This is a genomic window from Rothia sp. SD9660Na (genome assembly GCF_030064065.1).
In the GTDB taxonomy this organism is placed as follows: domain Bacteria; phylum Actinomycetota; class Actinomycetes; order Actinomycetales; family Micrococcaceae; genus Rothia.
The window spans coordinates 57,058-113,030 of sequence record NZ_CP125946.1 but is presented as its reverse complement, the minus strand read 5'-3'; the positions used below and the strand labels follow the sequence as shown (position 1 = coordinate 113,030).

Sequence of the window (55,973 nt, the reverse complement as noted above, 5' to 3'; positions counted from 1 at the left end):
GGTCAGGCAGAGGTCCATGGCCTTAGCCTTGCCCACAGCACGGGTAATAAGACGCTGGGAGCCGCCCATGCCGGGGATAACCCCCAGGTTGATTTCGGGCTGGCCGAACTTGGTGGAAGGCCCGGCAACCAGCATGTCGGCCATCATGGCCAGTTCGCACCCGCCGCCCAGGGCGTAGCCGTTGACGGCAGCCACGATGGGGGTGCGCAGGCGGGTGAGGTTGTCCCAGTGGGCAAACCAGTCGGCCGCGTACATGCTGGCGTAGGTCTGGGACGACATCTCCTTGATATCGGCGCCAGCGGCAAACGCTTTTTCGCTACCAGTCAGGACGATAGCCCCCACCTCAGGCGAGCGGTCGAAGTCGGTTGCGGCGGCAACAACCTCGCGCATGGTGGCATCGTTGAGGGCGTTGAGGGCCTTGGGGCGGTTGAGGGTAATCAGCCCTACCCGGCCGCGGGTTTCAACCAGAATGTTCTCGTAGGTAGTCACGGGTGTTTCTCCTTGCTGTAGGGGGTTAGATACCTGAGACGGGTGAGCCGTCGGCCTCACGAATGGCGTTAATGACGTCTGAGAAGTCCTTGGTGCCGCGCCCTTCTTCTACTAGGTGAGTATAGATATCTGCGGCGCGCTTGCCGAGTTCGCCGTTGACCCCTGCGGTGTCGAGGGCAGCAACTGCCAGGCCCATGTCCTTGCTCATGAGGGCGGTAGCGAAGCCAGGTTCGTAGTCGCGGTTGGCTTCCCTCACCCGACGAAATCCGCCTGGCTGTGCCCAAGGCCTACGTTGTGCTTGCTGCTGGGCGTGAGCCAACGGCTGAGACTGCTAAGGATATTCTCAAGTACGCCCGCGACCACCTGGCTGCCTACAAGCGGGTGCGCCGCATTGAGTTCTACGAGCTGCCCAAGACCATTTCGGGCAAGATTCGCCGTGTGGAACTGCGGGCCCGTGAGAACGAGTTCTACGGCCGACACGGCGAGAAGAGCGCCGCAGCTCTGGCCGCCCGCACCACCAGCGAGGGCTACGACCACGAGTTCGCCGACACGGGCTTCCCGGACCTCAGGGGCTAGGCAAGCTATCTCCCTCTACAACGAATGTGACTCATATTCCCAAGCGGGCGTTAAAACAACACCCTTTCGGGAATATGAGTCACATTCGTGGTGGGGTGTATGGATCCAGCGGGATTAGCTGCATGGCAATTCGGATTTGGCATGTGTGCAGGCACATGTGGCAGTTTCACTATTATTGCTTCCGACGACGGTGAAGATGTTTCACTTGGTCTTGAATTCGGAGCTGGAGCAGAACTTAGCGCTGGTGTCTTTATCGGAAGAACCACTGGAAATCCTGTGGAGAAGTTTTCATGGTCTGCCTCAGGCTCAGCAGGCGGAGCCTACGGGTTTGGATTAGAAGGTGGCGGCAGTGCTAATTCACTAAGCGATAATGACCTCTACGGAGGAATTTTATTAGGCTTAGGAGGCGGTGCTTCTACAACCTATGGAATCTCCTGGCCTGTAAAGTAGAAAAAATGAATATTTCAGTCATAACAATCGGAACAATTGCATTCCTGATAGGAATTCCTGTATTCATCTACAGGATAAAAGTTTATCCAGACCGCGTAAGCGGAAAACGTGGTGGGTTCTTTCTACCTGGTATAGAGCCTGGAACTTTCAAAGACAAACTATTTTATGCAGGAACAGCTCTTGGGTTTGCTCTTATGGGATTGCTCTGGGTCATAACGGAGTTACTCAAATGAATAGTAAAGACATCATGAAAAAAATGCTTACCTCAAAAATCTACTGGGTAGGCGTGATGATTATGCTTGCTGGCTTTATCATGCTCGGCCACCACGGGTATAAGCACAATGAGCTCTTCATACCTGGGCTTGCCATCTTCCTCATTGGTTTCTTTATCCACGGCTACAACACCATCCGCGCCATGATAATGATGTACAGAAAGCCCCAAAAATAAAGACTCACCAACATGTACCATCTGACCGGGATAAGTTTGACCCCTTCCTCTACCGTTTTGGGCTCGTTGACCGAGGTGGCATGGGTCGCTTCCTCTTCGGTGTCCGCTGGTATGACCCAAACCAGGGTGTATGGACCCATCAGGATTAGCTACCCAGGTTGGCCTCAACTCTTGTTACATTCTCTGTCTCAATATAGGGGGATCCATCGACGACATTCACAATGCAAATTTTGCTGACCTTAATCTTGGCATAGGATTGGATTTGAGCTTCCCACCCAAAAGCGGAGCCATCGGCGGCGTTGCCGGGCTTGGCCTTGGTTGCAGTGCAAACCTTAGCTTCAACATTCCCCTACCCGTTAACTAGAAACTCAGAATACCTTTATGACAATTATTCATTACGTATATATCTGCTTCATCATCGGTACATTATTTACGATACCCTTCTTCTACTTTCGCACCCGAAAGAATATCAGAGAAGGAAACCCGGCAGTCTGGCCAGAAACCATGATTTTCAAAAACCCTACCCCGGCAGGCAGATACCTCACAACGGTAGGGCCTAACGTCCTTGGATTACTAGCTTTCCTCTACCTGCTACTTTTCGGACAATACGGACTACTAAAATGAACAACAAAGACATCATGAAAAAGATGTTTACCTCAAAAACCTACTGGGCAGGAGTTCTCATAGCCCTCACCGGCTTTATCATGCTCGGCTACCACGGCTACAAACACAATGAGCTCTTCCTCCCCGGCCTCATCCTCTTTCTCATAGGCTTCGCCATCCATGGCTACAGCACCATCCGCGCCATGGCAATGATGCGCAGAAGCCCCAAAGAAAAATAACACCCCCTCAGTTCACTCTTGACCCCCAAGAAAATCAAGGGGGTCAAGAGCGAACCAAGGGGGTGAAGTAGCAGGCAGTACAGTACCCGGCTAGGACTTTAGACCCAGCTCCCCCGCTTCCGTAGGAACAAAGAAGGCCAGGACGCTCTCGCGCGAGACCTCCGCCAGGCTGGCAGGGGACCACTGCGGGTTGCGGTCCTTATCGACCACCTGGGCCCGGATACCCTCACGCATATCGTGATGGACCAGGGCATTACAGGAGGTCATAAAATCCTGGTTCAGGGTCTCTGCCAAGCTCTGGCTACCGGCCCGGCGCACAGCTTCCAGGGCCACCTTCATGCCGGTCGGCCCGTTCTTCTGCAGGGCCGCCAGAACCGTAACGGCGAACTCGGCGCCGCCTGCCCCCGAATCAGCCACTGCCTGGACCTTCTCAAGAATTTCTTCAACGGTATCAGCGGCAAAAGCACCCTCAATCCAGTGGGCGTTCTCCACGAGTTGGGAGGGAAGTGCGTCAGCCGCAAAGCCCTCAATGACGCGGGTAACGGCGTCCGCCCCCTCGACCTTCTCAAGGGCAGCGACCAGGCCATCGAGCTTCTCAGACGGCACGAAATAATCAGCCATGCCAACGGCGAGCGCGTCCGCCCCGGTCACGTGCAGGCCGGTGACAGCCATGAGGGTGCCAAGGTTCTGCGGGGCGCGGGCCAGGATGTTGAGGCCGCCCACGTCGGGGCAGAAGCCGATGACGGTTTCGGGCATGCCGGTGCGGGTGCGTTCGGTGACGATGCGGTGGGAGCTATGGGCTGAAACGCCCACGCCGCCGCCCAGCACCAGGCCGTCCATGAGGGAGATGAAGGGCTTGGGGTAGCGGGAAATACGCAGGTCCAGAGTGTATTCCGCTCGGAAGAAGTCCACGCCCTGGTCCGGGTTTTCGCCGGTGGCCTTGTAGAGGGCCACCACGTCACCGCCTGCACAAAGACCCCGTTCACCGGCGCCACTCAGGAGCACGGCGGTGATGCCGGCGTCCTGTTCGAAGTCGTCCAGGGCTGCGTTCATCAGCTGCATCATCTCGGCGTTGAGGGCGTTGACCGCGCGCGGGCGGTTGAGGGTGATAACCCCCAGGCTGCCGCGCTTTTCGGTTAGGACGCTCTCGGTCGGCTGGGTGCCGGGCGTATCGGTCACGGTGGGTCTCCTTTAGTTACCGGTGGGCATAACGAAGCTGGCGCCCTCTTTAATGCCGGAGGGCCAGCGAGATGTTACCGTCTTGGTCTTGGTGTAGAAGCAGAAAGTGTCGGGCCCGTGCTGGTTGAGGTCGCCGAAGCCGGAGGCCTTCCAGCCACCGAAGGTGTAGTAGGGAATCGGCACGTTCACACCTACCATACCCACATCGACGCGGCGGGCGAATTCGCGGGCGGTGTCGCCGTCGCGGGTGTAGATGGCAACGCCGTTGCCGAACTCGTGGTTGGTGGGCAGGGCCACCAAGGGTTCCATCCTGCATATCCCACGCGAAGGCGGCCACCTGGCCCGTGTTTACGTTGACCTGGGCGAAGTCCCCCTCGACGACAACCATGCCGTACGCTCCACCCCCATTGAAGAAATCATTGACCGCGCCAACGCCATCTACCACCCCTACTCCATCGACGTGAAGAACGTGGCCTGGCACTCGGTCTACGAAGTCGGCCACCACCTCACCGACCACTTCGACGATGTCGATACCTACTCCGGCGAACGCCAGGAAATCGCCAAGAACCTGATTGACTTCGATAAAGAGTGGTCCACCCTCATGGCTACCAAACCCGAGGACCTACCCAGCCCCGAATACCTTGAAGAGTTCTACATGAAAACCGCAGAGTTCCCGGCCGGGTTCATGACCGATTACAAGCCTTCTCTTATCACCGGTGGTACCGAGCACCAGCACCTGGCTGAGGGATTCCCCGTGGGCAAACGGTTCCGCTCAGCCCGTGTGAATCGCCGCGAGAACGCCTACCCCCGCCACCTAGGGCATGAAGCAGTAGCTGACGGCCGCTACCGACTCTACGTCTTCGCCAATGCCGCACACCCGGCGTCCGCCGACTCGAAGGTGCGGGCCCTGAGCGATTTCTTGACCCAGGACGCCACCTCCCCCTTCGTGCGCTACCGAACTGAGGGAGCAGATTTTAATGCCCTGATTGAGCCGGTGGTGGTCTACCAGCAGAACTACACCGAGTTCGAGACCACCGACGCCCCCGCAGCCTTCCGCCCCCCTGGTAGGCACCTACCAGATTGAGTACTGGGAGAACATCTACTGCACCCTACCCGATGAAGACATCTTCGAAGAACGCAAACTCTCCCGCAACGGCATAGTGGTAGTCGCGCGCCCCGACCAGTACGTGGGTGCAGTCCTACCCCTGGCCGACCACGCTGCCCTAGCTGCCTACTTCAACGGGGTCTTCATCGATCCCGAGATTTAGGGCGCCCCGAGGGATACGGCACCCCAAAGCCTAGGGCACCCGGCGCCTTAGAGCCTCAACCATAAAAGGGCCGGGGCAGGTACCACCACTGGTACCCGCCCCGGCCCTTCTGCCTTACGGAATCAGACCTACTGCTGGCCGTCCTGGGCAGCGTTGGCCTCGTCAATACGCTTACCCAGGCGTTCCTTTTCTTCAGCCTCACGGCGCTTGGCCTCAGCTTCGCGGCGGGCACGGGCCTCAGCGTACAGCTTGGCGGACGACCGGTTAATACCGGTACCTTCACCCAGCTCGGGATCGTTGGGGCGCTCCACCAGAATCAGGGTTGCGCACATGACCAGGGTGACCACAAAAACGGCACCGGCAACGGTCAAAGCCAGCACCACATTCGGGGTGTTATTTGTACCGCCGGTTGCAAAAACCACGATGCCCAAGCAAGCCACCAGGGCCAAGACCGCCGCAATAATCAGCGGACCGCGCACCTGCGCCTTAAACCCACGATTGGGTGATTCACTCTTCTGAGCCAAGACCATTCCTCCTGAAAACAAACTCTCCACCAGTCTACGGGGTGAGCACCACTTTTGCCCGACAGCCCCTAGCCGTGACGGGCGTCCGCGCGCAAAGACAGCGCACCGATCACCAAGAAAATACCGGCTACTAGGGCGCCGCCACCGGCCGTACCCATAATGGCCTTATCGCCAATCTCAGAGACCACAGGCAGGGCTGCCGCCGAAAGCGTCACGATAGCCCCCTCAAGCTGCCAGTCACGGGCCGCCGGGTTACTCGCCTTAGTACGCATACCGGCGAGCAGCTTGAGCACACCGGTCAAGCCCAGCACGCAGGCGGCAATCAGGGTCAGCCAGAATTCCCCGCGGGGGGCCACAAAAGCCAGCACACCACCGGCCGCCTGCACCAGGGCGATGGAAGTAAAGGCCTGGGCAGTGCTGGCGTCCCCTCCGCGGCGCAGGGTTTGGGCCGTCAGGTAGGACGCCCCTGCATAGCCCAGCATGTAGAGACCCAGCATGACGGTAATGACGCCCAGGGTCGGTTGCTGCCAGAAAACTGTGGTGAGGCCGAAGGCCAGGAAAACCAGGGCATGTACCAGGGTGGGGCCGGTGAGGGCGGCTGCAAGAGCAGGGTCCAGAGGACGCTTGGGGTCGGCCTGCTGCCTGCCGGCAGCCAGGTGGGAGCCAGAGGGCTCGGAATCGGTGTGCCGGGAATTGGAGTGCTGAGAATCAAAAGTCACCCCACCAGTCTAACCAGCCAAGCTGAAAGCCGCCGATCTACCGGCAGCCTGTTACGCCCTAGTGGTCAGAATGGGCACCTAGACCAGCAGAGTAACCTTCCAATACCTGCCGCAAACTTTCTAGACCGAGAGCCAGCTTGCGGTCACTGACGGCCCCAAAACCAAGCACCAGGCCGTATAGGGCCTCCCCCGACTCAGCCCGTGCTGACCAGTAATCCCCCAGGGGGGCCACAAGCACGCCTTCTAGTCGGGCGGCATCTACCAGTTCACCCTCAAGGCCCCTCCCTCGCGCAGAGTCAATGCCGGGCAGGTGAAGAACCGCGTGCAGGCCGCCGTCCATGGGTAACACCCGGGTGCCGGATAATCCCTGCAGGGCGGTGAGTACCTGCTCCCGGCGTCCGCGGTAAACCCGGCGCATGCGTGCCGTATGGCGGCGCACCCCGCCCGCGGCGAGGAAGGCCGCCATGGCGTCCTGCACGACCGACGACACCGGGTTGCCCAAATCGGCACGCAGTTCTAGCAGGTCAGCCTGAAGGTGGCGGGGCACCACCACATAGCCCAGGTTTAGGCCGGGAGCCAGCATCTTCGCAAAAGACCCCAGTGTTACTACCCGGTCGGAGGCCCAACGAGCCGGGTGGGCCTCGGCCCCGCCCGGCAGAGGCGGACGGTCAAGAGAAGCTAGAGCCGGTAGAGGGTCGCCCACATAGCGCAGCTCAGAATCGTAGTCGTCTTCAACCAGCAGGGCGTCGTGGGTGCGTGCCCAGGCTAGCAGTTCCAGGCGACGCGCCAGCGGCATGGAAGCCCCCAGGGGGTACTGGTGGCTAGGAGCTATGAGGACGAGGTCAGGCCGGTTTGGCCCCGTAGGCAGGTGGGCGGGGTTAAGGCCCTGCTCATCAACCTCAATCGGTAGGATTTTGTGCCCAAAGGCGAGAGGGATGCGGTGCAGGGAGGGGTAGCCGGGGTTCTCGACCGCGATTCGAAGTGGACGGTTACGCACCCTGCGTCGCAGGGCGGTAAGAATCAGGCGGAAGCCATCGCGAGCACCGGCGGTCACCAGCAGGTCATCCGGGCTGCGCAGCACCGATCTCATCAGCCGCAGGTGCTCAGCTAGCTGCGCCCTCAGCTCGTAGGAGCCAGCAGGCGGGTGGGCAGCACCGGGAGTAGCAGCCGCCTGCCGCCAGGCGGCCCGCCAGGCAGCACTTGCCACCAAGGAGGTATCGGGGTTGCCCGGGCGAAGGTCGATACCCTCGGGGGTGGCGGGGCGGGCAAGACTGGTATTCGAGGCTGATAACCGCACGGACGCCAGCCCCGCCTCCCCGCCCACGGCGACAGGACGCGAAGAGCCCACCTCCCCCACTGAAATAGCCGACCGGGAAACCCCCGCAGCCCCCAGTGTGAGGTGGTCAGCTACGCGGGTGCCCCCGCGTCCGCTCGTTAAATAGCCTTCCCCCACCAGCTGCTCATACGCAAAAACAACCGTTCCACGTGAAACATTCAACCGCTCAGCCAGTGCACGGGTAGAAGGCAGCGGGTCCCTCGCCACCAGAAAACCACCCAGCACCAGAGCCCGAATCTGCTCAGCCACCTGCGACGGCAAAGAACCCGGTGCCGACCGCGACACGCTCACCGGCAACTGATCAAACCGTGAATATTCCGCCACGCTACCCTCCCCTGACATCAAAGCCGCGCTCCCCCGATACTAGCCCACCGGCGTCCGCACCCCATGAAAAATGTCCACCACAAAAAATGCCCGCCGCGAAGCACACGCGGCGGGCATCTACCCCAAACATAACGAAAAGGGGCACCGGGCTGCTGGCGCCGGTACCCCTCTCGCATCAGATTCTTCCCAGGGAATCTGACTAGCCTACGTACTCCCAAACGCGTACGTAGTCAACTTCGATTGCACAATCCGCGGTGGTCTCAGCGAGGCCGCCCCAGTAGGCATTACCTGCCTGCATGCACAAACGGATGTTGAACTTCTCACCAGCAGGCAGTGCGGCCTGGTAGCGAGGATCCTCTGACGAGACGAACAGGTATTCAACCCCGTCAAAGAAGAACTTGATACCGGCAGGAGTCTTCTCAACTGCCCAGGTGTGGTATTCATCGGCAAGGTTCTGGCCCAGTACGGGAATCAGGGCGTTCTTCTTAGCCTTGTTGCCCTGCTGCTGGCCGTAGTGAACGGTACCCTCGGAGCGGTTGGAGATGTCGATCTTCTGCTTGCCGGAGGTGTAGCCGTAGGACTCGGAGATGTCGATTTCACCGAGAAGAGCGGTGTTGTTGGGGCGCATCCAGATGCCGCCCCAGGCGCCGATGTGCTCGGGGGTGGACGCGGGCTGCTTGGCGCGGTATTCCAGGCGGAAGCTCTCAGCGGAGAACTTGCCCATGGTGTCGATGTAGCCGGTGGCCCATTCGCGCAGCTTGCCGTCCTTGTAGGTGACGGGGGTAGCCAGCTTCTTCAGCCAAATCTTGGCGGAGGAGTCGCCCATGGTAACGGCTTCCTTGAGGTTGACGCCGGAGTCGTAGCCCACGTAGGACTTGTCGCGCACGCGCCACTTGGTGCCGTCGATTGCGCCGTTATTGAAGTCGTCTTCAAAGATGAGCTTGCCCCAGCCTGAAGCGGTCAGAGCGCCGCGGTGTTCGCCCCAGTTGTCTGCCTTAGCCTTAGCGACGGAGACAAGGTGGGTGGAGGGGACGGTGCGGCCTGCGTAGGCGCTGATACCGGTGCCGGTGCCCTGGGGGGTGGCGTGCAGGGGAACCTGGTTATCCTGCACGATCAGGTTCTCAACAGTCTGGCCGTTGACGATGACCTGGGCGACGAGGCGGGTGGCGCGTACCGACAGGGCCAGTTCGTAGGAGAAAGACTGGGTGGGGGCTGCGGTTGCAAGAACCTTCTGACCGAGAACGACGGTGCGGTGGTTGACTACACGCTCGATGTGCAGAGTCATTGCGCCGCTGCTGGCGATGGAGAGCATCGCGGTGTAGTAGTCACGGCCGGTGCTGTTGCGTCGTGCGATAACGCGGGTGTAGACGGTGCCAGCGGACGGGCGTGAGGTGGTGTAGGTTGCCTCGACCAGGGCGTCGGAGGTTTTGACGCCTGCGGGGGTGAAGGCACCTGCGTGGACGAAGGCCTGAGCGAAGGGAGAGGTGTAGGTGACGTCCGCCAGGGGGGTAAAGCGCAGGACGCCTGATGCCAGGCCGTTGCCATTGAGCACAGTGCCGGTGTTTGCGTGGGCTGCCTGGGTGGTCAGTGCGGTTGCTACAGCGGTTGCGGCGGTCAGTGACAGGAAGTTGCGGCGGGATACAGAAAGCATGGTTTGGGTCTCTTTCGTGTGTATTTGTTTGGGGTGGGAGACTCTTGGGGAGAGCCAGGGTGTGGATTCTTGGGGGGAATCCGGGTGAACCCTGGGGTGGGTTCGTGTGGCTCCTGGGTGGAGCCTGTGGGCTTTGGGTTAGCCCTTTGTGCTTCGGTTGAAAACTTTATAGGACGTTTGGGGGACAAAACAAGGTGAGGTGGGGACAAAACTACCACTTTCCTCGTGAAGTAATTTTATTTACCCTTGTAAAAGGGTGCTTGTCTGGTGAAAAAATTTTTTGGAAAAAATTTGAGCCCGTCCCCAATGGCGGCTTTTGGGGCAAAATAGCTTCTTTTTTCAAAGATTTTGGGGGAAGTTTGTCCACCAAACCGCTTCATCAGCTGGCTGGCAGAGCCAAAAAATTTTAGGTTTTGGGGACAGCTTGCCCCCCCTAAAACGTGCCGACGGGCGGCCGCGCCCTGCCGTGGTCTAAAAACTTTGCTAGAAAGTGGACCTATTCTTAGACCATATCGGCGGGCACAGTTGAAACCATGACTGAAAACAACACCGTAGAAACCACCGTTACCGGCTCCCCCCTCGTCAAGCGCGGCCTGGCCGACATGCTCAAGGGCGGGGTCATCATGGACGTCGTCACCCCCGACCAGGCAAAAATCGCAGAGGACGCCGGCGCCGTGGCCGTCATGGCCCTCGAACGCGTCCCCGCCGACATTCGTGCCCAGGGCGGCGTTGCCCGCATGAGCGACCCCGACATGATCGAGGGAATCATCGATGCCGTCTCTATTCCCGTTATGGCCAAGGCCCGCATCGGCCACTTCGTAGAAGCCCAGATTCTTGAACACCTCAGGGTCGACTACATCGACGAGTCCGAGGTCCTTTCTCCCGCTGACTACGTCAATCACATCGACAAGCACGCCTTCAAGGTGCCCTTTGTCTGCGGTGCCACCAACCTGGGCGAGGCCCTGCGCCGTATCACCGAGGGCGCTGCCATGATTCGCTCTAAGGGCGAGGCCGGCACCGGTGACGTCTCCGAGGCTACCAAGCATATTCGCACCGTCAAGACCCAGATTGCCGAGCTGCAGGCCCTGCACGCTACCGCCCCCGACCTGCTCTACGTCAAGGCCAAGGAGCTCGCTGCCCCCTACGAGCTGGTACGCGAGGTTGCCGAAACCGGCAAGCTGCCCGTTGTGCTCTTCACCGCTGGCGGCGTGGCAACCCCGGCTGACGCTGCCATGATGATGCAGCTGGGTGCGGACGGCGTCTTCGTCGGCTCAGGCATCTTCAAGTCGGGCAACCCCGAGGCCCGCGCTAAGGCCATCGTCAAGGCAACCGCTTTCTACAACGACCCTGCAGCGGTTGCGAACGCTTCCCGCGGCCTGGGCGAGGCCATGGTCGGTATCAACGTGGCAGACCTGCCTGCCCCCCACCGCCTGGCGGAGCGTGGCTGGTAACAATGATTTTTCGCCCTGTTGTTGGCGTCCTTGCCCTGCAGGGCGGGGTTGCCGAGCACGCGTCCCTGCTGGAGAAGCTGGGGGTGCAGGTGGTTTTGGTCAAGCGCCCCGAGCAGCTGGAGGGGCTGGATGCCCTGGTTCTTCCCGGTGGTGAGTCTACGACCATTGACCGGTTGACCAGGATTTTTGGCCTGCGTCAGCCCCTGATTGACTCTATCGGGGGCGGCTTGCCTACCCTGGGCACCTGCGCCGGGCTGATTCTTCTGGCTCGGGAGATTGAGGACCCGGCGGCAGGCCAGCAGACCCTGGGTTTGCTCGATGTGACCGTGCGCCGCAACGCCTTTGGTTCCCAGATTGACTCGGCTGAGGCTGAGCTGGCCTGGGGCGCTACCGGGGCGGACGGCTCCGGTCAGCTGACCGGCGCAGGCGGGCAGGGGCCGGTCAAGGCCGCCTTTATCCGCGCACCCATCGTCACCCGGGTGGGGGAGGACGTCACCGTGCTGGCCCGTCACGCCGGACAGGTGGTCGGGGTGCAGCAGGGCCACCTGTTGGGCATCTCTTTCCACCCGGAACTCACCGGCGACACCACCGTGCACCGGGCCTTGCTGGGCCTGGCTAGCCGGGCGGCAGCGTCCTCACCATAACTCAACCCCTTGTAGGCAGACGGCTGGCGCGGTCGGTTAGAAGCGTCCGCCGCCGCTGAAGATTCACCACCCAAAATAGTAGTACTGTTGGTGTATCTGGGCTAGCAAACCTGCAAAGGGAACCTCACATGAAGTCAGTTCTAGAGCAGGCTTACAACCAAAACGGCAAAAAGCCTGTTGCTTTCATTGATGAAACCTATCGAACGGCGGAAGAACATAGCGGTGAAGCCGCCTTCTACGTGCTGACCGCAGTCATTATTGCGCCCGAAAATTTTGCAGCAATGAGGGACGAGCTTCAGCAAATTGTTGGAGGGAGCTACTGGCACACCACCGAGAACCTCACCACCAAAGAAGGTAGGGAAACAGCATTAGAACTTGCAACCTATCTTGGACAAGGGGAAGAACCCTGCGTCTTCTCCATCAAAACTTCAGCAGAAAAAGAGCCCGAAGAGCTACGTGTGGAGTGTTTTCTGCGGCTCATTCAGGAGCTTAACAACCAGCCGCTCCTTTCAGGTCAAGAGGTTGACCTTTTCGTTCTTGAAGCAAGGCGTGGCAAGAGTTTGCGGGGGAAAGACCAGAGAACCATGGAAAAGGCACGCAAAGAAGGGCTCGCGAGACGTTCTGCGAGATTGGTTCAGGTCTCTCCGAGTCAAGAGCCTCTTCTATGGTTGCCTGATTTAGCGTCCTCAGCGATGCGCCAAAAGATTTCACACCGGAACACAGAATATCTGGAGCCCTTTGAGCATAACGTTCTAGAACTGCCTTAAATAAAGCAACCCTGGCCTGCCGCAGCAAAGGATGCCAGGGTCCGTGTGACTGTCAGATGAGACTGAGGGCCACTACGTTGCTTACTTAGAACCTTAGCACAGAGAAAGTTCAGGGGGAAGAGCTTGCACTTTTTATAGGTCAGCAGGCAGCACTACCGCCGGTTAGAAGCGCCCACCGCCCCCGCCGCCGCTAAAGCCCCCGCCGCCACCGAAGGACGAGCCGCCCGAGAAGCTACCCCCTGATGCTCCCGAATTTTCCGGTACATGGTTGCTGCCCGAGTAGAGGTGGGGCATGGTCGCATAAAGAGGTAGCCAGGTGCTAAAGGTGGGGGCGTAGCGGGTGTAGGTCTCCTTGTTCTCCGCTTCCTGCTCGGCGAGCTCAGCCTCGCGCTGGTCGGGGTCTACCGGGGCGGTGCGGTTGGCGTAGCGGTATTTGATGTAGTCACGGCGCATATCGTCGGGAATGCTCAGGCCGGGGTTTTCTTCTTTAGCCCGGCGCATCTCGTCCTCGGCAGCCCGCTTGACCTTGCGGTAGTCGCGGAAAACCCACCCGGCAATAATTGCGGCAACAGCGCCCAGGGTTCCCAGGACGCCCCACAGGATCAGGTTACTATCTGCACTCTCGGTTTCTGCGGCGGCATAAATCTCATCGATGGTGGTCTCTAGACCGGCGGCGTAGTTGCCGTCGGTGAGGTAGGGGCCCAGGACGTCGCTGGCGATGGTTTCTGCCTCAGAATCGCTAATGTAGTCCCCGGCGCCGTCGGCAACCGCGATGAAGGTTTCACGGCCCTCCATATCGATGACCAGCACAGCCCCGTTATCTTTGCCCTGATCGCCAACGCCCCAGGCATTGCCCAGGTCAGTGGCGTAATCGGGCAGGTCACCGGGGCTTTGGTCGGTGGTATAGATGGCGAAGCGGGCACGGTCGGTGCCCCGGTTTTTCTGGTCGATGAGGTCGTTGAGGGTGTTCTCTTCGGCGTCGGTGAGTAGGTTGGCGTCGTCGCGAATGTTGCCGGACGCCGGCGCAGCAGGTAGGTCTATTGCTTCGGCTGCCGCCATGGTCAGGGGTGCAAGGGCGAGGACGCCCGCCGCCGCTAGCGCGGGCAGGGCAGCGAGCCTGCGGGGCGGCTTCTTGTTCTGGATCAGGGGGCTTGTGATGTCAGTCCGAGGGTTCACGGCTGCGTCCTTTCGCGTGTCGACAACCAGGCATCCGCGCCTGCTCTTACCGCCAGCATAGCAAGCCTGCTGATAAAAGAACTCCCCCGGCAGAATGATTCTCTAACCCCTAGAAGGTACTCAGCGAACTCCTGAGCCAGGGCGGAGTCGACCGCAGCGCGCACCCGCAGGCTGGTTTCTAGGTTGTAATTACACATATTTCGGCGGGTGAAATTACCCGACCCACTCAGAAGCTCAAAGCCGCCAGAATCTGCACGCCTGCCCCGAACACTCAACACCACCAGCAAACCTTAGCCCCCGCAGAGAACGAGCAAGGTCGGGAGCAGAAAAGTCGAGAACCGCCAGCTCGCTGGCCAGCAGGTCACCCACCACAGCACCAGTGACCCGTAGACCCAAGTTGGAGTTGGGCGCAGAGGCGTCGTGCGGGTTGGAGGATGCCACCACAGCCTCGGCCTCAGACAGGGCCACCTTGCGGTGGTTGGTCTTGAAGTTGAAGAGCCGGGCGTAGGCATTGGCAGAGACGCGCGGCCCGCCCGGTGGCAGGGCGGCAAAGGCGAGGGGGCGGGGCAGTGTGCTCATGTTTCTAAATCTACCTAGACAGCTATTTCTTATCTCACACACCCACCGCTTGCCGATATTTTTTACAAGTGTAAACTTTACATCTGTAAGAAAAATTATTGGCAGAGGATACCCGCTATGACCCCCGCCCTGGCACCCGCCGCAGAGGACGCCCGCGCCGCCGACCCGCGCCCGGCCCGCTCCCGCGCAGCCCTCATCGACGCCGCCACCGAGGCCCTGGGTACCAGCGACCCCGGCAACCTCAGCATCACAACCCTAGTCAAGACCGCAGGGGTCAGCCGACCCACCTTCTACCAGCACTTCACCGACGTGCACGAGCTCATTCACGCCGCGGCTCTCACCAAACTCAGCGCTGCCTTCGACACCCTAGCCCCCGCCGACCCCACCGCGTCCGTCGCTGTCTTTACCAGCGAGGTCAGCATCAACCTGCTCAAGCAGCTGCAGATCGACGCCGATTTCTACCGCAACGTGCTGGCTATCTCGGGCAACTCCTCCCTGGTCGCCGAACTCATCGACTTCCTCAGCCACCGCTTTCTCAGCCGACCGGCCGTTGCCGAACGTTTCATCACTAAGAACCCCGACCTCACCGGTGACTACGCCCAGTTCGTTGCCGCCGGGGTCGCCTGGCTGGCCGTCCGCTGGCTAGCCACCGACTTCACCGGCGAGAACACCGCAGAAGCCACCGGCGAGCGCCTGGCCCAGATGATGCGGGCAGCTATCTCCTAGCCCGCCCCCTTGATTTTTACTGACCCTACAACCTGAAAGCAGGTGAAATCCCGTGCCTTCGACACGCGCTAAACGCCCGAAGCTCCACGACCGGTTCAGCCCCATGAAGTATCTGGTTCTGCTGGCCGTTATTATCATTCCCTCTATCTACTCGGGTATTTTGACCTGGGCAAACTATGACCCTACGGGCACGATTGACGCTGTTCCGGCGGCAATTGTGAATGCGGATGCCCCGGCAACCACAGCCACCGGTAGCACCCTTAACCTGGGTCAAGACCTCACCGACGAGCTGCTGAGTAACGACAGCAAACAGAATTTTGACTGGTCGACCATGAGCGCCGATGAGGCTCAGACCAAGCTTGAAAACGGCGAGGTGCAGGCGGTGCTGACCATTCCCGCCGACTTCTCAGCCAATGTAGCGTCGGTATCTGAAAACGATGCGGCAGCAGCCCAGACAGCCAAGCTGACCATCACCACCAACGACGGCTCCAACATCATCTCGGGTAACATCGCCAGCTCCCTGGGCACGGCGGTCACCGACACCCTGGCTAGGCAGGTGTCTACCGAGTACCTCAACAACATCTACGCGGGCTTCACCGACATCCACGACTCTCTGGGGCAAGCGGCGGACGGCGCCAGCCAGCTCGCCGACGGCTCAACCAGCGCAAAGGAAGGCTCCGACGAGCTCGTGGTGGGCCTGACCGACCTCAAGTCGGGCAGCAGCGAGTTGAGCTCAGGGGCAAGCACCCTGGCGGACGGTGCTACTCGGGTGAACGACGGCGCTAGCTCATTGGCGTCCGGCTCAGCTTCTCTCGCCGACGGCGCGACTCAGGTGAACGACGGCGCGTCCTCCCTGGCCTCCGGTGCCGCGGAACTGAACAGCGGCGCCAGCTCTCTAGCAACGGGAGCCAATAGCGCTGCCAGCGGCGCGGCCTCCCTCTCGGACGGCCTCAGCCAGATCAACTCCGCCGTATCTGCCCTACCCGAGCAGCTACCTGCCCTGACCGAGGGCACCGGCGCTCTGGCGTCCGGCGCGGACGGCCTGGCCAGCGGAGCCCAGAATCTTGAGGACGCCGCCTGGCAGCTTGCCAGCGGTGCCACCACCCTCTCGGATGGTGCGGACGCCGCCGTCACCGGCGCCCAGAATCTCGCCGACGGCGCGGAGCAACTGCACACCGCCACCGGCACCCTTGCCAACGGCGCGCAGGGCCTTTCGGCCAGCTCACAGGCCCTCATCGACAACTGGGGCAACCTCACCGATGAGCAGAAACTCGCTGCCCTGCAGCAACTCAACGCGGGGGCGTCCGCCCTTGCCAGCGGGGCCGGGGCTGTAGACACAGCCGCCGGGCAGCTCGCCACCGGGGCAGATACCCTGGTGGGCACCGACTCAAGCGGTCTGACCAAGCTGGCAGCGGGGGCGTCCGCTCTCGACAGCGGGGCAACCCAGCTGGCAAGCGGCGCAACTTCCCTCTCCGACGGGGCAGACGCCCTTAGCCAGGGAGCGGCAACCCTCAACAGCAAGGCAGGAACCCTCTCCACCAGCCTGGGCGCCCTGGTCACCGCCATCTCCCAGGCCAATGACGGAGCAGCCTCACTCGCGTCGGGCACCAGCACCCTGGCCAGCGGTGCATCCACCCTGGCGGACGGCACCGGCTCCCTCTCATCGGGTGCCTCCACCCTGGCTGAGGGCACCAGCTCCCTGGCTAGCGGGTCCGCTACCCTCAACGACGGCGCCCAGACTCTAGCTGAAGGAACCAGCAGCCTGTCATCGGGTGCCACCAGTCTCGCCAGCGGCGCCGCAACCCTCGATGAGGGGGCAGGCTCAGCTGTGGACGGGGCGTCCTCCCTGGCCAGCGGCCTGAATGAGCTAGAGGACGGCAACACCCAGCTAGCGACCTCCCTGGGGGACGCCGTGGGGCAGGTTCCCAGCTACACCACCGACCAGGCCAGCGAACTTAGCGCGGTCACCAGCGACCCCGTCACCATCGAGAAAACCCGCCTGAACGAGGTGCCCACCTACGGCCACGGCCTGGCCCCCTACTTCATGACCCTGGGTCTGTGGGTTGGTGCTATCGCCTACTTCATGATGTACCCGGCCATTTCCCGTAAGTTCGCCCGCAGCGGCCACTCCGGCCTGCGCACCCTGCGCGGGGCCCTGGTGCCGGTACTGCTGATGGGTATTCTGCAGGGAACCGTTATGTCGCTCATCATCCACTACTGGGTGGGCATTGAAGAGGTGAACTTCTGGGGCCTGACCGGCTTCGCCATCCTGACCTCTATTACCTTCCTGACTATCAACCAGGCTCTGATTGCCCTGCTGGATGCCCCCGGTCGTTTCATCGCCCTGATTCTGACCGTGGTGCAGATCGGTGCGGCGGGCGGCACCTACCCGATTGAGACCGCCCCGGCCTTCCTGCAGGCTATCCACCCCTGGCTGCCGCTGACTCACGCGCTGGAGGCTTTCCGCTCCCTGATTGCCGGTGGCTCCATCGGTATTGCAACGGGTATCGCCTGGCTACTGGGCTGGATTGCCCTGGCTGTTGCGGGCACTGCCCTGAGCATCTGGATTCGCCACCGCCGCGAAGATAAGGCAGAGGCCGAACGCCAGGCCCGCCGGGCCGCCCTGGCGAGCGCCTAAAGAATCAAGGCCCCTAACCTACGCCCCTTTGTTCCTGCCCCGGTGTATCACCCCGGAGGTAGGAGCGAAGGGGCGTAGAGGGTTAAAGGCTCTGTTCAATCGTTCTACTCATAAGAGCACCGCTTCATTCACAATTCGGTCACGCACATCGGGGCGTATCGCATGGTCAAAAACAATGTCAACAGGGGCGCCCAGAATCTGTGTAGCTTCAGCCTGCAAACGGCTCTGTGCAAGTAGGCCGAGAGGCCTGTGCGCTGTGACAAGCAAGTCGATATCTGAGGTGGGTTTATCTTGACCAGTTGCTACAGACCCAAAGACCCTCACGTTATCTACCCTGTGTTCTTCAAAATAGTCTATGAGCTCTGCCCGGCGCTCCCTGAGAACGCGGCCGTGAGGTGAGGTTCCATGAAAATGAATGATACGGGAGACCTCTGGTTGGCTTCGCCCAACGACTTGAGCGATAGCCCGCTGTGACATGCCCGCCCGATAAGCCGAACGCACAGCATTCACGAGATGCTGGCGTCCTTCTTCTATCTTTTGCTGAGCGGTGTGAGCCGCCTCGGCTAACTGCACGGTATCCATAGTTTTAAGATAGCAAATACTATCACCAACCTGTAGGGCGGTCTCGACAGATCTCAGCGTCCGCATCCGCCCTCCGCCCCAACCCCACCTTCGCCCGAACCTATAGGATAGAAGGAACCGCACCACTATCTTCCACCGTTGAAAGAGGAACCATGGGGTACTTTGAGTCCGTCCAGTCTGCCGCGCAGCTGCTCAAGCCGCTCACCGATGAGCGTATGTTGCAGGCTCTTGACCGCCTTGAGGTTGACTACGAGCTGGGCGATGACGGGGCCGCTGTGTTCCATTTTGAGCGGGGCTACTTCTACTACACCCTCTCCAGTAACGCCAGCCGCGACCTGCTGAGCGTGCGCGGCAGCTACCGGGGCACCTTCCCCCTCGAGGCGCTGCCCGCCCTCAACGAGTTCACCAACGCCTGGAACCAGCAGAACCTCTTCCCCAAGGTCTTCCCCTACCGGGTTGAAGAGGAGGGGCAGGGGTTTGTGGTGCTGCCGGTTGAGCTGAGCATGGTTTACGCGGGCGGGGTGACGGACGCCCAGATTGATGAGCACCTGCGCGCTGCCCTGCAGACTTCGCTGGAGTACTTCGAGACCGTGGCCTCCACCTTCGGCGGGGAGGAATAGCCTTGTCACAGCGCTTTAAAGTTGATTTGGGCGGCCTGGTTGAGCTGCTGTCGAAGAACCTGTATTCGGGCCCGCAGGTTTACCTGCGCGAGGCGATTCAGAACGGGGTTGACGCTATTACTGCCCGCCGGGAGCAGGACGCCGACGCCCCCGCCCAGGTGCTCCTGGAGCCCTGGGAGAACGGCACCGGCATCACCATCACCGACACCGGTGTGGGTCTGACTGCCGAGCAGGCTGAGGAGTTTCTGGCGACGATTGGCCGCACCTCTAAGCGCGATGAGGTCTTCAACGAGGGCCGGGCCGAGTTTTTGGGCCAGTTCGGTATTGGCCTGCTGGCCTGTTTTTTGATTGCCGATACTGTTGAGGTCACTTCGCAGAGTGTGCTGCCGGGGGCTGACCCGGTGCGTTGGCTGGGCCATGCGGACGGCACCTTTGAGGTGCTTCAGCTAGCTGGCGGTGAGGACGCCGCCGGGCAGGTTCCCGAGGTCGGCACGACGATTCGCCTGAAGGCGCGGGCAGACGCTGCCCACTGGGTTGCCGAGGAGACGGTGGTGACGCTGGCGAGCGACTATGCCGATATGCTGCCGATTGAGGTGGCGGTTCGGGTGACGGCTGCTGGCCAGCGCATCTGGCGTCGCATTTCCCTACCTGCCCTGCCCTGGGCGGAGGGGGAGGGTGAGCACCAGCCCAACCAGCACGAACGAGCCCTGGCCCTGACGAACTACGCCGAGAAGACCCTGGGCTTCACTCCCCTGGCTGCTCTTGAGCTCGACGTGCCCGCCACCGGCACGACCGGCGTGGCCTATGTGCTGCCGCAGGCTGTGTCACCGGGTTCAGGCCGTCACCGCGTCTATGTGAAGAACATGCTGGTGAACACCCGCGAAGACACTCTGCTGCCCGATTGGGCTTTCTTCGTGCGGGCAGTGGTGAACTCGGAATCCCTGACCCCAACCGCCTCCCGCGAGCAGCTGCGCGAGGACGAGATTCTTCTGCTCACCCGCGAGGCAATCGGTGAGCAACTCAAGACCTGGATTACCGCTACCCTCTCTGAGCCCAGCGCCCTGCGTAACCGCTTTGTCGAAACTCATTCCCTAGCCCTGCGCGCGGTGGCCCTGGCAAGCGACGACATGCTCGATGTGGTAGCGCGCTCCCTGCCCTTTGAAACCACCGGCGGTATCGCTACCCTCGCCCAGGTCGTTGAAGAGACCGGGCAGGTGCTCTACACCCCCACTACCGAGGCCTACCGCCGGGTGGCTCCGGTGGCACGGGCCCAGGGGCTGTGGGTGGTCAACGGCGGCTACGTCTACGACGCCGACCTGCTGGCTAAACTGGCTGACCGTCCCCGCTGGAAGGTCACCGAGCTGACCAGCAAGGACGTCACCCAGACCCTGGCAGCCGTTGAGATGGAACGCGAGTTCGAGGTACTGCGCGGCTTAGAGCGCGCCCGGGCCGTACTGGCGGCCCAGGACTGCGGCGTCCTGCTACGTACCTTTGACCCCGCCGAGGTACCCGCGGTGCTGCTGCGGGATGCCGAGGCCGAGCGCGCCCGCGACCTGGCCCAGGAGGCCGAGGACGCCGGTGGCGCCTGGGGTGGACTGCTCGGTTCCTTCACCGAGGCGGCAGCCGAGCCGACCCGCACCCTGGTGCTCAACGACGCCAACGAAAATACCCGCCGTCTGCTGCATCAGCCGGAGCACGCGTCCTTTGAGCCGGGTCTGACGACCCTCTACCTCTCTGCCCTCATGCTCGCCGGTGAGGGTCTGCGCGGATCTGAAACCAACCTGCTCAGCGACAGCCTGGCCCAGCTGCTCGAAGCGGCCCTGCGCCAGCCCTAAAGATAGCTACCAACAAGGGAGAAAACTGTGTGGTCCACCCACGAAGCCGCCCAGAAAATTGCCGCGACCCGCGACCTGCCCTACGGTAGCGCCCGCACCGCCGCCATGGAGTACATCACCCGCACCCTTGAACGGGAGGGCCCCGAATCCATGCTGCCCGAGGCCTACCTCAACCTGGTGGAGGCCTATGTTTTTGGGCAGCCGACCCCGGCGTCCTTTGCGGTGTTCTCTAAGCTGTTGCGTCTCTACGACGCCCACCCCGAGCACTTTGACGAGTTCACCGCCCGCACCCTCTTCTGGCAGTTCAAGTGGATTATTGGCGACATGACCGCCTACCCGCAGATCTCTAAAGCGCAGGCGCGCGAGCTGCTCGATGAGATGCGCCGCCGCTACCGTCTGGCGGGTATGGGCGAGATGGCCCCTGACCGGGCCGAGTACATGTGGGCTGCCCATATCGGCGAGGACGAGGCCGCAGAGATTTGGCGCGCCCGATGGCTTGCGCACGGTGAGGACGAGATGGACTGCGGCTCCTGCAGGCACGGCGGGATTCTGCGCGACCACGTGACCGACGGGGATTTTGAGGCGGCTATCCGCATGGGTGCCCCCACCGAGGACTTGTGTAACCGGGAGCCTGCGGCCTCCCACCGGCAGCTGGCCCTTGCCTACCTGCACCTGGAGGACGGCGAAGCTGCCGGCCGGCACCTGCTGCGGGCTGCGGCTAACCGCGACCAGTACGACCCGGACGACCTGGGGGTTGAGCTTGAGGTGCTGGCCCGCGGCCAGAACCTTCAGGCTGCCTTTGACCTGCTCGCCGACCACGGAAAACGTGCCCTTGACCTGGCGGGGGACCCCGGCGATAACCGCAACTTCTTGCGCTATATCGTCGCTGGCCTGGCCTGGGCTTTAGAGGACCACGGGGATATGCCCACCGGCCTGCGACCTGACGGTCAGACATCGCGGGCGACCCTGCGGGAGCTTTACGACTGGGCGCTGGCCGAATCCCGGCCACTGGCACAGGCCTTTGACCGCCGGGCGGGCAACACCCGGTTCTCAGAGTCCCTGGAAGCCGCCACCCAACTGGATGCTCTGGTGCCCATCGTGCTGCCTACCGGGGCGGACGGGGCTGGTTCGGCTAGTTCAGCTGGTTCGGCCGGGGCGGACGCCGCCGAGGGCGCCCAAACCGGTGGTGCGGGCGCGACCGGGGCTACCCCCCTGTCCTTTACTCCGGTGGAGTCCTACCTGGCGGTGGCCCGCGAGCATGAGGCCGCAGGGGCTTCCCTTGAGGCGGGTCTGGCCTACGCCGAGGCTGCTTTCTTGGTGCTGGCCGGTGGGCCTGTTACGGGGGTGCAGGCGCTTGAGGCCCACGGGTTCTTTGAGACGGCCTGGCCCCTGCTGGCGGACGGCGGCGCCAGCCCTGCCCTGCTGGCCGAGGTAGTGCGTGTGTGGGCACCGGTGGCCGAACGTGTCAATGAGCTTGAAGCCCTTCGTACTCCGGTGGGTGAGCTACAGGAGCTGGCCCAGCAGGTGGCCCACCCAGACCTGCTGACTGTGATGCAGGCTCAGGATCTCGCTGCCCGTCTTTCGCTGGCAACCGGTGAATCTGCGGGCCAGCAGCTCGTGGATGAGTTGGTTGAGACCTACCGTAAGAACGAGTGCCTGGAGCAGGCAGCCCGTCTACTGGTGGTTGCCGCTGAAGCTGCGGCTGCCACTGGGCAGAGTGAGTTGGCGATTGGCCGCTATGAGTTGGCGGCGGAGTTTTTTGAGCCTTTGAGGCTGAAGAAGTCCCGTGCTGCTGCCCTGGACGCCTGTATTGAGCTGCTGCGCGCTACCGGCCAGGAGCACCGCGTCGAAGCCCTGCTGGCTGAGCTCGTAGAGCCCTAACACTGATCTACCACCGACATAACCTGACTGAAGAACTACTAGCAGGGTTCTACTATATCTCTTAACCATCAGGTTATTTGCACTATCCGATATGTACTGGGCACCCCTTATGAGCAAGCCTTTTTCTGATCCTAAATTTTATTTTAGCGATAAATTTCTACGTCTTGGCCTTCCCAAATATTTCCATCTATTTTATTGATGAAAACTTGTCCCTCATAATCATATTCCACTAAAGGAAAATAGATAGTATCTATAGTGTAATTCCAAAATTCAATAACCTGTTTAGGGTGGACAGCAAGGTATTCATCCGCATAAAGGTCAGCCTCCCCCCAACTTGCGATGGGGGAAACACCCAAGATGTGAGGGGCATTGGAGCTACCTTCCACTAAGAGAATGTAACCATCATCGACAATTTCTCCGGGAGAGACATCAGAATCTATCCCTTCCTGAGAGTAAGGGTTTGCCGATATTTTTTCCCGTATTGCTCCCATCTGCCCCATGGTCTGGGGGTAAAGATTATAGAGCCTGGTTCTTTTAGGTACGCAGATAATCCAGGGGGCTACAGATTTTTCTGTCTCACGATAGACCTGACAGTATTTCCCTGCCTTCTGGTAGCTGGAATATACAGCCGCAACTGATACGTCCCCAAAAGGGATGTGCAAAACTATGTAGATAAAATCTGAAATATCAGTAGCCGCAGTTTTCATCTTTTTTTCACCACCTGCACAACAGTTCTTGTGGTCTTTCCATTAATAGTCACTTCACCATAGGTTATTTGTTGAAATTTTGACTTATTAGAGTTTTTATACGACCATTCCAAATTCTTTAGTTCCATAGAGCTGATATTATAACCAATCTGGGGATTTATCGGTCATCTTCTTATAACTCAAGCCTCCCTAAGCCACCCAAACCCCGCTGCGGGCGCGCAGACCCAGGGTGAGGGCGCGGGCACCCATGTACCACAGGGCATAGGAGCACCAGAGCAGCAGGTAGGCCAGAGTGGGGCCATCGACCAGCCCACCCCAGCCCCAGGAGGTGCCCCCGGCAAGCGGGGCGGAAGCGTCCGCACCGGCACCGAACCAGACATACAACCCGGCCAGCACCGGCAGGTAGGCCACCAGGGTGAAGAGCCCCGCCAGACCCAGATAGCGTACGTCCTGGGCACCGATGAGCACGCCGTCCAGAATGAAGACGTAGGCAGCCAGGGGCTGCCCCACCGCCAGAACCAGCAGCGACAGGGCAAAGAGGCGCTGCACCTCGGGGTCGGGGGTAAACACCCAGGCCAGACCAAACCCGACCGCCGGGCAAACCAGGGCCGTGACCAGGCCAAAGGCCAGGCTCCACCGCACCAGGCGGTTCTTGAGCTGAACTACCGCGCTCTGCCCCTGCCGGGTTGAAAGATCCTGTGCGCCCATCTCCTTGCCCAGCAGGGCCTGGGCGGCAATGGCCAGGGCGTCTAGGGCGAAGGCCAGCAGGTTAAAGAAGGCCATGGTCAGCTGGTAGGCGGCCAGGTTTTTCTCCCCCTGGCTGGTCACCACAAAGACCGTAGCCAGCAGGGCAATCCGCAAGCAGGCCGCCCGTACCATCAGCCAGGCCCCCACCCGGAAGACAGCGGCTAGTCCGGCGCGGTCGGGTAGCCAGCCGGGCAGCCGCGTCCGCACTGATAAGCCGGAGGGGCGGGCAGTAGAGCCGGGTGCCCGCGTCCGCGCTACTACCGCGTAGGTCAGCGCCAGGGCCATGCCCCACTGCACCGCAGCCGTCGCTACTGCAGAGCCTGCCACACCCCACCCTGCCGGGTAAACCAGGGCCCAGCTCAGCGGCACGTTGAGGGCAGCGCCGACGGTAGCAACGTAGAGGGGAGTTTTGGCGTCCTGGAAACCGCGCAGGGCACCGGTCGCCGCCAGCACCAGAAGCATGCCAGGCAGGCCCGCCAGGGAGGGCAGCAGGTAGGCGGTGGCGTGGGCAAGGACGTCCCCGCCCGCACCCAGCCCACGCAGCAGGGGGGCGGCGGTCAGCGCCAGCAGTACCCCGAAGAAAAGGCCCAGACCAGCAGCCACCCACAGGCCGTTGCGGGCGGCAGCAAAAGCACTGGGAGTATCCCCGGCACCCACGGCCCGGGCTACTGCGGGAGTAGTCGAGTAGGCCAAGAAAACCATGAAACCCACCAAGGTTTGCACCACGGTGGAACCCAACGTCAGGCCAGCCAGCGGGGCACTGCCCAGATGGCCCACGATGGCAGAGTCAGCCAGCACCAGCAGGGGCTCAGCGATGAGGGCACCAAAAGCGGGCACCGCCAGGGCAAGAATCTGGCGGTTGAGCGAAGGCTGCCGGGGCGAAGAAGACGGTGTGGAGGGCATAGAACCACCCTACCGGCGTCCGTATGGGTAAGCGAAACCTTCATCTGCATGTGCAAAGAACGCGCAGATGAAGGTTTCGATTACTTTCAAGAACCTAGCTGGCTTGGGCTTCTGCCTCGGCCACGTCGGCATCGCTGACCTCAACCCCGGTGTAGAGCTTGAACTGTTCGGCAGCCTGCAGGGCGATGACCTCGCCACCGGTAATAATCTCCTTGCCAGCGGCCCGCCCAGCGCGAATCAGTGGGGTCAACCCGGCCTGACTCTTTCACCCTACCACCGGCGTCCGCGCACCGCCCCACCTCGGCTGAGTGTAACGCTAAATGCCATGTGCGCGAATCGTTACCGCGCACATGGCATTTAGCGTTACAGTCAAAAGTGGGGCTGCTAGGGCCGGGTCATGATGTAGGTTTTACGGCCCGCAAACTCGTCAGAGCGGGCGATAGTGAAGCCTTCTTTTTCATAGAAGCGGATCGCGCGGGCGTTGGTGGAGAGCACCTCAAGTTCGGCCGGGCCGTGGTCGAGCACCTCGCTCAGCAGGGCCTGGGCAACTCCCGTGCCGAAGGCCTCGGGCAGCAGGTAGAGCATTTCAAGTTTCTGTACCTCGTAGGGCATCTGGGAGGCGAAGGCCAGGCCCAGTAGCTTGCCCGCGGCGTCCTTTTCCACCGCAACCAGAGCGCGGCGGTGCTGGCCTAGTTGCTGCTGAATGTCCTCGCCGGTACCTCCGGTGGAATCAAGCCACTCTGCAAATCCGGTGGCGCGGGCATCCAGCTGCTCTTCTTGCTTGGCAAACATTTGGGGGGTAAATGTGCCCGCGTAGGCGTGACGCCAGGAGGTCATGCGTAACTCTTCCCACGCCCTAGCCTCTGCGGGCACAGGTGGGCGGATCTCAAAATTCATTATTCTCCTCGCGCCCTGCCGCTGCGAGCGAGTGGGGGGAAGGCAGGGCGTAGAGTCATGATACCGCACCGACCTGCGAAACCTTCAGGTTTTAAATAGACAGGTGGTAGATGTAGTCGTGGGCAACTTCGGTCTCGGTGAGCTGGAAGGCGCGCTCCCCCACCTTGGTGAAGCCCATTTTTTCGTAGAAGGCCTGGGCGCGGTGGTTGAGCTGGTGGGTGCCCAGGTGCAGGCCGTCTTTACCGTCGGCGCGGGCAGTTTCGATGACGGCGCTCATGAGTTCCCTAGCCAGGCCGGTGCCGCGAGTTTCGGCGGAGAGGTAGAACTTGCTCAGATAGGCTGCGTTGCCGGGTATCTCGGCGGGCTGGGGTGCCTCGTGGTCGATGCCGAAGTAGGCGATGATGTTGCCCGCTTCGTTGACGGCCAGGGTGAAGCTGTAGGCGCCGGTTTCGATGTAGCGGGTGAAGGACGCCTCATCTAGGTTTTCGCTCACAAAGGCCGCTACGAACTCGCGCGGGACCACGGACGGGGCGGCGTCGGGGAAGTGGGCGCTGGCAAAAGCTGAGAGGGCGGGCGCATCGGCAAGGACGGCCGGGCGCAGGGTATAGGGCATGGCTATTCTTTCTCGTAGCCGCGGAGCTTGTTGAGGGCGCGGCGTTCATTTTTGGTGGGTCGGCCTGCGCCCCGGTCGCGGCGGGGTAGGGCGCCGCTGGTGAGGTAGGCGGGTTTGGGGGCTGAGATGTCGTCGTAGCAGGTGACAGCCACGGGTGCGCCGACGCGCTTGGAGATGGTTTTTCGCACGATGAGCACGCGTTCCCAGCCGGGGTAGCGCACGGTGACGGTGTCGCCGGGTTTGATTTTCTGGGAGGGCTTGGCGTGCTCGCTGTTGATGCGCACGTGCCCGGCTTTGACCTCGGTGGATGCCAGTGAGCGGGTTTTGAAGACGCGCACCGACCAGAGCCAGGCGTCGATGCGCACAGGCGGCTGCGGCTCTGCGGGGGCTGAGTCTGCGGGTGAAGTCATGTATCTAGGCTACCCAATGAGCAGGCAAAGCCCTGACCCGCGCGAGCCCGCACTGCCGTACACTTATGCCCATGACCACCCCTACCCCTCCTGCCATTCCCTCAGATTCCTGCTCCCTGCCAACCGACGAGAATCTGCCGGGCACCGCTGCCCGCAAGTCACGCTGGGTACTACTGGAACACCCCGGCGGCTGGGGCCGCGATGTTCTCGGTGGAACCGTCTTTGGGGCAGAACTCTCAGCCGCTCTTAAAGAAAAGATGGCGCAGGTAGGCTCCCGCCTGCTGTTGATTCGGCAGCCCGGCCGTGAGGGGCAGAAGGTTAAGGACGCCGGCATCCGCCGCCGCGCCTTCGTAGCGGTCACCGGGGGTAGGGATTTTTCACCCGCCCAGCTCTACTCTTTTGAAGTAACAGACGCGGAGGATTTACTCTCCCTCCCCCTCGAAACCCCCGAAAATATACCCGGTGCGGTTGTTTCACGTGAAACACTGACCCTTGTCTGCACCCACTCCAAGCGCGACCGCTGCTGTGCGGTACGAGGCCGCCCCATTGCGTCCTTTGTATCTGAACAGCTCGCGGACGGCAGCGTCTGGGAGTGCTCCCACACCGGCGGGCACCGCTTCGCCCCGGTCGCTATCAGCCTGCCCACCGGCTACACCTACGGGCGATTGGATTTCGAGCAGGCCCTGACCTTAGCCCAGAATGCCCAGCAGGGCCGGGTAGAACTTACCGGGCTGCGCGGCCGCTCCTCCCACTCCCCCATCGAGCAGGTAGCCGAGGTGGCCGTCCGCACCCTTCTCGCGGACGCCGGTGAGCGCCCCGGCCCCGACGACCTGAACCCTGGTGAAATGACCGCCACCGAACCCGACCTGCACGCCGCCCATATCACCCACCGCGACGGACGCTTCTGGGTAGTCACCGCCCGCCGCACCGAGCTGCCACCGCGGCCAGCGTCCTGTGGCAAGAGTGCCGGGGAGGCCTTCAGCTGGGAGGTCGTCAGCCTGCACCCGGGCACGGCAGCCTAACCTTTACCCAACCTCGGGAAGCACACAGGCGGGTCTGCTCACGCAGACCGGCCTGATGGCGTCCGCCGCGCAGGGGCACATCAGAAGGTTTAGACCACGCCGCTTGCCCCCAGCAGGGAGCCCACGCCGAAGGTGACGGCCAGGGCACCGCTGACCAGGGCGAGGGGATATCCTCATCGTCAATGCCCAACTCAAAGTGCAGGTGGGTTGTGAGGGCATTCTTCTCGATCATCTCGATAGCCGCCTTGCGGGCAGTTCCGGGAGAGATGCCGCGCTCTTCAAGGATCTCGGTCAGCTCGTCGAGCTCTTGTTCGGGTAGGTTGCGCAGTTCGGCGCGTTCCTTGGCGATCAGGGCTTCCTGGCTGTCTACCTGGGAAGAGACCGAGACGTACTCCCCCAGGGCCATAGAAATAGCACCACCGACAACGGCAGCCGCTGCGGCCACGCCAATAGCCGAGGTACTAGTAGTTGCACCGGCAACGCCGACCACAGTTGCGGCCACCGAAACAATACCGTCGTTGGCGCCCAGCACAGCGGCCCGTAGGCGGTTGAGTTTCTCCGGGTAGGCACCGCCCATATCGTGGGCTTAACCGGCGGGTGAGGCTAGGCTGGGCTACCTAGAGGCGGTCGATAAACTCGCCGATAGCCCGGTAGGTGGCGGTGCGGGCGGGTTCGGGTGAGAGGACGAGGTCGTGGGTTCCGCCGTCAATCACACGGCTGGTGACGTCCTTGCCCAGCCCTAGACCCCAGCGGCGGATGCCCTGCACGTTGAGCACCGCGTCGAAGTCGTGGCGGTCGGTGGGGTTTGCGAGTTTGCCGGAGCGGGCTGAGGTCAGCAAGAGCACGGGGGCCTGAATATCGAGACCGCGCTGGAGCTGCCGGTGGGCGCGGCGCACTGCCGCCAGCCAGCCCGCGTAGATGGGCGGGAAGTTGAGGGTCTTCCAGTCGGTGTTGAACTGCCAGGTGCCCGCGTGCTCGGCGTGCAGGGAGGGGGCGTAGGCGTCCGCCTGCTCCTTCTGCACAATCGCGCGCGGTTTGAAGCGCGCGAGCGCCGCCACCGACCCGGTCATGAGGGTGCGCTCAAGCGGGTTGTTGAAGTGGTCGAGCCAAGGGGAGTTGAGGACGACGGCGGCCAGCTCGGGCGGGGCGGTTTGGCTGGCCCAGAGGGAGGCGATGAGGCCGCCGGTGGAGTGGGCCATGAGAATGACCTGCTGGTGTCCATCGCGGCCGGTAATGAGCTGCCAGGCGGCGGTGAGGTCGTCGAAGTAGTTGTCGAGGTTTTCGGTGTAGAAGGGGGTCTGCCCCGGCCGCAGAGAGCGGCCGTATTTGCGTAGGTCCAGGGCGTAGAAGTCGTGGCCGCGAGCTGCCCACCAGTCGCCGAGCTCCTTCTGGAAGAAGTAGTCCACAAAGCCATGCAGGTAGAGCACGGCGGGCTGTGCCGCCCCGCCCTGCCCCTGGGCGGACACCGACAGCTGCGGGGTTGCGTCCGCCCCGCTGATATCTGCGGGTCGGTGGACGAGGGTGGCAACAATGGGGCCTTCTGAGTCGCGGCCCAGGTCGATGGTTTCGGCGGTGTAGGGGGCGCCGAGAATGTCTGGCTGTGTCATAAAACCCACTATACTCTCGCGCGCATTTTCGTATTACGATTTTTATATGGAAACTATCAACGGCACCCCGGTAACAGAAGAGCAGATTCAAGCCTGGGCTGACGAGGCTGAAGCAGGCTACGCAGTAGAACGATTTAAGAAACGTGGCCGCCCAAGCCTCGGGAGCGCTCCTGCATCGGTCATTCCCGTCCGCATGGAGGAGGAGCTCCTTGCGGCCCTCTTACATAAGGCTGAGGTTGAGCATCTTAACCGTTCAGAAGCTATCCGTGCGGCTGTCCAGGCCTGGGTTGATGCATGATTTCAGTTCACCACTCCGCTCTCAAACATGGAATGTAGAGGCATAGAGCCATCCACCGCTAACATTCTTATAGAAGTGATACCCGCAACACCCCGCAGGTATCTCATGCAAAAGACCCCTTGCTCCTCTTCTTAGATTTATAAGGACACCACCCATGACCTACACCGTCAGTGACTACCTGCTTGACCGCCTGGCTTCCCTGGGAGCTACCGATATTTTCGGTGTGCCCGGCGACTTCAACCTTCAGTTCCTTGACCATGTGATTGCCCATAAGGAACTCACCTGGGTGGGCAACGCCAATGAGCTGAACGCCGGCTACGCGGCGGACGGCTACGCCCGCGTGGGCGGTATTGGCGCCCTGGTCACTACCTACGGTGTGGGTGAGCTTTCAGCTATTAACGCGACGGCGGGCTCCTATGCCGAGCATGTGCCCGTCCTGCACATTGTGGGTGCTCCCTCCAAGGACGCCCAGGCCGCCCACCTGACCATGCACCACACCCTGGGGGATGGGGACTTCAGCCACTTTATTCGCATGGCCTCCGAGGTGTCCTGCGCGGTTGCTAATCTTGAGCACGCTACCGCCACTGCCGAGATCGACCGCGTGTTGCGGGAGATGATGATCCAGAAGCGCCCCGGTTATATTCTGCTGGCGACCGACGTGGCCCGGGTTGAGGTGGCCCCGCCGTCCGGCCCCCTGGAGGTGCCCAAGGCCCTGTCCTCCCCCGGTGCTGTTGAAGCCTTCCGCGCCGACCTGGCCGACGTCCTTGCAGGCAAGCAAACCACGGTGCTTGCTGACCTTTTGGTTCACCGCATGGGTGCGCAGGCTAACCTGACCGAGATGCTGGCGGCAACCGGCCTGCCCTATGCCACCCTCATGTGGGGCAAGACCCTGGTGGACGAGTCCAAGCCGGCTTTTGCGGGTATTTACGCCGGGGTGGTGTCGTCGGCCCGCACCAAGGACGCCGTGGAGCAGGCAGAAACCCTAATTTGTGCGGGCGTGACCTTCACCGACACCACCACCGCCGGCTTCTCCCAGAACCTGCCCGAGAACACCGTCTTCCTTGGGGCCCAGACCGCCAAGATTGGCCGCAAGACCTACGCCCCGCTCACCCTCGATACCGCCCTTGACCTGGTGCGGGAGGTCGCCCTTGAGGCGGGTGCAGCCCCCAAGGAGCTACTGCCCTGGGATGAAGAAACCCACGAAGATATCGACATGGACGCCCCGCTGACCCAGGACGTCCTCTGGTCCCTGCTCTCCCGCGAGCTGTCCCCGGGCAACATTGTGGTGGCTGACCAGGGCACCTCCTTCTTCGGTATGGCCTCCCGTCGTTTCCCCGAGAATTCCATGTTTATCGGCCAACCCCTGTGGGGTTCCATTGGCTATACCCTGCCCGCCGTGTTGGGGGCCGCTATTGCCGACCGGAGTGCGCGCGGCGTCCTGCTCATTGGCGACGGCTCAGCCCAGCTGACCTTCCAGGAAATCGGCACCATGCTAGAGCAGAAGATTAACCCGGTGGTGGTGCTGATTAACAATGACGGCTACACGGTGGAACGCGCTATCCACGGCGCCACCCAGCCCTACAACGACATCCGCCGCTACAACTGGCAGCTGATCCCGGCGGCCCTGGGGGCGACCGAGGACGACGTACTTATGCTGCGCGTGACCACCGCCGCCGAGCTTCTGGAGGCGACCGCCCTAACCCAGGCCACGCGCGACAAACTGGTTTTCCTGGAGATCATGATGGATAAGGACGACGTGCCCGCCCTACTGGCCGACGTCGCCGCCGCGCTCACCCGCGCTAACTCCTAAATCCAACAGCCCATCATCTCCCGAGCCGCAGTAAAAAGGCAGTAGAGGCCCACCCAAAAAATAAACCCCCAGGGGTATACTAGGGGAAAAGTTTTTACCTGAAAGTAGACCCATGCAACTAAACCCCGACGAGATGAAACCCGTGATCAACCGCCTCAAGCGAGCCCAGGGGCAGCTCAACGGCATTATCCGTATGCTCGAAGAGGGCGATGACTGCCAAAAAATTGTCACCCAGCTCGCCGCCGCCTCCAAGGCGGTCGACCGCGCTAGCTTTGCCGTGGTTGCCAGCGGGCTCCAGCAGTGCCTTACCTCCGACAAGCCCGAGATGGCCCCCGAGCAGCTAGAGAAAATGTTCCTCTCCCTGGCCTAGGCCCACCCAGCACACCAAAACGCCGCACCCCGGCTCTTACCTTGCACTCTACTGGTGGCTGAGATAAGAGCCGGGGTGCGGCGTCCTTAAGTGACGTAGCCGAGGTAGCCTTTCTTTCCGCCTACACCGCCAGTTGCATGAGGGTGCTAACTGCCATATAGGCCGCAACGAGATAGAGAAAGAGGGCGAAAGCTATCTGTAGGGCACGCTGAGGTAGCCGCTTCCCGCCCCAGGTACCTACCAGGGTGCCAACTATAGTTGTGGCCAGCAGGGGGGCTAGCGCCGCCCAGTCTAAGGACGGCAGGGCCCCAGCCCCCAGGACTAGGGCAACAAGACTGTTGATGAGGATGACCAGCAGAGAGGTTCCCACAGCGGTTGCCATACTGAGCCCCAGAATCAGGGTCAGGGCGGGGACGATGGCGAAGCCGCCACCCACCCCGAAGAAGCCGGTCAAAAAGCCAACACCTGTAGCCGCCCCCACCAGCGCTACCCCTTGACGGAGGGCAGCGGGGCGGGAGGTGGCGTCCGCCCTACTAGCCCGCACGGAGCCCCTGCGTGCCCTCCGCACCATTAGACTGGCCACCACTAGAAGGAGGGCAGAGAAGGCTAGCAGGAGCAAGTGCCCATCGAGACCGTGGGCTAGAGCCCTGCCGCCGTAGGCACCGGCTAAGCCGAGGGCACCGAAGAGGGTGCCGCGCCACCAGTCGAGGGAGCGAGCCTGAGTGAGCACACCGGTGACAGCACCAATACCCACCACCACTAGGGAGGCAAGGGTTGCCTGGGCGGGCGTAAAGCCGAATCCGTAGACCAGCAGGGGAATCGCCAAAATAGCTCCACCCCCACCTAGGGCACCCATGAGTAGGCCCACAGCCAGGCCGCCTGCAAGAGCTAATAGCACAGTTCCTCTTTCTCTTTCTTCACTCTAGAGATAATACCCCTAGGGGTATATTGAAACAAGGTATAGGGGTGGACGACGTTATGAGCTGGAATTTTAGTAGTGTAGTTTAGGTAATTTTGGTAGCGTAAAAGGAAGAATTTCAGCAGTGTGGAGAGCAGAATACTGGAATTATGCCCTTGTCAGAAGAAAAATCACCCTACCTCCAGCGCACAATCGACCGGGAACTTTCCCTCCTAATGCTCTACGCCCCAGCTATTGCGATTGACGGTCCCAAGGGTGTCGGCAAGACAGGAACAGCCAGTCGCCAGGTTGATCAGGGCGCTCCCCCGGGGGGCATTTTTTGCTCACGGGTAGCACCTCCCCTCTTGAGGGTATCGATACCCATAGCGGGGCCGGACGCATTTTAAGTCTGCGCATACGCCCGCTCACCTACTACGAACGCTATCGTCCTCAAACGCCGGTTAGCCTCTCAGAACTCCTCCTCGGGGAGGGCGATCCCATCGCGGGGCAGACAACCCAGACGACACTTGCAGACTACTTCACCGCAATCGTTAGCAGTGGCTTCCCCGGTATTTTCCAGGCCCCGGAGCAGATTCGCAGGCGCCTAGTCGATGCTTACCTACAGCGCGTAATCGACAAGGATTTACCTGAGTCAGGTTATGCAGTAAGGCGCCCTGAAACCTTCCGCCGCTGGCTAACCGCCTATGCGGCGGCAAGTTCTACCACCACAAGTTATTCTCGAATTCTCGATGCAACGACCTCCGGCGATGGTAGCCAGCCCGCCAAAACGACAACCGCAATGTACCGGGATTTTTTGACTAAACTGTGGCTCCTTGGCCCGGTTCCAGGCTGGGTTCCGGCCAATAACGAGTTCACGAAGCTCGCGGTATCGCCTAAACACCAGTTGGCAGACCCGGCCCTGGCAGCGCGGCTTCTGGGCTTGGGAGCGCGGGGTTTAGCCACAAGCCAGGGAGCCCACATGGCAGGGCCCCTCTTCGAATCGCTAGTCACTCTCAGCGTACGCACTGCTGCCCAGGCTGCTGAGGCCACGGTCAGCCACCTGCGCACCCCCAAGGGGGACAGGGAGGTTGATTTGATTGTTCAGGGGCCCGAGGGGCAGGTGCTGGGCATCGAGGTGAAGTTGACCGCAAGCGTTACGGACGCGGACGTCCGCCACCTCCTGTGGTTGCGGGAGAAGGCAGGAAACTCAGTAACGAACCTGGTGGTGGTGACTACCGGCTCTCAGGCCTACCGCCGTCAGGACGGCATAGCGGTAGTCCCACTGGCCCTTTTAGCTGAGTAGCAAAATCGAGCACAGACTAAACCCCACACCCTGCCACGAGCTGCGGCGGGCGTCCGCGCAGTTTCGTGACAGGTCGTGAGGTTGAACCTTACTTCTGAATGAAGTAGAGGCGCTTGTTGACGAATTCATCCATGCCGTAGGGGCCGAGTTCGCGGCCGTAGCCGGAGTTCTTGACGCCGCCGAAGGGGATTTCGGCGCCTTCACCAGCGGGAGTGTTGACGTTGACCATGCCGGCGTCAATCTGCTGGGCCAGGCGGCGAGCGCGGGCCTCGTCCTGTGAGAAGACGGCGCCGCCCAGGCCGTACTGGGTGTTGTTAGCCAGCTCGATGGCTTCCTCGTCGCTCTCTACCCGGTAGACGGTGGCGACGGGGCCGAAGAGCTCCTGGTAATAGACCTCGGAGCCGACCGGTACATCGGTGAGGACGGCCGGTGAAAGGTAGGCGCTCTTCTCATCCAGCAGCTGGCCACCGGCGCGCAGGGTGGCACCGGCAGCAACGGCCTCGTCGAGCTGCTTCTTGAGGCCTTCGGCTGCTGAGCGGGAGGAGAGGGCCATGTAGGTGGTCTCGTCCGCCTCGGCGGGCTTGCCGGGCTTCATGGCCTCGGCCAGCTTGACCAGTTCGGCGACGAACTCGTCGTAGATGTCGGCCATGACGATCATGCGCTTGTTGGAGTTGCATGCCTGGCCGGTGTTGTACATGCGGAAGCCCCAGGCGGTGGCGGCGGCTTCGGCGACGTTGTCGGTGTCGAGCACGATGTAGGGGTCGGAGCCGCCCAGTTCGAGCACTGCCTTCTTGAGGTTGCGCCCGGCGATACCGGCAACGATGGCGCCAGCGCGTTCGGAGCCGGTCAGCGAGACACCCTGAATGTGGCGGTGGCCAATCATGGTCTCGATCTGGTCATGGCTAGCGAAAACTGCCTCGTAGGCACCCTCGGGCAGTCCGGCGTCCTTCATAATCTCGGCAATGGCGAGCGCAGACTTGGGGCAGATTTCGGCGTGCTTGAGCACGATGGTGTTGCCCAACATGAGGTTGGGGGCGGCAAAGCGGGCGACCTGGTAGTAGGGGAAGTTCCAGGGCATGATACCCAGCAGGGCGCCCAGGGGCTTGCGCTGGATGTATGCCTCGGAGTTTTCGGTCTCTGAGGGAATCGGCTCGTCCGCAAGGTGGTCGGCGGCAATCCCGGCATAGTAGGCAAAGATGGCTGAGGAGAACTCGGCCTCTTCGATGCCCTCTGAGATGGGCTTGCCCATTTCCTGGGAGATGATTTCGGCCAGTTCCTGCTTGCGCTCTTCGAAGAGTTCGGCGATGCGATTAACAATAGCGGCGCGTTCTTCGACACTGGTGGTGCGCCATTCCAGGTAGGCGGCGTGGGCGCGGTCTACTGCCGCGGTAGCCTGCTCGTCGGTGAGGGTGTCGAAGGTTTCGAGCACCTCGCCGGTGGTGGGGTCTTCAAGTCGGTAGCTCATGGGTTTAGCTCCTTTGTGTTTGTAGGTTTGGGGCGGGGCAGGTGCCCCGGCAGTCAGTTGGCTGGGTCTGGCATGAATCGAGCGAGCGCCCCGCGCGAGCTCGAGAAGGTTAGCCGACAGAGAGGCACCTGCCCTGCCCATACACAACAGATGATTAGTTCCCCGCGACCTTGCGGATTTCTTCCACGAAGATGTCTAGGGCCTGGCCCAGGAGATCTTCGCTAATGGTCAGCGGTGGCAGCAGGCGCACGACGTTGCCGTAGGTGCCGCAGGTGAGAATCAGGACGCCGCGTTCGGCGCAGGCTGCTGCGATGTCTTTGGCTGCGGTGGCGTGGGGTTCCTTGGAGTCGGAGTCTGCTACGAATTCGACGGCGAACATGGCGCCGCGGCCGCGGATTTCGCCGACGATGTCGAGTTCGTCGACGAGGGGGCCAAGCTTTTCGCGGGCGATGTCTTCAATGCGGGCGGCGCGGGCGTTGAGGTCCCACTCTTCCATGGTTTTGATGGTGGCAAGGGCTGCGGCGCAGGCGACGGGGTTGCCGCCGTAGGTGCCGCCGAGGCCGCCGGGCTGGACCTTGTCGAAGAGTTCGGCGCGGCCGGTGACGGCGGAGAGAGGCATGCCGCCGGCGATGCCCTTGGCGGTGGTGATGAGGTCGGGTTCGATGCCTTCGTGGTCGGAGGCGAACCAGCTGCCGGTGCGGCAGAAGCCTGCCTGGACTTCGTCCGCGATGAAGACGATGCCCTTTTCGCGGGCCCAGGTGACCAGCTCAGGCAGGAAGCCTTCGGCGGGGACGATGAAGCCGCCTTCGCCCTGGATGGGTTCGATAAGGATAGCGGCGACGTATTCGGAGCCGATCTGTTTTTCGATCATGTCGATGACGCGGGCGGCTGCTTCCTTGCCACCCAGATCACCGTCGCGGTAGGGGTAGCTCATGGGGGCGCGGTAGACCTCGGGGGCGAAGGGGCCGAAGCCCTTCTTGTAGGGGGCGGCCTTGGCGGTGAGGGCCATGGTGAGGTTGGTGCGGCCGTGGTAGGCGTGGTCGAAGACGACGACGGCGTTGCGGCCTGTGGCGGCGCGGGCGATTTTGACGGCGTTTTCTACGGCTTCGGCGCCAGAGTTGAAGAGTACGGTGCGCTTGTCGAAGTCGCCGGGGGTGAGCTGGTTGAGCTTTTCGGCGACGGCTACGTAGCCTTCGTAGGGGGTGACCATGAAGCAGGTGTGGGTGAAGTGGGTGGCGGCTTCGCGCACGGCTTCAACGACCTTGGGGGCGGAGGCGCCGACGGAGGTGACGGCGATGCCGGAGCCAAGGTCGGCGAAAGAGTTGCCGTCGACGTCGACGATGACGCCGCCGTCGGCGTCCGCTGCGTAGACGGGCAGGGTGGAGGCTACGCCGGCGGGGACGTTGGCGGCGCGGCGGGCTGCCAGTTCAGTGGACTTGGGGCCGGGGACGGTGCCTTTGAGGCTGATCTGCTGGGGTAGGCGGTAGGCGATGTCGGCCATGGTGGAGGGTTCCTTTAGTGATGGATTTTCTTGTAACTACAAAAAGTTGGGGTGCGGACGCCCGTGCTGGAGCTACGGTGCCGGGGCGGGCGTCCGCGGGGTTTGGGGCTTTAGTTGGCGTAGGGGTCGCGCAGGCCGATGTACTGGATGGAGGAGTACTCGTCGATGCCTTCAGCTGCGCCTTCGCGGCCCATGCCGGACTGCTTGACGCCGCCGAAGGGGGCGGCCGCGTTGGAGACTACACCGGCGTTGAAGCCCATGATGCCGAACTCTAGGTGGTCGCTGGCGCGGTAGAGGCGGTCGATGGATTCGGTGTAGACGTAGGAGGCCAGGCCGTATTCGGTGTCGTTGGCCAGTTCGTAGGCCTCGTATTCGTCCTTGAAGGTGAAGATGGGGGCGATGGGGCCAAAGATTTCTTCGCGGGCGACGCGGGCGTCGAGGGGCACGTCAACGAGCACGGTGGGCTTGAAGAAGTAGCCTGCGCCCTCACCCTTTTCGCCGCCGGTGAGTACGCGGGCGCCCTTGGCGACGGCGTCCTCCACGAGGGCGACCATGGAGTCCTGGGCCTTCTTTTCGACGAGGGGGCCGCAGGTGACGCCTTCGTCCAGGCCGTTGCCGACCTTGAGCTCACCCATTTTTTCGGCGAACTTCTGGGAGAACTCTTCGGCCAGGGACTCGTGGACGATGAAGCGGTTAGCAGCGGTGCAGGCTTCGCCAATGTTGCGCATCTTAGCTGCCATGGCGCCAGCGACGGCCTGGTCGATGTCAGCGTCCTCAAAGACAAGGAAGGGGGCGTTGCCGCCGAGTTCCATGGAGGTACGCAACACGTTCTCAGCTGCCTTCTTGAGCAGGTCCTTGCCGACGGGGGTGGAGCCGGTGAAGGAAACCTTGCGCAGGCGCGAGTCGCTCATGATGGGCTCGGAGATAGCTGCTGCCGACTTGGAGGAGACAACGTTGAGGACGCCGGCGGGCAGGCCAGCGTCGAGCATGGTCTGGGCGAAGTACTGGCTGGTCAGCGGGGTCAGGCGGGCGGGCTTGAGCACCATGGTGCAGCCTGCTGCGATGGCGGGGGCAACCTTGCGGGTGCCCATGGCCAGGGGGAAGTTCCAGGGGGTAATCAGCAGGCAGGGGCCGACCGGCTTGCGGCGGGTGATCATGCGCAGGGTACCCTCGGGCATGTCGAGGGAGCGGCCGTAGTGGCGGGGGGTTTCTTCGGCGAACCAGCGCAGGAACTCGGCGCCGTACTTGACCTCACCGAGGGCTTCGGCGTAGGGCTTGCCCATCTCTAAGGTCATGAGGGTGGCGAATTCTTCGGCCCGTTCGGTGACGAGTTCGAAGGCGCGGCGCAGAATCTCGGCGCGTTCACGCGGGGGTGTGGCGGCCCAGCCGTGCTCACCGGCTTCTTTTTCTGCCCGGCAGGCTGCGTCGAGGGCGGCCAGGGCGTCTTCTTCGGTGGCGGAGGCCAGGGTGGCGATGACTTCACCGGTGGCGGGGTTTTCTACGTCGAAGGATTCGCCGTTTGAGGCGTCTCGCCACTGGCCGCCGATGAGCAGGCCGGTAGGTACCTTTGCTAGGAGTTCTTTCACATCTACGGTCATAGCCGGTGTGCACCTTTCGTGAACTATCTGTGTGATGGGCACACCATCAGGCCCATCCTTCTGCTTATCTTACGCCCCCTACCCGCCGGGCAGGTAGCCTGTCTCACATGCCCTGAGCGGACGTCCGAACCCGGGGCTGGGTTTATTCGGGCAGGTCAAGCATGTGCTCAACATCCATGGGCACCCGGCCTGCAAAGAAGTCGGGGCGCTTAAAGCGCTGGTAGAACATGACCGTAAACCCCAGAGCCAGGAGCACCAGGGAGAGGATGAAGACCAGGCCGATACCGCCGATTTCTGAACCGGAGCCGTAGGCGGGATCCATGGAGTCAACGAAGGTCTGGGCGAAGAAGACCACCAGGATAATGCCGCCGATGAGGGGCAGGATGAACTGGTTGAAGAGGTTGCGAGCCCCGCTCTTGAGGGAGGTTTTGCGGAAGTACCAGACGCAGGCGAAGGCGGTAACACCGTAGTAGAGGCAAACCATGAGGCTGAGCGCTGCAATGGTGTCCCAGAGTACCGAGGTGGAGATAAAACGCATAGCTACGTAGAAGACGCTGGCAATCAGGCAGGAGGCAATGGTGGCGTAGGAGGGAGCCTGGTACTTGGGTGACAGGCGGGCGAACTTGGGGCCCAGTGCTCGGTAGTAGCCCATGGCTAGCAGAGTGCGAGCCGGGGAGACAGCGGTGGACTGCAACGAAGCGAGCGCGGCGACCATCACGGCAATGGACATGAGGATGCCCAGGGAGCCAAGGACGGGGCCGGAAAGGGCGGCGAAAATATTTTCCTGGTTGTCGGGATTACCCAGACCCAGGCCGTCCTCGCTGGTACCGGCAAAGGAGAGGGTGCCCACGGAGAGGAAGAGATAGAGGACGACGATGGTCAGGATGGTGCCGACGGCTGCGGTGCCGCTGGTGGTGTGCTTACCCTCGGTTTCTTCGTTCATGGTGAGCACGGCGTCCCAACCCCAGTAGAGGAAGAAGACCAGGGACATGGAGGCTGCCAGGGTTGAGAAGGAATCGATACCGAAGGGGTTGAACCATTCGAGGCTGAAGGTCAGGTTGGCAAAGCCGGTGCCGGTGGCGGCCTTGTAGAGGGCTACGGCGGAGAAGAGAGCCAGGACGACCAGCTGGAAGATGATGAGGACGGTCTGGAGTTTCTGGGTGGCGTCCAGGCCACGGTAGGTGATGTAGCAACCGAAGGCCATAAAGGCGAGGAAGGTTGCGATGTTGACCAGGTTGTTGGCGGCAAGGTCTGCGATGTCGGGGTTGCCGAGAGCCTGGGAGAGGAAGAGGTAGAGGAAGTCAACGGCTATACCGGCGAGGTTGGAGAGCACCAGGATGGTGGCGACCAGCAGGGCCCAGCCGCCCATCCAGCCGACGTAGGGGCCGAAGGCTTTGGTGGTCCAGGTGAAGGTGGTTCCTGCATCGGGCATGGCGGCGTTGAGTTCGCGGTAACCGATGGCGACCAGGAGCATGGGGATGAAGCCAATGAGGAACATGGCGGGCATGTAGATGCCAGCTTCGGCGGCGACGGGGCCGAGGGCTCCTGAGAGGGAGTAAGCAGGAGCTACAACGGAGATACCAATGATGATGGATGAGAACAGGGTGACGTTGCCCGATGAGAGGCCTTTTTTATTGGCGGCGCTGACGTCGACAGAGCCGTGGGGACGGGCTCCCGAGGTAGCTGGGGGTTGGGTCATCGCTGACTCCTTTTCACTATCACCTTCAGAGGTTGCAAGCAGAACAAGAAAACGAACATCATTCGTTTAGTTAGTTAGATTACAACCTTAAGTGGTTCTTGTGAAGTGCGTAACCAAGTTTTTACACAGCAGCACCTCGGAACGCAATGTGCGCCGCACCGCCCGGCACCCCACCCAGCAGGTAGGTAACGAGCAGTGCGGCGCACGCGCACCCATGAGGAACTAGCGACCCACTACGGGAATTGAGCCGGTCCAGGGCTCCTGAGCCGAGCCGCGGCGTCCTGGCGAATAATCGCGCGGAACAACCACCAGCGGAATCGGCAGACGGGTCAGAATTTTTGCGGTGTTGGAGCTCAAGAAAAGCTCGCCGCGCTGAGCCAGCTTAGACGACCCCGCCATGAGCACAGACCCGGCGGACCAGTCCACGGACTCCACAGCCTCGGGCACGCTGGCACCGCGCCCAACAGCAACGGTAATAAGATCCGGACGCTCGGGCGCCAGGGAGGACTGCTCCAGCAGGTCCCGCACACCTTCCTCAGCCTCACGGGCAGCAGAACCATCGGCGGCGGGGTCCTCAATGAGGGACACCAGGCGCACCGCAAGGCCGGTGCGGTTGCAGGTAGCCACCGCCTCCTCCACCAGACCGATTGAATCGATATCGGGGGAAATCGCGCAGTCAATTTGAGCGATATGGGTAGCCGCATCGTAGTTGTGGGGCGCAAGAATCACTGGCACTGAAGCCCTGTGCAGCAGGGCGTTGCCTACCGAGCCGATGGAGTGGAAGAGCCAGCCACCGGTCTTAGCGCCACCCACAATGATGGCACCAGCCCCGATAGCTCCAGCGAACTCCATTAACCCGGCTGCGGTAGACTCCGCCTGTCGCAGATGAAAACGAGCCTTAAGACTGGTGGGCACCCACTGCTGAGCCTCCTCAAGCCACCCCACAGCCTGCTCCTGCAACATGGCCCCGAAGTTAGAGCGCGGGGCAGCTAGGCGCGGGTTTTGCTGTTTGAGCACATAGACCACATCGAGCTCAGCACCCAGCGATGAGGCGAGAGCAACCGCCAGATTGAGCGCGTCCCGCCCCCGGGACGAGGGAGAATAGCCGACAACGTAACGCATGTTTTATCCCTTGAGTTTTTCGCTAATCATAGCGGCAGTTTTTTCACCCATGCGCACCGCGCCGTCAACATGCTGGTAGCCCTCGGCAGCCAGGTCGGAGCAGGACCAGTGGATGGGGCCAACAGGGTCCGACTGGTAGGCACCGTAGCGGGAGAGGCCGCCCAGGTCGAAGCTGGCGGCGTAGGCACCACGAGTCCATTCTTCGGCACCCCAGTCGGATTCGTAGTAGCGAATGGGGTTCAGGGTCTCTTCGCCCAGCATCTCTGCCATGGATTCGAGGATGGTGCGCTTGCGCTCCTCTGCCGAGAGGGTGAACATGCGGTCGGCCTTTTCATCGGAGACGAAGCCAACCAGGGTGCCGCGCTCTTCTTCCTGGCCGGTGGCAGGGTCGTAGTTGGTGTTGTCGTAGATTTCCTGCACCAGGTTGTCGCAGGCGAAGGAGGTGCCAGACAGTCCCTTGTCGCGCCAGAAGGGGCGGTCGTAGACGGCGTGAACCTTAATGACCAGGCCCAGGGACTGGTGCATGTGCATCTGGTGCTGGCGGCGGTCCAGGGCGGGCACGTACGAGACACGGGAGTAGAGGTTAGGCGGCACAGCCATGATGGCGTACTTGGCGCGGACCTTCACAGCCCCGTCGGGGTTGGCGATGCCGTCCTCGGTGAAATCTTCAGCCTCAGCCAGGACGGGGTATTCCCCCTCTTCCTGCCAGCGCAGCAGGCGCACGGGGTGGCCCAGGATGATGTTCTCTTCACCGATTTTTTCAGCCAGGGTGAGGGAGACCTTCTGCATGCCACCCAGTACGCGCTTGTCGAGAATAAAGTTTTCGTCGACCAGGTTAGAGAAGGAACCTGCGGAGGCTGCCATCAGAATGGCCTGCAGGGCAGAGAAGGCGTGGGAGGGCTTGGTCAGCATGGCTCCGGCGATGAAGAGGGAGATGTTATTGAGGGCCTCTTCGTTATCGGTCTTGGTCTTGAGCCATTCACGGAAGCTGACGGAGTCAAGTTCCTTGGCGCGGGGGTGCGCCCAGGGGGCTTCAGCGCCAACTTCAGCGACGATCTCGTCCATCATGTCGATGAGGCGCAGCATCTCACCCTTGGTAGCCTCATCGACGGGGAAGATGTCACCGGAGTAGCGTTTGACCTGACCATCGAGGGTTTTGTAGATGGAGTCACCCTCGCGATAGCGGGAGAAGGTTTTGAGGTCGAGCTCGTCGAGCAGGGCTTTGAGGGCGGTCTGGTCGGGGGAAACCCACTGGCCACCAATTTCGATAAAGGCACCATCAAGGTCGCCATTCCAAGTGCGGCCGCCGACGCGGTGGCGGGCTTCGAGGACGGCAACCGAGTGCCCAGCCTGCTGCAGGCGGTAGGCAGCGGTAAGACCCGAGGGGCCTGCACCGATAATGACGACATCGCGGGTGATTTCCTGGGGAGCCATGGTGCTCAGCCTTTCTGCAGCGCTAGCTACACTAAACGAATACCGTTCGTTTTAGTGTAGCTTGAACCCTAAGACCTGTGAAGTACCTTACGAAAATATATAGAGGGGACAGCTTCATACCCCATCAGCGCCCACCCACTGGCACAGTGCTACCTTTATATCCATGACCCCTACTCACACCTCACCGCGCAGTGCCGGGCGCCCCAGCGCGTCCTTACTTACCTCGGATAAAATCACCGAAGCCGCCCAGAAGCTCATGGCCACAGAGGGTGATTTCACCATGGCAAAACTGGCGCGGGCATTAGGGGTTGCACCATCTTCTCTCTATAACCATGTAGCCTCGCGCGATGAAGTGCTGGCGGCAATTTCAGATCAGGTGGCGCAGGAAATCGACACGCAGGCGCTTCAGGACGCCGCCGCCCAGGTTCGCGGCGGAACCATCAGCGCACTGGGGGCACGGGCCCTGTGGCTGGAGGCAACCGAGCGATGGGCAAGATCCTACCGACAGGCCTTTTCGGTAGCACCTGCGGTCGTGATGACGCTGGCAGTGACGCCGGTGCGCAGGGCACCTGCAACCCTGGCCATGTATGAGCAAGTAACTTCTGCCTTTACCGCCTTCGGCATGAGCCCCAGGCAGGCCCTGCTCACCGTAGAGGCTATCGAGGCCTTCCTCTTAGGGGCAGCCACCGACCTGCATGCACCCGTGGATATCTTTAACCCCGGTGACTATGCATCCGAACGCCCCACCATGGCGGAGGCCTACGGAGCACTGGGAAACAGCCCCCAAGACGAAGCCTTTAACATAGGCCTCTCAGCCCTGCTGACGGGGCTGAGTGCCACACTGGGGACTCACCGATAAAGAGTGAAGCCAAAATACAAAAGTAGGCAACCCGTGTGAGCTACCTACTTAAGAAAACCTACTTCGATAATACCGTGTTGTTTTACATCAGTATGAGCTGACTACTGAACAGTACCGGTCTGGGTAGAAACATCTGCAGGAATGAGGTAAATATTAGAGGTAGTGCAGTCACCGTTAATGGCGTAGATAAAGGAAACCTCAGTACCATCAACAGGGTCAACCCGCTCTGTCGCGATAGTAATGGTCACAGTAAAGGCCAGGGAGGCAGATCCATCGTGGTTGATAGTGAGAACGTCACCAGTCTGGTTCAAAGTAGCACCACTAACGGTACCCGCCAGAGTCATGGGGTCGCCACTGTCAGAGGTTACAATAATCTGCCGGTAGCTAGCTGCATCAGCAAAGTTGTAAGAGACGGTGACGGTAACGTTGTTGCCCGATGAGTCGACAGCATGAGAAATAGAGGGCTCAAGACCGCGGCGGTTATTGGTGATAGACATATTTAGTTTCCCCTAAAAGTGATTGAGTTCAGCTTATATTAGTACTCACTTTTCAGACCACCAGGTATTTTTTATATGATTAACAATACGCACCAAAGAACATCCAAAATTACTCCATTCATTATCTGACAAGTATAGATACTATGTCGAAAATTGCTATATAGGTAAATTGTTAGCGAGTTTTACGAGTGACAAAATGACTTATTGAGTATATTTCTCGATTTTTCAACCTAGATTCAAGCCATCCCATTTTCACTAAGCTGCATCCAACTCCACCACTCTAGCCTCTTACCACCCACACACCCGACCACCAACGTCCGCTCCACTACCCACTCTGCCAGGTGAGGGCAGGGACACCCCTCCTGACGCGAATAGCCCGCCGTCACCCGTTAAGTTACCAACCAGCAACCTATGAATCATGCAAAAATAGAGTCTATGAGTTTTGATTCGCACTCCGAGCTCCCCCCGCACCTTTTAGCTCTCTCCCACCTCACCCAGTGGTACTCAAATTCGCACCAGCAGCCCCTGGATTTTCGCTTCACCGTTCACGGGACAACCGTTGAAGCACCCGCCGCCACCATCACCGGCGCACTGGGCATAAGCGCCCCTGCTGACTTTGCCCAGGCCGCAACAGTAGCAGCCTTTGAGTTAGCGCAGGCAGGCCACTTTAAGGGCTCCTACACAGTACGCATCAACACCTCCCCCGGCGGGCAGGCCATCGTCAAGCAGATGCCCACCGTGGCCCCAGCAACAGAGCAGGACGAGGCCCCCCAGCCATCCGCGCCCACTCAGTCTGTCTCAAATAATGGGCTACGTTTGCGCTCTGCCCTGCTTGCCCGCGGGCACAACTCCGGCTACTCCCCCGCCGAGGTCGCAGCCGAAGAGAAGCAGCGCGGCTTCACCTTCACCCCTGAACTCAAGTTCTACCGGGCGTTAGTACGCAACGGTGTGGTTGCCGAAGTCGCGGGGCAGAATGTTATTGCCTCCACCCCGCAGGCTGATTTTGGGGCGTCCACCCTCGATTCAGCCCCCTGGAAGGCCCCCGAAAAGACGGACGGCACCGTCCAGGCCGTCCTCAATCAAACCCTGTGGATTGAAATTGCCAGCTCCCCCACCCATCTCTACGCCATTGACTTAGCTCCTGGTGCTCAGGGCACCGTGGGGCAGATTATCGCGCGCAGGCGCGGTGAGGCTTCTGTGCCAGTTCAGGTTGCCCTGTCGCTGGCAGATTTTGTGACCGGTGATCTGGTGGGTCAGGACGCCGGCAGCAGCTCCTCCGCCCCGGCCGCCGCGGCTACCCCCAAGGCTACAACGGGGGCGTCCGCTCTCGCGCAGACTATCGCCTGGGTGGGTACTGTTGAGCCAGTAGCCCTCCCCGGCTTCCTGGGGTGGACGCTTGCCCCCACTGAGGCCCGCTACCGGGCGGTTCTAGCTGAAATCAACCCCGACTCAGCGGCCGAGCCTGAGGCTGCCGCGGCCGAAGAGCCCGTCGAGAGCAATGAAGCACCCGCCCTGGCAGATGAGCACACCCCCGCCCCGGCCGATAGCTCCGAGCCGGTGATTGCCCCCGCAGCGCCGGTGGTTATTAAATCCACTACGACCTCGGAAAATGCCTCCAGCCTCTTCACCACCCCGGGGGCAGACGAGCCTGCGCCAGAATCGGTCGCTACCCTCGCATCAGATACCGGGCCCGAGGCTGAGACCCTACCGGAGCCGTCCGCGCAGGAGCAGGACGAGGCTGCCTCCAGCTCCCTGAGCCGGGCGGCAAGCACCTACGCGGCTGCGGCCTTCCCCAACGACCTTCCCATGACCACCGGAGAGAAAGCCCAGGATATCCGCGACATTGATCCCGGGGTTGCCCGTGTGCCGGCCTCACCTGAGCAGAAAAATATCGCTAACACGATAGGCACTCTCGCTTTCGGCACCCCCGAAGAGCGCAAGGAATACCAGAGCACAGACACCGACGCCGTACCCAGCATTGCGGCCCGGGCTAAGAAGGTGTCGCTGGCATCCGCGCAGGCCGAGCCCCAGCAGCCCGCAGAAGAAAACGAGCAGAAGCAGGACGACCGAAGTCTGCGTTCAGCCCTGCGCAAGTTCTTTATCGGCGATTAGCCCACCCGCAACAGGCTGATAAGGCACAACAGGCGGCACACCCCGGTTGCGGGTGTGCCGCCCAGCCTTTCCTGTTGGCGGCAGCGGGCGTAGGCTTGGTAGAGCACATGAATCAACGAACGGAGTAGCAGTGGCACGCTCATCTCGCGACGCCCTGGGCGACACCCCCCTTGAAGTTTTCATCCCCGCTGCTGGCGAAAACCCGGATGACCCCGGCGACACCCAGCGCGAGACTTTCCTGGCTGCAGCGCAGGAGCTGCTCGATGAGGGCCTTGATATTGCCGTCTATTCCACCGATTCCTACCCCTCTGCCTTTACCGACTGTGAGCCAGTTGCCGACCAGCTTGCTATGGCCGGGGCCGAGGTTCTGCCCATCCTGCTGGTGGAGGGCCTGGTCAAGGTCTCGTACATGTACCCCACCGCGGAGCAGCTCCGCCGTTTCTCCCGCTTTGGTGAGGTCAAGCAGCCCAAGGTCAACGCCGCCGCAGCGGCCTGCGGTACCGGTGGTGCGGACGCCCCCGCCACGGTTCCTGCCGCTGAGCCGGCTGGCTTTGCTGCGGTGCTGGCAGGAGTGACGCCTAAGCCTGCCGGTGGCCCTGACATTGGCCACCGGGTCAACCTGATGGGGGGCCACGATTCTGCACCGGCGTCACAGGGGGCCTCTGCCGAATCAGGGCAGCCTGCGAAGCAGGCCTCATGTGGCTGTGGCTGCGGGTGTGGCGACTAAAATAGAGCCGACACACATTTTTCTAAGGAGTAGTCGATGATTGGTGCGCGTGTAGAGCACAAGGATGAGTTCTTTATTGCGGGCTTCCGCGAGACCGTGAAGCAGGGCGCCGGCATTGGCGAGCTTTGGAAGAAGCTTACCGCCCACGCTGAGGCGCGGGGGGTGACCATGCCTGAGGTCCACTCGATGGGTGTGATTGTGGGGATGAACACTGCCGGCGAGTTCGACTACATGGCGGGGATTCTGGTGGAGAACCTGGAAACCGCGCAGGCTCTGGGCCTCAATGCCCTTAAGGTGGACGGCGGTGAGTTCGCGGTGACGACCGTTGAGGGCCCGGTGCCCATGAGCACCATGGCCGGGGTGGACCACCTGATGGGCACCTTCCTGCCCGCGTCAGGTTTTAAGCCCAATGGCCCGGTCTTTGAGGCCTATGGGCAGGGCGACCCGTCCGCTGACGATTTTCAGATGCAGGTCTGGGTGCCGGTGAAGGCTGCTTAGAGCCCTGCCGATAGAGATAGGCGACGGTTCTTCAGAATTTTGACTAGCTGCTTACGGCGAGCAGAGTCAAAAGGAAGGCCCGTCGCCCCTTCAACAAGCCTCTCTGTTTCGTGAAGCATCTTACGTAGTAAGAGGGCGGTTGCGGCAGGACGCACCCCAAGTTCCTGTCCAAAATCGAGAAAAGTTTTTCGCCTGCGCTAACCGCAAGGCTGTGACTTCATATTTATCAGCAGAATAACGAAACTCAGTAGTATGAGGTGTGCTGAAAAAGTGCCCGGCAAGAGTATCTTGTTTGTACACATCAGCTTTGAGCTCGTTCATGCCTCAATCACCTGAATTTTCAGACCTAGCACATCGGCAACAGCTACAGCTTTCTCCAAAGAGACACTTAAACGCCCTTTCTCCAAATCACGTAGAGTGCGTTCAGAAATACCACTGAGTGCAGCCAACTCTTCCTGCGACATTTTGAGTTTTTTACGATAGGCACGCACGATTTTTCCTAGCTCCACAGCATCTCCCAACCGGCAAAATCTCGCCGATACACTCAATTTATCTATACTTCTAGGTCACCATCCCGCAAAACGGCAGAATATTGCCTACTTAAGAAAGATAGACCCGAGAAACACCACTGAGACAAAGAAGCCCACCCCAGCCCTCTTAAGTTCCTGCTAATCAGTCGCAGGATTTAAGAGAGGGGGCGGGCTGCTGTGTATAAACCGAGGCCTAGCTGACCGCTCCGCGCAGGGTGCGCAGGGCTACCTGTAGGACGGCCAGGCGGGGGCGTCCATCGGCGCCGGGGGCGGCGTCCTGAATCTCAGCCAGCATGGAATCCACACGACCCATACGGACGGGGTGGTTCTCTACCCAGCGGGCTACTGCGGTGTCGCCGCTCTCGGTTCCAGCAGCAACACCTTCACCAACCTCCTGTACGACATTGAGGGCCAGGGAGGCAGCAATCTCGTAGAGGTCATCGCGCAGGGATGAACGGGCCAGGGTCTCCCAACGGTCGTTACGAGACAGCTTAGAGATGGTGGTCAGTAGCAGATCAACCTGGAAGCGGTCGTAGACCGAGTAGTAGACGCGGGCGACCTGCTCGGTAGAGAGGCCGTTGGCTTCTGCGATACGCACTACGTCCATGAGGGCGAAGGCTTCGAACTCACGAATCCAGTTGACGATGAGCTCCTCGGGCAGACCCCAGGCTTCTGCCTGATCACGCATGGCGCGGACGCGGGCGCGGGTATCGTCGGCGAAGTAGTCCTTGAGTGAGGGGATCAGTTCGGCAACTGGCTTGAAACGCACGATCATCTCGGCGATGGGGGTGCCCACGACGACTGAGCGTTCGGCTGCAAACCAGCGGGCCAAGCGGTCGAGCACGCGCTGCCAGTCCTTGATAACGGCCTGCCAGCCTTCCAGGGGAACAGAGGCGGGTAGCTCCCGGTGCAACCGTGCAGAGTTGCCAATGCCAAATGTTTCACGTGAAACGTAGAAGGCTCGGGCCAGGGCGTCTACCCCCACGCCGGTTTCTTCCACCGCGCGGAAGACGTGGGTGATACCGCCCAGGTTCACCATTTCGTTGGCTACGCGGGTGCAGATAATCTGCTTGCGCAGGGGGTGAGATTCTAGGTGCTCGCCGAAGCGCTCGACCAGGGCGGGCGGGAAGTACTCGGTGAGCACGCGGGCCAGGTAGGGGTCGTCTGCCAGGTCGGTCTTCTCGAGCTCTGCGGTCAGGTGGATCTTCACATAGGCTGCCAGGACGGCCAGCTCGGGGCCGTTGAGTGTTTCCCCGGTAGCCTCGTATCGCTCACGGATTTCCTCGTCGGTGGGTAGGAATTCCACCTCGCGGTTGAGGCCGGCGTTCTCTTCGAGGTCATGAATCAGGCGAATGTAGACCTCAACCCCGGGCACCAGGCCGTGGCGCTCGGCCTGTAGCAGCACGTTCTGCTCAACGTTGGTGCGCAGTACCTGAGCACCAACGTCCTCGCGCTGGGCTTCGATGAAGCCTGCGCGTTCTTCGGCAGAGAGTTTACCGGCGGTGACCAGGCGATCTACCAGAATCTTGATGTTGACCTCGCGATCTGAGGTCTCTACACCGGCGGAGTTATCGATGGCGTCGGTATTGATAAGGATGCCAGCGCGGGCAGCTTCAATACGACCCAACTGGGTGAAGCCCAGGTTGCCGCCTTCACCCACGATGCGAGCGCGCAGGTCGCGGCCGTTGACGCGGATAGCGTCGTTGGCCTTGTCGCCTACGGCGGCGTGGGTTTCGGTGAAGCCCTTGACGTAGGTGCCGATACCGCCGTTGTAGAGCAGGTCGACGGGGGCCTTAAGGATAGCGGAGAGCAGTTCGGGCGGGGCCATTTCGGTGACGCCTTCGTCGAGACCCAGGGCCTGGCGTACCTGCTCGGAGATTGGGATGGACTTAGCGCCGCGTGAGTAGACGCCACCACCGTCTGAGATGAGCTCGGGGTTGTAGTCCTGCCAGGAGGAGCGGGGCAGGTTGTAGAGGCGTACGCGCTCGTCGAAGGCGACATCGGCCTTGGGGTTGGGGTCCAGGAAGATGTCGCGGTGGTCGAAGGCTGCAACCAGTCGGGTGGCGCGGGAGCGCATGAGGCCGTTACCAAAGACGTCGCCGCTCATGTCGCCGATGCCGACGGCGGTGAATTCTTCGGCCTGGCAGTCGATGCCCAGCTCAGCAAAGTGGCGCTTGACTGACTCCCAGGCGCCGCGGGCGGTAATGCCCATGGCCTTGTGGTCGTAGCCCACGGAGCCGCCGGAGGCGAAGGCGTCGCCCAGCCAGAAGCCGTAGTCTGCGCTGATGGCATTTGCGGTGTCTGAGAAGGATGCGGTGCCCTTGTCAGCGGCTACAACCAGGTAGTAGTCGTCGCCGTCGCGGGCGATAACGCGGGGGTTGTGGACGACGGTTTCGCTGCCGTCGGCTTCGATAGCCAGGTTGTCGGTGACGTCGAGCAGGGAGGCGATGAAGACCTTGTAGGACTCGCGACCTTCGGTAATCCAGGCGTCGCGGTCTAGGGCCGGGTTGGGGAGCTGCTTGGGGTAGAAGCCGCCCTTGGCGCCGGTGGGGATGATGACGGCGTTCTTGACCATCTGGGCCTTGACCAGGCCGAGCACTTCGGTGCGGAAGTCTTCGCGGCGGTCAGACCAGCGCAGGCCACCGCGGGCAACGGAGCCGAAGCGCAGGTGCACACCCTCAACGCGGGGTGAATAAACGAAGATTTCGAAGGTGGGGCGGGGCAGGGGCGCGAAATCAATCTGACCGGGTGCCACCTTCAGGGCGAGGGCAGGACGGTCCAGGTAGGCGTTGGTGCGAAGGGTCGCCTTCATGACGGCGGCTAGGGAGCGCATGAAGCGGTCCACGTCGAGGGTGGGGATGGCGTCCAGGGCGCCGCCCAGGTCGCGCCAGACCTGCTCACGGGCGTCCTCGCGTTGCTCGTCGCTTGCGAACTGAGCATCGGGGTCGAAGGTAGCCGCGAAGTAGTTGGCGAGCAGGCGGGTAGCTGCGGGGTAGGCCAGCAGAGTGTCAGACATGAACTCGGCGGTGTAGACCTGCCCCAGCTGCACCAGGTAGTGGGTGTAGGCGCGCAGTACGCGGACCTGCTCCCAGGTCAGGCCTTCTGCCAGAATCAGGCGGTCGAGGCTGTCGGACTCGCGCTTGCCCAGCAGGTAGGCGTTCAGGGCGGCCTCGTAGAGGGCAGAAACCTTCTCTGCTTCTACACCTTCGGGCAGTTCAACACCGAAGTCGTAGAGGGAGAAGCTGCGGCCGTCTGCAGGAGTAATGTCGTAGGGCTTCTGATCGATAACGACCAGGCCCATGTTCTGCATCACGGGTAGCAGTTCGGTGAGGGTGTGGGCGCTAGCCAGGTAGGTCTTGACGCGGGTGCGGCCCTGGCGCTCCCCCATACGGATAGCGGCCGGCTGAGCATCGCTGAGCGATTCAAAGATGTTGATATCTTCAACGGCGTTTTCGACCTCGTAGTCGGCGCGGTAAGTCATGGGTACAGCCTCAGACCAAGCTGAGGCGGCTGCACGGCCGTCCTCGGCGCTTAGACCTTCGCTGGCAGCTGCCGCCTCAACGGCAGCGGCGGTTGCCTCGCCCCAGGAGCGGGTAGCTTCTTGCAGGCGGCGCTCAATTGCCTTGGCGTCCAGGGCAGGAATGGTGTTAGGGGTGGTCAAGCGTAGGCGGAAGAAGATACGGGCCAGGGACGAGGTGGAGAGGTAGACCTCGAAGTCTAGGCTTTCAATGTCGATGAACTCGTGGAAGACAGCCTCAAGGCGCTGACGTACGTGGGTGTTGTAGCGGTCGCGCGGCAGGAAGACGGTGGCGGAGACGAAGCGGCCAAAGGCGTCCGAGCGCAGGAAGAGGCGGGTGGTACGGCGTTCTTCCAGGCCCATAATGCCGCGGAAGGTGTCGGTAAGTTCCTGCAGGTCGGCGTGGAGAAGTTCGAGGCGGGGGTAGTCCTCGATGATACCGGCCAGGGTCTTGTCGGAGTGGGAGCCCGGCTGGTAGCCCAGGTGGCGGCGCATAATAGCTACACGCTCACGCACGATGGGGGTTTCGACGGCGGGCAGGGAGTAGGCCTGGCGGGAGAAGAGACCCAGAATGACGTATTCGCCCACGATCTTGCCGGAGCGGTCAAAGTCGCGCACGCCGATGTAGTCCAGGTACTCGTGGCGGTGCACGGTGGAGCGAGAGTTGGCCTTGGTGATGTAGAGGGGCTTGGGGTCGCGGGCGTTTTCGAGGCCCAGGCCGGTGAGGACGATGGGGTCACCTTCACCGGTATCGGCAAGAATACCCAGGCCAGAGCCATCACGGTCGGTCAGCAGCAGGTCGCCGGAGTGGCCTGAGAGGTCGCGTTCCTTGATGCCCATGAAGAGGAAGTTGCCGCGGGTAAGCCAGCGTAGGAACTCCTGGACTGATTCGATGCGGGTCATGGGGTCGGCATCGGAGTTGATGGAACCGGTGTAGTGGGCAGCGCCACCCAGGGTTACATCTGTTAGTTCGCCCAGTTTTTCTGCGATGTCGAGGGTGCGGGCTGCCATGGCGTCGTTGTCACGGGCTGCGCGGCGCACGTCGATCAGAATGGAACGGATTTCCTGCTCAAGACGGGTAACGTTTTCGCCTTCAACGCGGGAGGTGAGACGGACGGCAATCCACGACTCAATGGTGGCCCCGGCACCGATGTTGCCGGTGGCAGCATCACGCAAAATAGGCATAGAGACGGTGTCACCGCTTGCTACGGGCTGTTTAAAGCCGGTGCCTGTGACGCTGGCCAGGCGGCAGTTTGAGTCGCGTTCTACGACAAAGGTGGGGTGGATGAGCCCTGAAATACCGCCCCAGTTTGCGGCAATCTGAGCGGTGATAGATGAGACCAGGAAGCTGGTGTCGTCTACAACGATAAAGAGAGTGCTGCCAGCGTCATCGTTGCTCACCGAAATCAGGGCCTCACCGGCTGCCCGCTGATCTGCCAGAGCGCGGTGGGCCTGGGCAAGGTTGGTTAGCTGCTGGTCACTCAGACCTTCGAGTTCGTCAGCTGAGCTGTGACGGTAGTATTCGTTGATCCAGTCTTCGCTACCGGACCAGTGGGCTGAACGATCGTTCGTGAGCAAGGGTTTGCCTTTCGCTGGGCGGATGTCACTCCGTTGTGATACCTGGGTGCGCGGGTCTGCGCTCCACTTACATAGTAGTCGGGAAGGCGGCGGGGAGTGAACCGCAACACCCAGGAGGCAGCCTGCACCCGGCAGCTCTTCATATGCGAGACATACAGTCTCACATTGCAAAAATGGTATCGCCAGCTCTCCCTTCATCCTTTTATGCTGGAATCTCCACTAGGGCACCGGGTGCCCTCCCCGATTAGAAGGGCAGATGATGTCAGCCTCTACCAGTTCAGCTCTCACCTCAAAAGTTCTATACGCCTACTCCCGCTACCTCCTGCAACTCGGAGCCCCCTTCACTGCGGACTTCATGAACAAGGCCCTTGCTGACAACCCCACCATCGCCGACAGCATCGCAGACATTTTCAGCACCAGCTTCGATCCCGCCCTCGAAAAGGACGCGGACGCCCGCCGCACCTCCCAGCGCGCAGCGGCTGAAGAGGTGCGCGCCGATATCGAAAAGCTGGACGCCGAAACCCAGGATTTCTTCACCAAGCTGCTTGAGGTCGTCCTGGCAACCGTACGCACTAACGCCTACCAGGGCAAAGAAACTATCGCCCTGAAGATCTCAACCCGCGATGTCTCTTTCGCGCCTCTGCCTAAGCCACTCTTTGAAATCTTTGTCGAAGGTGAAGCCCTCGAAGGTGTGCACCTGCGCTTCGGCAAGGTTGCCCGCGGTGGTCTGCGCTGGTCCGACCGACCCGAGGATTTCCGCACCGAGGTGCTCGGTCTGGTTAAGGCTCAGGTCACCAAGAATGCTGTCATTATCCCCACTGGCTCTAAGGGTGGTTTTGTTCCCAAGAACCTGCCCGACCGCGATACTGAGCAGGATAAGTACAACGAGATGGGTGTAGCTGCCTACAAGCTCTTCATCTCTTCCCTGCTCGATATCACCGATAACCTGGTGACCGACAATGGCCAGCAGACCATCGTGCGCCCCGACGCGGTCGTGGCTCTCGATGAGGACGACCACTACCTGGTCGTTGCCGCCGATAAGGGCACTGCTACCTTCTCAGACATCGCTAACGGCATCTCCCTAGACCGTGGCTTCTGGCTGGGCGATGCTTTTGCCTCCGGCGGCTCGGTGGGCTTTGACCACAAGGAAATGGGTATTACCGCCCGCGGCGCCTGGGAGTCGGTCAAGCGCCACTTCGCTGCCCTGGGGCACGATTCTCAAGCTGAAGACTTCACCATGGTGGGTATCGGCGGTATGGCCGGCGATGTATTCGGCAACGGTGCCCTGCTCTCAGAGCACATCCGCCTGATTGGCGCCTTCGACTCCCGCCACATCTTCATCGACCCAAACCCCGACGCTGCCGTATCGTTTACTGAGCGCCAACGCCTCTTCAACCTGCCCCGCGCCTACTGGACCGACTATAAGCCAGAACTGATTTCAGATGGCGGCGGCGTCTACTCCCGCAAAGACAAGGCCATTGAGGTCACTCCCCAGATGCGCAAGGCCCTGGGCCTTGATAGCGCCGTTGAAACCATGAGCGGCGACCAGCTCATTATCGCACTGCTCAAGGCTCCCGTAGACCTGCTCTACACCGGCGGAACCGGCACCTACGTGCGCTCCACCGAAGAAAGCAACAGCCAGGTAGGCGACTCCACCAACGACAAGCTCCGCGTCACCGCACCCGAACTGCGGGTACGTGTCATCTCCGAAGGTGGTAACCTGGGCCTCACCCAGCGAGCCCGCATCGAGGCAGCAGCGGGTGGCATCCTCGTCAACACCGACGCCATCGACAACTCTGCTGGCGTTGAGACCTCAGACCGCGAGGTCAACCTCAAGATTCTCATGGGCCGTGCCATTGAAGCGGGCCAGTTCAACGAGGGCGACCGCGCCGACTTCATCGCTGAGCAGGTCGAAGAAGTAGGCCGTCGCGTGCTGCGCTCCAACCTGGAGCAGAACGTACTCCTGCAGGCAGAACGCACCGAAGCTTTCAATACCAACGACATCGCAGGCGAGTTCATGGACTACCTGACCGAGACCGTGCATCTTGACCGCGAGGTTGAACTGCTCCCCTCAGATGCCGACCTGGCAGACCGGGCAGAAGCGCACGTCCCCCTCACCAGCCCCGAACTCTCGGTACTCACCGCCTACGCAAAGATCGACCTCACCGCAGCGCTCGTTGACAGTGGCTACGCCGATGAGCCCGATCTTGACCTCAGCGACGTGCTGGCTGACTACTTCCCGGCTCCCGCTACCGAGAAGTTTGGCTCCTACTTCGACGAGCACCCCCTGCGCAGCGAAATCATCGCAACCCGCGCAGCTAACCGTATGATCAACCACGCGGGTATCACCTTCGTGTACGAGATGAAGAAGAAGCACGGGGCTTCGGTCAACGATATTGCCCGCGCCTTCCGCGCAGCCCGTCTCGAAGCTGGCGCCCTGCCCGATATTGAGGGTAACGGCGACTTCGGCGCCTGGGTCGAAGGAGCACAGGCCCTCCGTGAGGCCATCGAAGCCAAACTGGCAAGCAAGTAGGGTTACCTCAAAC

At 61.4% G+C, this 55,973-nt stretch carries 54 protein-coding genes and 3 pseudogenes (1 of these 57 running past the window's edge); 27 read left to right on the top strand and 30 right to left on the bottom strand.

Translation table 11 applies throughout. The annotated features are described in order from the left end of the window. Both QM007_RS00640 and QM007_RS00635 read right to left on the bottom strand, forming a co-directional pair. Window positions 1-489 carry the 5' portion of an enoyl-CoA hydratase gene (locus QM007_RS00640; protein WP_283490102.1) on the bottom strand. The gene continues 294 nt to the left of window position 1, outside the view, so the window shows 489 of its 783 coding nt (coding positions 1-489); the start codon lies at window positions 487-489; the stop codon falls past the left edge of the window. A gap of 25 nt (window positions 490-514) precedes the next feature. Further along, window positions 515-685 carry a hypothetical protein gene (locus tag QM007_RS00635; protein WP_283490966.1) on the bottom strand — a complete coding sequence of 57 codons (171 nt, stop codon included), beginning with the start codon at window positions 683-685 and terminating at the stop codon, window positions 515-517. Between the two features lie 50 nt (window positions 686-735). Here QM007_RS00635 and QM007_RS00630 point away from each other — a divergent pair. The 5 genes and pseudogenes from QM007_RS00630 to QM007_RS00610 all read left to right on the top strand — a co-directional run. Continuing rightward, window positions 736-1,065 (top strand): annotated as a pseudogene (locus QM007_RS00630) (AMP-binding enzyme); the annotation flags it as partial. Window positions 1,066-1,164: 99 nt separating this feature from the next. Next, window positions 1,165-1,515, top strand: coding sequence for a hypothetical protein (locus tag QM007_RS00625; RefSeq protein ID WP_283490101.1), 351 nt, complete (start codon window positions 1,165-1,167; stop codon window positions 1,513-1,515). Window positions 1,516-1,520: 5 nt separating this feature from the next. Beyond that, complete coding sequence (locus QM007_RS00620) at window positions 1,521-1,748, top strand: hypothetical protein (protein WP_283490100.1); 228 nt, start codon at window positions 1,521-1,523, stop codon at window positions 1,746-1,748. Between the two features lie 14 nt (window positions 1,749-1,762). After that, window positions 1,763-1,963, top strand: coding sequence for a hypothetical protein (locus tag QM007_RS00615; RefSeq protein WP_283490099.1), 201 nt, complete (start codon window positions 1,763-1,765; stop codon window positions 1,961-1,963). Between the two features lie 638 nt (window positions 1,964-2,601). Then, complete coding sequence (locus QM007_RS00610) at window positions 2,602-2,805, top strand: hypothetical protein (protein ID WP_283490098.1); 204 nt, start codon at window positions 2,602-2,604, stop codon at window positions 2,803-2,805. 90 nt (window positions 2,806-2,895) lie between these two features. Here QM007_RS00610 and QM007_RS00605 read toward each other — a convergent pair whose 3' ends face one another. Both QM007_RS00605 and QM007_RS00600 read right to left on the bottom strand, forming a co-directional pair. Beyond that, window positions 2,896-3,984, bottom strand: coding sequence for an enoyl-CoA hydratase/isomerase family protein (locus QM007_RS00605; RefSeq protein WP_283490097.1), 1,089 nt, complete (start codon window positions 3,982-3,984; stop codon window positions 2,896-2,898). A 12-nt stretch (window positions 3,985-3,996) separates the two neighbouring features. Beyond that, a pseudogene (locus QM007_RS00600) lies at window positions 3,997-4,269 on the bottom strand (aldehyde dehydrogenase family protein); the annotation flags it as partial. On the opposite strand from QM007_RS00600, the gene QM007_RS00595 reads away from it, so the two are divergent. Together QM007_RS00595 and QM007_RS11060 are read left to right on the top strand one after the other, a co-directional pair. Beyond that, on the top strand, window positions 4,238-5,068 hold the full coding sequence (locus QM007_RS00595) for an FAD-dependent phenol hydoxylase family protein (protein WP_502949064.1): 831 nt from the start codon (window positions 4,238-4,240) through the stop codon (window positions 5,066-5,068). The pseudogene QM007_RS00600 and the gene QM007_RS00595 overlap by 32 nt on opposite strands. Continuing rightward, entirely contained in the window at window positions 4,971-5,252 is a 282-nt protein-coding gene (locus QM007_RS11060) for a hypothetical protein (RefSeq protein WP_502949063.1), read from the top strand. The genes QM007_RS00595 and QM007_RS11060 overlap by 98 nt, the downstream gene beginning before the upstream one ends. 128 nt (window positions 5,253-5,380) lie before the next feature. Here the strand turns inward: QM007_RS11060 and QM007_RS00590 are convergent, their stop codons facing one another. From QM007_RS00590 to pdxR, 3 genes are all read right to left on the bottom strand, one after another. Then, entirely contained in the window at window positions 5,381-5,776 is a 396-nt protein-coding gene (locus QM007_RS00590) for a hypothetical protein (protein WP_283490095.1), read from the bottom strand. A gap of 68 nt (window positions 5,777-5,844) precedes the next feature. Continuing rightward, window positions 5,845-6,495 carry a hypothetical protein gene (locus QM007_RS00585; RefSeq protein WP_283490094.1) on the bottom strand — a complete coding sequence of 217 codons (651 nt, stop codon included), beginning with the start codon at window positions 6,493-6,495 and terminating at the stop codon, window positions 5,845-5,847. A 58-nt stretch (window positions 6,496-6,553) separates the two neighbouring features. Beyond that, entirely contained in the window at window positions 6,554-8,155 is a 1,602-nt protein-coding gene (gene pdxR / locus QM007_RS00580; RefSeq protein ID WP_283490093.1) for a MocR-like pyridoxine biosynthesis transcription factor PdxR, read from the bottom strand. Window positions 8,156-8,225: 70 nt separating this feature from the next. Between pdxR and QM007_RS00575 the strand changes: the two genes are divergently transcribed. After that, a complete protein-coding gene (locus QM007_RS00575; RefSeq protein ID WP_283490092.1) occupies window positions 8,226-8,354 on the top strand; it encodes a hypothetical protein in 129 nt (42 codons plus the stop codon). Here the strand turns inward: QM007_RS00575 and QM007_RS00570 are convergent, their stop codons facing one another. Continuing rightward, complete coding sequence (locus QM007_RS00570; protein ID WP_283490091.1) at window positions 8,355-9,806, bottom strand: glycoside hydrolase family 16 protein; 1,452 nt, start codon at window positions 9,804-9,806, stop codon at window positions 8,355-8,357. Between the two features lie 260 nt (window positions 9,807-10,066). Here QM007_RS00570 and QM007_RS00565 point away from each other — a divergent pair, with 260 nt between their 5' ends. The 4 genes from QM007_RS00565 to QM007_RS00550 all read left to right on the top strand — a co-directional run bounded on the left by QM007_RS00565 (window position 10,067) and on the right by QM007_RS00550 (window position 12,668). Further along, window positions 10,067-10,216 carry a hypothetical protein gene (locus tag QM007_RS00565; protein ID WP_283490090.1) on the top strand — a complete coding sequence of 50 codons (150 nt, stop codon included), beginning with the start codon at window positions 10,067-10,069 and terminating at the stop codon, window positions 10,214-10,216. 123 nt (window positions 10,217-10,339) lie between these two features. Then, complete coding sequence (gene pdxS / locus QM007_RS00560) at window positions 10,340-11,257, top strand: pyridoxal 5'-phosphate synthase lyase subunit PdxS (RefSeq protein WP_283490089.1); 918 nt, start codon at window positions 10,340-10,342, stop codon at window positions 11,255-11,257. 2 nt (window positions 11,258-11,259) lie between these two features. Continuing rightward, the gene (gene pdxT, locus QM007_RS00555) at window positions 11,260-11,901 is read left to right on the top strand and encodes a pyridoxal 5'-phosphate synthase glutaminase subunit PdxT (protein ID WP_283490088.1); all 642 of its coding nucleotides are present in this window, start codon (window positions 11,260-11,262) and stop codon (window positions 11,899-11,901) included. 128 nt (window positions 11,902-12,029) lie between these two features. Next, on the top strand, window positions 12,030-12,668 hold the full coding sequence (locus QM007_RS00550) for a hypothetical protein (protein WP_283490087.1): 639 nt from the start codon (window positions 12,030-12,032) through the stop codon (window positions 12,666-12,668). Between the two features lie 162 nt (window positions 12,669-12,830). Here QM007_RS00550 and QM007_RS00545 read toward each other — a convergent pair whose 3' ends face one another. Both QM007_RS00545 and QM007_RS00540 read right to left on the bottom strand, forming a co-directional pair. Continuing rightward, window positions 12,831-13,844, bottom strand: coding sequence for a TPM domain-containing protein (locus QM007_RS00545; RefSeq protein WP_283490086.1), 1,014 nt, complete (start codon window positions 13,842-13,844; stop codon window positions 12,831-12,833). A 234-nt stretch (window positions 13,845-14,078) separates the two neighbouring features. Continuing rightward, the gene (locus QM007_RS00540) at window positions 14,079-14,423 is read right to left on the bottom strand and encodes a phospholipase D-like domain-containing protein (RefSeq protein ID WP_283490085.1); all 345 of its coding nucleotides are present in this window, start codon (window positions 14,421-14,423) and stop codon (window positions 14,079-14,081) included. A gap of 117 nt (window positions 14,424-14,540) precedes the next feature. Here QM007_RS00540 and QM007_RS00535 point away from each other — a divergent pair, with 117 nt between their 5' ends. Beyond that, the gene (locus QM007_RS00535) at window positions 14,541-15,149 is read left to right on the top strand and encodes a TetR/AcrR family transcriptional regulator (RefSeq protein ID WP_283490084.1); all 609 of its coding nucleotides are present in this window, start codon (window positions 14,541-14,543) and stop codon (window positions 15,147-15,149) included. A gap of 52 nt (window positions 15,150-15,201) precedes the next feature. Beyond that, entirely contained in the window at window positions 15,202-17,787 is a 2,586-nt protein-coding gene (locus QM007_RS00530) for a YhgE/Pip domain-containing protein (protein WP_283490083.1), read from the top strand. A 108-nt stretch (window positions 17,788-17,895) separates the two neighbouring features. Here QM007_RS00530 and QM007_RS00525 read toward each other — a convergent pair whose 3' ends face one another. Continuing rightward, a complete protein-coding gene (locus tag QM007_RS00525; protein ID WP_283490082.1) occupies window positions 17,896-18,369 on the bottom strand; it encodes a nucleotidyltransferase family protein in 474 nt (157 codons plus the stop codon). Window positions 18,370-18,521: 152 nt separating this feature from the next. Between QM007_RS00525 and QM007_RS00520 the strand changes: the two genes are divergently transcribed. Genes QM007_RS00520 through QM007_RS00510 form a run of 3 tightly spaced genes read left to right on the top strand, consistent with a single transcriptional unit; the run spans window position 18,522 to window position 22,705 of the window. Beyond that, the gene (locus QM007_RS00520; RefSeq protein WP_185173858.1) at window positions 18,522-18,989 is read left to right on the top strand and encodes a type III secretion system chaperone family protein; all 468 of its coding nucleotides are present in this window, start codon (window positions 18,522-18,524) and stop codon (window positions 18,987-18,989) included. 2 nt (window positions 18,990-18,991) lie between these two features. Further along, complete coding sequence (locus QM007_RS00515) at window positions 18,992-20,824, top strand: HSP90 family protein (RefSeq protein WP_283490081.1); 1,833 nt, start codon at window positions 18,992-18,994, stop codon at window positions 20,822-20,824. Between the two features lie 27 nt (window positions 20,825-20,851). Beyond that, the gene (locus QM007_RS00510) at window positions 20,852-22,705 is read left to right on the top strand and encodes a hypothetical protein (RefSeq protein ID WP_283490080.1); all 1,854 of its coding nucleotides are present in this window, start codon (window positions 20,852-20,854) and stop codon (window positions 22,703-22,705) included. 143 nt (window positions 22,706-22,848) lie between these two features. Here QM007_RS00510 and QM007_RS00505 read toward each other — a convergent pair whose 3' ends face one another. From QM007_RS00505 to QM007_RS00480, 6 genes and pseudogenes are all read right to left on the bottom strand, one after another. Beyond that, window positions 22,849-23,412 carry a hypothetical protein gene (locus QM007_RS00505; protein WP_283490079.1) on the bottom strand — a complete coding sequence of 188 codons (564 nt, stop codon included), beginning with the start codon at window positions 23,410-23,412 and terminating at the stop codon, window positions 22,849-22,851. A 189-nt stretch (window positions 23,413-23,601) separates the two neighbouring features. After that, the gene (locus QM007_RS00500; RefSeq protein ID WP_283490078.1) at window positions 23,602-25,062 is read right to left on the bottom strand and encodes an MATE family efflux transporter; all 1,461 of its coding nucleotides are present in this window, start codon (window positions 25,060-25,062) and stop codon (window positions 23,602-23,604) included. Between the two features lie 94 nt (window positions 25,063-25,156). Next, window positions 25,157-25,309, bottom strand: a pseudogene (locus QM007_RS00495) (shikimate 5-dehydrogenase); the annotation flags it as partial. A gap of 137 nt (window positions 25,310-25,446) precedes the next feature. Beyond that, entirely contained in the window at window positions 25,447-25,959 is a 513-nt protein-coding gene (locus QM007_RS00490; protein WP_283490077.1) for a GNAT family N-acetyltransferase, read from the bottom strand. 91 nt (window positions 25,960-26,050) lie between these two features. After that, window positions 26,051-26,572, bottom strand: a complete 522-nt coding sequence (locus QM007_RS00485; protein WP_283490076.1) for a GNAT family N-acetyltransferase — start codon at window positions 26,570-26,572, stop codon at window positions 26,051-26,053. A gap of 2 nt (window positions 26,573-26,574) precedes the next feature. After that, entirely contained in the window at window positions 26,575-26,982 is a 408-nt protein-coding gene (locus QM007_RS00480) for an RNA-binding S4 domain-containing protein (protein WP_185173851.1), read from the bottom strand. A gap of 71 nt (window positions 26,983-27,053) precedes the next feature. On the opposite strand from QM007_RS00480, the gene QM007_RS00475 reads away from it, so the two are divergent. Further along, complete coding sequence (locus tag QM007_RS00475) at window positions 27,054-28,004, top strand: ferredoxin family protein (RefSeq protein ID WP_283490075.1); 951 nt, start codon at window positions 27,054-27,056, stop codon at window positions 28,002-28,004. Here QM007_RS00475 and QM007_RS00470 read toward each other — a convergent pair. After that, window positions 27,976-28,581: a VIT1/CCC1 transporter family protein gene (locus QM007_RS00470; protein WP_349361489.1), complete on the bottom strand. Its 606-nt coding sequence runs from the start codon at window positions 28,579-28,581 to the stop codon at window positions 27,976-27,978. The genes QM007_RS00475 and QM007_RS00470 overlap by 29 nt on opposite strands. Before the next feature lie 40 nt (window positions 28,582-28,621). Further along, on the bottom strand, window positions 28,622-29,611 hold the full coding sequence (locus tag QM007_RS00465; protein ID WP_283490074.1) for an alpha/beta hydrolase: 990 nt from the start codon (window positions 29,609-29,611) through the stop codon (window positions 28,622-28,624). 46 nt (window positions 29,612-29,657) lie between these two features. Here QM007_RS00465 and QM007_RS00460 point away from each other — a divergent pair, with 46 nt between their 5' ends. The 3 genes from QM007_RS00460 to QM007_RS00450 all read left to right on the top strand — a co-directional run bounded on the left by QM007_RS00460 (window position 29,658) and on the right by QM007_RS00450 (window position 32,089). Then, window positions 29,658-29,909, top strand: coding sequence for a ribbon-helix-helix protein, CopG family (locus tag QM007_RS00460; protein WP_083091871.1), 252 nt, complete (start codon window positions 29,658-29,660; stop codon window positions 29,907-29,909). Between the two features lie 154 nt (window positions 29,910-30,063). Next, the gene (locus tag QM007_RS00455) at window positions 30,064-31,719 is read left to right on the top strand and encodes an alpha-keto acid decarboxylase family protein (RefSeq protein ID WP_283490073.1); all 1,656 of its coding nucleotides are present in this window, start codon (window positions 30,064-30,066) and stop codon (window positions 31,717-31,719) included. Window positions 31,720-31,831: 112 nt separating this feature from the next. After that, window positions 31,832-32,089, top strand: coding sequence for a metal-sensitive transcriptional regulator (locus QM007_RS00450; RefSeq protein ID WP_283490072.1), 258 nt, complete (start codon window positions 31,832-31,834; stop codon window positions 32,087-32,089). 121 nt (window positions 32,090-32,210) lie between these two features. On the opposite strand, the gene QM007_RS00445 is transcribed toward QM007_RS00450, so the two are convergent. Further along, window positions 32,211-32,987 (bottom strand): sulfite exporter TauE/SafE family protein, encoded by a 777-nt coding sequence (locus QM007_RS00445; protein ID WP_283490071.1) that lies wholly within the window; start codon window positions 32,985-32,987, stop codon window positions 32,211-32,213. Between the two features lie 340 nt (window positions 32,988-33,327). Between QM007_RS00445 and QM007_RS00440 the strand changes: the two genes are divergently transcribed. Next, the gene (locus QM007_RS00440; protein ID WP_283490070.1) at window positions 33,328-34,290 is read left to right on the top strand and encodes an ATP-binding protein; all 963 of its coding nucleotides are present in this window, start codon (window positions 33,328-33,330) and stop codon (window positions 34,288-34,290) included. 88 nt (window positions 34,291-34,378) lie between these two features. On the opposite strand, the gene QM007_RS00435 is transcribed toward QM007_RS00440, so the two are convergent. The 6 genes from QM007_RS00435 to QM007_RS00410 all read right to left on the bottom strand — a co-directional run bounded on the left by QM007_RS00435 (window position 34,379) and on the right by QM007_RS00410 (window position 43,109). Further along, complete coding sequence (locus tag QM007_RS00435) at window positions 34,379-35,755, bottom strand: NAD-dependent succinate-semialdehyde dehydrogenase (protein WP_283490069.1); 1,377 nt, start codon at window positions 35,753-35,755, stop codon at window positions 34,379-34,381. Window positions 35,756-35,909: 154 nt separating this feature from the next. Beyond that, window positions 35,910-37,256 carry a 4-aminobutyrate--2-oxoglutarate transaminase gene (gene gabT / locus QM007_RS00430; RefSeq protein ID WP_283490068.1) on the bottom strand — a complete coding sequence of 449 codons (1,347 nt, stop codon included), beginning with the start codon at window positions 37,254-37,256 and terminating at the stop codon, window positions 35,910-35,912. Window positions 37,257-37,366: 110 nt separating this feature from the next. Further along, the gene (locus QM007_RS00425) at window positions 37,367-38,854 is read right to left on the bottom strand and encodes an NAD-dependent succinate-semialdehyde dehydrogenase (protein WP_283490067.1); all 1,488 of its coding nucleotides are present in this window, start codon (window positions 38,852-38,854) and stop codon (window positions 37,367-37,369) included. 142 nt (window positions 38,855-38,996) lie between these two features. After that, a complete protein-coding gene (locus tag QM007_RS00420) occupies window positions 38,997-40,553 on the bottom strand; it encodes an APC family permease (protein WP_283490066.1) in 1,557 nt (518 codons plus the stop codon). Between the two features lie 222 nt (window positions 40,554-40,775). Beyond that, complete coding sequence (locus QM007_RS00415; RefSeq protein WP_283490065.1) at window positions 40,776-41,675, bottom strand: universal stress protein; 900 nt, start codon at window positions 41,673-41,675, stop codon at window positions 40,776-40,778. Window positions 41,676-41,678: 3 nt separating this feature from the next. Beyond that, entirely contained in the window at window positions 41,679-43,109 is a 1,431-nt protein-coding gene (locus QM007_RS00410; protein ID WP_283490064.1) for a flavin monoamine oxidase family protein, read from the bottom strand. Between the two features lie 163 nt (window positions 43,110-43,272). Here QM007_RS00410 and QM007_RS00405 point away from each other — a divergent pair, with 163 nt between their 5' ends. After that, the gene (locus QM007_RS00405) at window positions 43,273-43,968 is read left to right on the top strand and encodes a TetR/AcrR family transcriptional regulator (RefSeq protein WP_283490063.1); all 696 of its coding nucleotides are present in this window, start codon (window positions 43,273-43,275) and stop codon (window positions 43,966-43,968) included. Between the two features lie 101 nt (window positions 43,969-44,069). Here the strand turns inward: QM007_RS00405 and QM007_RS00400 are convergent, their stop codons facing one another. Further along, window positions 44,070-44,465 carry a hypothetical protein gene (locus QM007_RS00400; RefSeq protein WP_283490062.1) on the bottom strand — a complete coding sequence of 132 codons (396 nt, stop codon included), beginning with the start codon at window positions 44,463-44,465 and terminating at the stop codon, window positions 44,070-44,072. Window positions 44,466-44,900: 435 nt separating this feature from the next. Here QM007_RS00400 and QM007_RS00395 point away from each other — a divergent pair, with 435 nt between their 5' ends. The 3 genes from QM007_RS00395 (at window position 44,901) to QM007_RS00385 (ending at window position 47,802) form a co-directional block, all read left to right on the top strand. Continuing rightward, window positions 44,901-46,577 (top strand): SMI1/KNR4 family protein, encoded by a 1,677-nt coding sequence (locus QM007_RS00395; protein ID WP_283490061.1) that lies wholly within the window; start codon window positions 44,901-44,903, stop codon window positions 46,575-46,577. Window positions 46,578-46,707: 130 nt separating this feature from the next. Then, the gene (locus QM007_RS00390) at window positions 46,708-47,304 is read left to right on the top strand and encodes an arsenic metallochaperone ArsD family protein (RefSeq protein WP_283490060.1); all 597 of its coding nucleotides are present in this window, start codon (window positions 46,708-46,710) and stop codon (window positions 47,302-47,304) included. 36 nt (window positions 47,305-47,340) lie between these two features. Continuing rightward, complete coding sequence (locus QM007_RS00385; RefSeq protein WP_283490059.1) at window positions 47,341-47,802, top strand: GyrI-like domain-containing protein; 462 nt, start codon at window positions 47,341-47,343, stop codon at window positions 47,800-47,802. A gap of 120 nt (window positions 47,803-47,922) precedes the next feature. On the opposite strand, the gene QM007_RS00380 is transcribed toward QM007_RS00385, so the two are convergent. From QM007_RS00380 to QM007_RS00370, 3 genes are all read right to left on the bottom strand, one after another. Then, window positions 47,923-48,123 (bottom strand): hypothetical protein, encoded by a 201-nt coding sequence (locus QM007_RS00380; RefSeq protein ID WP_283490058.1) that lies wholly within the window; start codon window positions 48,121-48,123, stop codon window positions 47,923-47,925. Beyond that, on the bottom strand, window positions 48,120-48,311 hold the full coding sequence (locus tag QM007_RS00375; protein WP_283490057.1) for a helix-turn-helix transcriptional regulator: 192 nt from the start codon (window positions 48,309-48,311) through the stop codon (window positions 48,120-48,122). Before QM007_RS00375 ends, QM007_RS00380 begins: the two co-directional genes overlap by 4 nt. Window positions 48,312-48,525: 214 nt before the next feature. Further along, on the bottom strand, window positions 48,526-53,427 hold the full coding sequence (locus QM007_RS00370) for an NAD-glutamate dehydrogenase (RefSeq protein WP_283490056.1): 4,902 nt from the start codon (window positions 53,425-53,427) through the stop codon (window positions 48,526-48,528). A gap of 256 nt (window positions 53,428-53,683) precedes the next feature. Here QM007_RS00370 and QM007_RS00365 point away from each other — a divergent pair, with 256 nt between their 5' ends. Next, on the top strand, window positions 53,684-55,960 hold the full coding sequence (locus tag QM007_RS00365; RefSeq protein ID WP_283490055.1) for an NAD-glutamate dehydrogenase domain-containing protein: 2,277 nt from the start codon (window positions 53,684-53,686) through the stop codon (window positions 55,958-55,960). The last annotated feature ends 13 nt before the right edge of the window (window positions 55,961-55,973 follow it).

What these genes read in the sequence shown, in the direction of transcription:
- QM007_RS00635 (WP_283490966.1), bottom strand. Translation starts at nt 685, where the DNA reads ATGGGCCTGGCAGTTGCTGCCCTCGACACCGCAGGGGTCAACGGCGAA.
- QM007_RS00625 (WP_283490101.1), top strand. Translation starts at nt 1,165, where the DNA reads ATGGATCCAGCGGGATTAGCTGCATGGCAATTCGGATTTGGCATGTGT.
- QM007_RS00620 (WP_283490100.1), top strand. Translation starts at nt 1,521, where the DNA reads ATGAATATTTCAGTCATAACAATCGGAACAATTGCATTCCTGATAGGA.
- QM007_RS00615 (WP_283490099.1), top strand. Translation starts at nt 1,763, where the DNA reads ATGAAAAAAATGCTTACCTCAAAAATCTACTGGGTAGGCGTGATGATT.
- QM007_RS00610 (WP_283490098.1), top strand. Translation starts at nt 2,602, where the DNA reads ATGAAAAAGATGTTTACCTCAAAAACCTACTGGGCAGGAGTTCTCATA.
- QM007_RS00595 (WP_502949064.1), top strand. Translation starts at nt 4,238, where the DNA reads ATGGCAACGCCGTTGCCGAACTCGTGGTTGGTGGGCAGGGCCACCAAG.
- QM007_RS00575 (WP_283490092.1), top strand. Translation starts at nt 8,226, where the DNA reads ATGTCCACCACAAAAAATGCCCGCCGCGAAGCACACGCGGCGGGCATC.
- QM007_RS00570 (WP_283490091.1), bottom strand. Translation starts at nt 9,806, where the DNA reads ATGCTTTCTGTATCCCGCCGCAACTTCCTGTCACTGACCGCCGCAACC.
- pdxS (WP_283490089.1), top strand. Translation starts at nt 10,340, where the DNA reads ATGACTGAAAACAACACCGTAGAAACCACCGTTACCGGCTCCCCCCTC.
- pdxT (WP_283490088.1), top strand. Translation starts at nt 11,260, where the DNA reads ATGATTTTTCGCCCTGTTGTTGGCGTCCTTGCCCTGCAGGGCGGGGTT.
- QM007_RS00550 (WP_283490087.1), top strand. Translation starts at nt 12,030, where the DNA reads ATGAAGTCAGTTCTAGAGCAGGCTTACAACCAAAACGGCAAAAAGCCT.
- QM007_RS00540 (WP_283490085.1), bottom strand. Translation starts at nt 14,423, where the DNA reads ATGAGCACACTGCCCCGCCCCCTCGCCTTTGCCGCCCTGCCACCGGGC.
- QM007_RS00535 (WP_283490084.1), top strand. Translation starts at nt 14,541, where the DNA reads ATGACCCCCGCCCTGGCACCCGCCGCAGAGGACGCCCGCGCCGCCGAC.
- QM007_RS00525 (WP_283490082.1), bottom strand. Translation starts at nt 18,369, where the DNA reads ATGGATACCGTGCAGTTAGCCGAGGCGGCTCACACCGCTCAGCAAAAG.
- QM007_RS00520 (WP_185173858.1), top strand. Translation starts at nt 18,522, where the DNA reads ATGGGGTACTTTGAGTCCGTCCAGTCTGCCGCGCAGCTGCTCAAGCCG.
- QM007_RS00505 (WP_283490079.1), bottom strand. Translation starts at nt 23,412, where the DNA reads ATGAAAACTGCGGCTACTGATATTTCAGATTTTATCTACATAGTTTTG.
- QM007_RS00500 (WP_283490078.1), bottom strand. Translation starts at nt 25,062, where the DNA reads ATGCCCTCCACACCGTCTTCTTCGCCCCGGCAGCCTTCGCTCAACCGC.
- QM007_RS00490 (WP_283490077.1), bottom strand. Translation starts at nt 25,959, where the DNA reads ATGAATTTTGAGATCCGCCCACCTGTGCCCGCAGAGGCTAGGGCGTGG.
- QM007_RS00485 (WP_283490076.1), bottom strand. Translation starts at nt 26,572, where the DNA reads ATGCCCTATACCCTGCGCCCGGCCGTCCTTGCCGATGCGCCCGCCCTC.
- QM007_RS00480 (WP_185173851.1), bottom strand. Translation starts at nt 26,982, where the DNA reads ATGACTTCACCCGCAGACTCAGCCCCCGCAGAGCCGCAGCCGCCTGTG.
- QM007_RS00475 (WP_283490075.1), top strand. Translation starts at nt 27,054, where the DNA reads ATGACCACCCCTACCCCTCCTGCCATTCCCTCAGATTCCTGCTCCCTG.
- QM007_RS00470 (WP_349361489.1), bottom strand. Translation starts at nt 28,581, where the DNA reads ATGGGCGGTGCCTACCCGGAGAAACTCAACCGCCTACGGGCCGCTGTG.
- QM007_RS00465 (WP_283490074.1), bottom strand. Translation starts at nt 29,611, where the DNA reads ATGACACAGCCAGACATTCTCGGCGCCCCCTACACCGCCGAAACCATC.
- QM007_RS00460 (WP_083091871.1), top strand. Translation starts at nt 29,658, where the DNA reads ATGGAAACTATCAACGGCACCCCGGTAACAGAAGAGCAGATTCAAGCC.
- QM007_RS00455 (WP_283490073.1), top strand. Translation starts at nt 30,064, where the DNA reads ATGACCTACACCGTCAGTGACTACCTGCTTGACCGCCTGGCTTCCCTG.
- QM007_RS00450 (WP_283490072.1), top strand. Translation starts at nt 31,832, where the DNA reads ATGCAACTAAACCCCGACGAGATGAAACCCGTGATCAACCGCCTCAAG.
- QM007_RS00435 (WP_283490069.1), bottom strand. Translation starts at nt 35,755, where the DNA reads ATGAGCTACCGACTTGAAGACCCCACCACCGGCGAGGTGCTCGAAACC.
- gabT (WP_283490068.1), bottom strand. Translation starts at nt 37,256, where the DNA reads ATGGCCGACATCGCCTACCGCCTACCCCAGCAGATCAGCCTCAAAGGC.
- QM007_RS00425 (WP_283490067.1), bottom strand. Translation starts at nt 38,854, where the DNA reads ATGACCGTAGATGTGAAAGAACTCCTAGCAAAGGTACCTACCGGCCTG.
- QM007_RS00420 (WP_283490066.1), bottom strand. Translation starts at nt 40,553, where the DNA reads ATGACCCAACCCCCAGCTACCTCGGGAGCCCGTCCCCACGGCTCTGTC.
- QM007_RS00415 (WP_283490065.1), bottom strand. Translation starts at nt 41,675, where the DNA reads ATGCGTTACGTTGTCGGCTATTCTCCCTCGTCCCGGGGGCGGGACGCG.
- QM007_RS00410 (WP_283490064.1), bottom strand. Translation starts at nt 43,109, where the DNA reads ATGGCTCCCCAGGAAATCACCCGCGATGTCGTCATTATCGGTGCAGGC.
- QM007_RS00405 (WP_283490063.1), top strand. Translation starts at nt 43,273, where the DNA reads ATGACCCCTACTCACACCTCACCGCGCAGTGCCGGGCGCCCCAGCGCG.
- QM007_RS00400 (WP_283490062.1), bottom strand. Translation starts at nt 44,465, where the DNA reads ATGTCTATCACCAATAACCGCCGCGGTCTTGAGCCCTCTATTTCTCAT.
- QM007_RS00395 (WP_283490061.1), top strand. Translation starts at nt 44,901, where the DNA reads ATGAGTTTTGATTCGCACTCCGAGCTCCCCCCGCACCTTTTAGCTCTC.
- QM007_RS00385 (WP_283490059.1), top strand. Translation starts at nt 47,341, where the DNA reads ATGATTGGTGCGCGTGTAGAGCACAAGGATGAGTTCTTTATTGCGGGC.
- QM007_RS00380 (WP_283490058.1), bottom strand. Translation starts at nt 48,123, where the DNA reads ATGAACGAGCTCAAAGCTGATGTGTACAAACAAGATACTCTTGCCGGG.
- QM007_RS00365 (WP_283490055.1), top strand. Translation starts at nt 53,684, where the DNA reads ATGATGTCAGCCTCTACCAGTTCAGCTCTCACCTCAAAAGTTCTATAC.